Annotated in this window: 53 protein-coding genes (2 of these 53 only partly in view); 40 read left to right on the top strand and 13 right to left on the bottom strand. The window is 64.8% G+C overall.

Features of this window, described 5'->3' with window-relative positions:
* The 3 genes in view from CAL11_RS23770 to CAL11_RS23760 are tightly spaced (at most 54 nt apart) and all read left to right on the top strand, a layout consistent with a single transcriptional unit that may run on beyond the window.
* A protein-coding gene (locus CAL11_RS23770) for an HpcH/HpaI aldolase family protein (protein ID WP_033463419.1) crosses the window boundary here: on the top strand, window positions 1-390 show its end. 390 nt of this gene lie to the left of the window's left edge; only the last 390 of its 780 coding nucleotides appear in the window; its start codon lies off the left edge, out of view; its stop codon occupies window positions 388-390.
* 28 nt (window positions 391-418) lie between these two features.
* Entirely contained in the window at window positions 419-1435 is a 1017-nt protein-coding gene (locus CAL11_RS23765) for a tripartite tricarboxylate transporter substrate-binding protein (protein ID WP_086094450.1), read from the top strand.
* 54 nt (window positions 1436-1489) lie between these two features.
* The gene (locus tag CAL11_RS23760) at window positions 1490-2284 is read left to right on the top strand and encodes a GntR family transcriptional regulator (RefSeq protein WP_086094449.1); all 795 of its coding nucleotides are present in this window, start codon (window positions 1490-1492) and stop codon (window positions 2282-2284) included.
* Here CAL11_RS23760 and CAL11_RS23755 read toward each other — a convergent pair.
* Complete coding sequence (locus CAL11_RS23755; protein WP_086094448.1) at window positions 2281-3222, bottom strand: LysR family transcriptional regulator; 942 nt, start codon at window positions 3220-3222, stop codon at window positions 2281-2283. The two genes, CAL11_RS23760 and CAL11_RS23755, sit on opposite strands and share 4 nt — an antisense overlap.
* Window positions 3223-3500: 278 nt before the next feature.
* On the opposite strand from CAL11_RS23755, the gene CAL11_RS23750 reads away from it, so the two are divergent.
* From CAL11_RS23750 to CAL11_RS23710, 9 genes are all read left to right on the top strand, one after another.
* Entirely contained in the window at window positions 3501-4991 is a 1491-nt protein-coding gene (locus tag CAL11_RS23750) for an amidohydrolase family protein (RefSeq protein ID WP_086094447.1), read from the top strand.
* A gap of 38 nt (window positions 4992-5029) precedes the next feature.
* Complete coding sequence (locus CAL11_RS23745; protein WP_086094446.1) at window positions 5030-6016, top strand: Bug family tripartite tricarboxylate transporter substrate binding protein; 987 nt, start codon at window positions 5030-5032, stop codon at window positions 6014-6016.
* 158 nt (window positions 6017-6174) lie between these two features.
* Window positions 6175-7320 carry a glycosyltransferase family 4 protein gene (locus tag CAL11_RS23740; protein ID WP_086094445.1) on the top strand — a complete coding sequence of 382 codons (1146 nt, stop codon included), beginning with the start codon at window positions 6175-6177 and terminating at the stop codon, window positions 7318-7320.
* A 6-nt stretch (window positions 7321-7326) separates the two neighbouring features.
* Window positions 7327-8145, top strand: coding sequence for a PhoP regulatory network YrbL family protein (locus tag CAL11_RS23735; RefSeq protein WP_033463431.1), 819 nt, complete (start codon window positions 7327-7329; stop codon window positions 8143-8145).
* Window positions 8146-8305: 160 nt separating this feature from the next.
* The gene (locus CAL11_RS23730; RefSeq protein ID WP_003806971.1) at window positions 8306-9277 is read left to right on the top strand and encodes a LysR family transcriptional regulator; all 972 of its coding nucleotides are present in this window, start codon (window positions 8306-8308) and stop codon (window positions 9275-9277) included.
* Between the two features lie 25 nt (window positions 9278-9302).
* The gene (locus CAL11_RS23725; RefSeq protein ID WP_033453009.1) at window positions 9303-10304 is read left to right on the top strand and encodes an ABC transporter substrate-binding protein; all 1002 of its coding nucleotides are present in this window, start codon (window positions 9303-9305) and stop codon (window positions 10302-10304) included.
* A gap of 63 nt (window positions 10305-10367) precedes the next feature.
* Window positions 10368-11138 carry an ABC transporter permease gene (locus CAL11_RS23720; protein WP_033447823.1) on the top strand — a complete coding sequence of 257 codons (771 nt, stop codon included), beginning with the start codon at window positions 10368-10370 and terminating at the stop codon, window positions 11136-11138.
* A complete protein-coding gene (locus tag CAL11_RS23715; RefSeq protein WP_033463433.1) occupies window positions 11126-11917 on the top strand; it encodes an ABC transporter ATP-binding protein in 792 nt (263 codons plus the stop codon). Before CAL11_RS23720 ends, CAL11_RS23715 begins: the two co-directional genes overlap by 13 nt.
* A gap of 27 nt (window positions 11918-11944) precedes the next feature.
* Window positions 11945-13261: an NAD(P)/FAD-dependent oxidoreductase gene (locus CAL11_RS23710; protein ID WP_086094444.1), complete on the top strand. Its 1317-nt coding sequence runs from the start codon at window positions 11945-11947 to the stop codon at window positions 13259-13261.
* Between the two features lie 170 nt (window positions 13262-13431).
* On the opposite strand, the gene CAL11_RS24625 is transcribed toward CAL11_RS23710, so the two are convergent.
* The 3 genes from CAL11_RS24625 to CAL11_RS23695 all read right to left on the bottom strand — a co-directional run bounded on the left by CAL11_RS24625 (window position 13432) and on the right by CAL11_RS23695 (window position 16486).
* Window positions 13432-13554: a hypothetical protein gene (locus CAL11_RS24625; protein ID WP_279629039.1), complete on the bottom strand. Its 123-nt coding sequence runs from the start codon at window positions 13552-13554 to the stop codon at window positions 13432-13434.
* A gap of 74 nt (window positions 13555-13628) precedes the next feature.
* Window positions 13629-14273, bottom strand: a complete 645-nt coding sequence (locus CAL11_RS23700; protein ID WP_086094681.1) for a TetR/AcrR family transcriptional regulator — start codon at window positions 14271-14273, stop codon at window positions 13629-13631.
* A gap of 35 nt (window positions 14274-14308) precedes the next feature.
* Window positions 14309-16486, bottom strand: a complete 2178-nt coding sequence (locus tag CAL11_RS23695) for a malate synthase G (protein WP_086094442.1) — start codon at window positions 16484-16486, stop codon at window positions 14309-14311.
* A gap of 243 nt (window positions 16487-16729) precedes the next feature.
* Between CAL11_RS23695 and glcC the strand changes: the two genes are divergently transcribed.
* A complete protein-coding gene (glcC, locus tag CAL11_RS23690; protein WP_033460164.1) occupies window positions 16730-17494 on the top strand; it encodes a transcriptional regulator GlcC in 765 nt (254 codons plus the stop codon).
* Here the strand turns inward: glcC and CAL11_RS23685 are convergent.
* The 4 genes from CAL11_RS23685 to CAL11_RS23670 all read right to left on the bottom strand — a co-directional run bounded on the left by CAL11_RS23685 (window position 17491) and on the right by CAL11_RS23670 (window position 21736).
* The gene (locus CAL11_RS23685; protein WP_033460165.1) at window positions 17491-18645 is read right to left on the bottom strand and encodes a saccharopine dehydrogenase family protein; all 1155 of its coding nucleotides are present in this window, start codon (window positions 18643-18645) and stop codon (window positions 17491-17493) included. The two genes, glcC and CAL11_RS23685, sit on opposite strands and share 4 nt — an antisense overlap.
* Window positions 18646-18870: 225 nt before the next feature.
* A complete protein-coding gene (locus tag CAL11_RS23680) occupies window positions 18871-19257 on the bottom strand; it encodes a DUF4148 domain-containing protein (RefSeq protein WP_003818338.1) in 387 nt (128 codons plus the stop codon).
* Between the two features lie 266 nt (window positions 19258-19523).
* Window positions 19524-20450 carry a 4-hydroxybenzoate octaprenyltransferase gene (gene ubiA, locus CAL11_RS23675; RefSeq protein WP_033460167.1) on the bottom strand — a complete coding sequence of 309 codons (927 nt, stop codon included), beginning with the start codon at window positions 20448-20450 and terminating at the stop codon, window positions 19524-19526.
* An 86-nt stretch (window positions 20451-20536) separates the two neighbouring features.
* Window positions 20537-21736 carry a PLP-dependent aminotransferase family protein gene (locus CAL11_RS23670; RefSeq protein WP_033460173.1) on the bottom strand — a complete coding sequence of 400 codons (1200 nt, stop codon included), beginning with the start codon at window positions 21734-21736 and terminating at the stop codon, window positions 20537-20539.
* A 138-nt stretch (window positions 21737-21874) separates the two neighbouring features.
* Here CAL11_RS23670 and CAL11_RS23665 point away from each other — a divergent pair, with 138 nt between their 5' ends.
* From CAL11_RS23665 to CAL11_RS23640, 6 genes are all read left to right on the top strand, one after another.
* Entirely contained in the window at window positions 21875-22369 is a 495-nt protein-coding gene (locus tag CAL11_RS23665; RefSeq protein ID WP_033460176.1) for a GAF domain-containing protein, read from the top strand.
* Between the two features lie 287 nt (window positions 22370-22656).
* Window positions 22657-23556: a 4-hydroxy-tetrahydrodipicolinate synthase gene (gene dapA, locus CAL11_RS23660; RefSeq protein WP_086094441.1), complete on the top strand. Its 900-nt coding sequence runs from the start codon at window positions 22657-22659 to the stop codon at window positions 23554-23556.
* Window positions 23557-23768: 212 nt separating this feature from the next.
* Window positions 23769-24545 carry a sterol desaturase family protein gene (locus tag CAL11_RS23655; protein WP_033460181.1) on the top strand — a complete coding sequence of 259 codons (777 nt, stop codon included), beginning with the start codon at window positions 23769-23771 and terminating at the stop codon, window positions 24543-24545.
* Window positions 24529-25407: a fatty acid desaturase family protein gene (locus CAL11_RS23650; RefSeq protein WP_086094440.1), complete on the top strand. Its 879-nt coding sequence runs from the start codon at window positions 24529-24531 to the stop codon at window positions 25405-25407. Before CAL11_RS23655 ends, CAL11_RS23650 begins: the two co-directional genes overlap by 17 nt.
* A 35-nt stretch (window positions 25408-25442) precedes the next feature.
* On the top strand, window positions 25443-27356 hold the full coding sequence (locus CAL11_RS23645) for a StlD/DarB family beta-ketosynthase (RefSeq protein ID WP_086094439.1): 1914 nt from the start codon (window positions 25443-25445) through the stop codon (window positions 27354-27356).
* Entirely contained in the window at window positions 27353-28234 is an 882-nt protein-coding gene (locus tag CAL11_RS23640; RefSeq protein WP_086094438.1) for a DUF6999 family protein, read from the top strand. The genes CAL11_RS23645 and CAL11_RS23640 overlap by 4 nt, the downstream gene beginning before the upstream one ends.
* Before the next feature lie 6 nt (window positions 28235-28240).
* Here the strand turns inward: CAL11_RS23640 and CAL11_RS23635 are convergent, their stop codons facing one another.
* Both CAL11_RS23635 and CAL11_RS23630 read right to left on the bottom strand, forming a co-directional pair.
* Window positions 28241-29578, bottom strand: a complete 1338-nt coding sequence (locus CAL11_RS23635; RefSeq protein WP_033460193.1) for an APC family permease — start codon at window positions 29576-29578, stop codon at window positions 28241-28243.
* A complete protein-coding gene (locus CAL11_RS23630) occupies window positions 29575-30420 on the bottom strand; it encodes a methyltransferase domain-containing protein (RefSeq protein ID WP_086094437.1) in 846 nt (281 codons plus the stop codon). The genes CAL11_RS23635 and CAL11_RS23630 overlap by 4 nt, the downstream gene beginning before the upstream one ends.
* Window positions 30421-30748: 328 nt before the next feature.
* Here CAL11_RS23630 and CAL11_RS23625 point away from each other — a divergent pair, with 328 nt between their 5' ends.
* From CAL11_RS23625 to clsB, 7 genes are all read left to right on the top strand, one after another.
* Complete coding sequence (locus tag CAL11_RS23625) at window positions 30749-32377, top strand: GMC family oxidoreductase (protein WP_086094436.1); 1629 nt, start codon at window positions 30749-30751, stop codon at window positions 32375-32377.
* A 126-nt stretch (window positions 32378-32503) separates the two neighbouring features.
* Window positions 32504-33790 carry a putative Na+/H+ antiporter gene (locus tag CAL11_RS23620; RefSeq protein ID WP_086094435.1) on the top strand — a complete coding sequence of 429 codons (1287 nt, stop codon included), beginning with the start codon at window positions 32504-32506 and terminating at the stop codon, window positions 33788-33790.
* Window positions 33791-33963: 173 nt separating this feature from the next.
* Window positions 33964-34272 carry an FmdB family zinc ribbon protein gene (locus CAL11_RS23615; protein WP_086094434.1) on the top strand — a complete coding sequence of 103 codons (309 nt, stop codon included), beginning with the start codon at window positions 33964-33966 and terminating at the stop codon, window positions 34270-34272.
* Window positions 34273-34287: 15 nt separating this feature from the next.
* Window positions 34288-34938 carry a DUF502 domain-containing protein gene (locus tag CAL11_RS23610; protein WP_023852857.1) on the top strand — a complete coding sequence of 217 codons (651 nt, stop codon included), beginning with the start codon at window positions 34288-34290 and terminating at the stop codon, window positions 34936-34938.
* A gap of 40 nt (window positions 34939-34978) precedes the next feature.
* Complete coding sequence (gene aspS, locus CAL11_RS23605) at window positions 34979-36769, top strand: aspartate--tRNA ligase (RefSeq protein ID WP_033465894.1); 1791 nt, start codon at window positions 34979-34981, stop codon at window positions 36767-36769.
* A 112-nt stretch (window positions 36770-36881) separates the two neighbouring features.
* Window positions 36882-37742 (top strand): endonuclease/exonuclease/phosphatase family protein, encoded by an 861-nt coding sequence (locus tag CAL11_RS23600; RefSeq protein WP_033465895.1) that lies wholly within the window; start codon window positions 36882-36884, stop codon window positions 37740-37742.
* Entirely contained in the window at window positions 37739-38950 is a 1212-nt protein-coding gene (gene clsB, locus CAL11_RS23595; RefSeq protein WP_086094433.1) for a cardiolipin synthase ClsB, read from the top strand. The genes CAL11_RS23600 and clsB overlap by 4 nt, the downstream gene beginning before the upstream one ends.
* On the opposite strand, the gene CAL11_RS23590 is transcribed toward clsB, so the two are convergent.
* From CAL11_RS23590 to CAL11_RS23580, 3 genes are read right to left on the bottom strand one after another with little or no spacing between them, the layout of a single operon-like run.
* Entirely contained in the window at window positions 38951-39835 is an 885-nt protein-coding gene (locus CAL11_RS23590) for a DMT family transporter (RefSeq protein ID WP_033465897.1), read from the bottom strand. It lies immediately after the preceding gene.
* Window positions 39836-39850: 15 nt separating this feature from the next.
* The gene (locus CAL11_RS23585) at window positions 39851-41284 is read right to left on the bottom strand and encodes an MFS transporter (protein ID WP_080699892.1); all 1434 of its coding nucleotides are present in this window, start codon (window positions 41282-41284) and stop codon (window positions 39851-39853) included.
* A gap of 49 nt (window positions 41285-41333) precedes the next feature.
* On the bottom strand, window positions 41334-41903 hold the full coding sequence (locus tag CAL11_RS23580; protein WP_086094432.1) for an SRPBCC family protein: 570 nt from the start codon (window positions 41901-41903) through the stop codon (window positions 41334-41336).
* A 272-nt stretch (window positions 41904-42175) separates the two neighbouring features.
* Between CAL11_RS23580 and CAL11_RS23575 the strand changes: the two genes are divergently transcribed.
* The 14 genes from CAL11_RS23575 to CAL11_RS23510 form a co-directional block, all read left to right on the top strand.
* Window positions 42176-43153, top strand: coding sequence for an NAD-dependent epimerase/dehydratase family protein (locus CAL11_RS23575; protein WP_003807052.1), 978 nt, complete (start codon window positions 42176-42178; stop codon window positions 43151-43153).
* Window positions 43150-44310 carry a DegT/DnrJ/EryC1/StrS family aminotransferase gene (locus CAL11_RS23570; RefSeq protein ID WP_086094431.1) on the top strand — a complete coding sequence of 387 codons (1161 nt, stop codon included), beginning with the start codon at window positions 43150-43152 and terminating at the stop codon, window positions 44308-44310. Before CAL11_RS23575 ends, CAL11_RS23570 begins: the two co-directional genes overlap by 4 nt.
* A gap of 138 nt (window positions 44311-44448) precedes the next feature.
* Entirely contained in the window at window positions 44449-46344 is a 1896-nt protein-coding gene (asnB, locus tag CAL11_RS23565) for an asparagine synthase (glutamine-hydrolyzing) (RefSeq protein ID WP_086094680.1), read from the top strand.
* The gene (locus CAL11_RS23560) at window positions 46341-47264 is read left to right on the top strand and encodes an NAD-dependent epimerase/dehydratase family protein (protein ID WP_086094430.1); all 924 of its coding nucleotides are present in this window, start codon (window positions 46341-46343) and stop codon (window positions 47262-47264) included. Before asnB ends, CAL11_RS23560 begins: the two co-directional genes overlap by 4 nt.
* Entirely contained in the window at window positions 47242-47919 is a 678-nt protein-coding gene (locus CAL11_RS23555) for a metallophosphoesterase family protein (protein ID WP_086094429.1), read from the top strand. The genes CAL11_RS23560 and CAL11_RS23555 overlap by 23 nt, the downstream gene beginning before the upstream one ends.
* A gap of 12 nt (window positions 47920-47931) precedes the next feature.
* Entirely contained in the window at window positions 47932-49002 is a 1071-nt protein-coding gene (locus CAL11_RS23550; RefSeq protein ID WP_086094428.1) for an ATP-grasp domain-containing protein, read from the top strand.
* A 22-nt stretch (window positions 49003-49024) separates the two neighbouring features.
* A complete protein-coding gene (locus CAL11_RS23545; RefSeq protein ID WP_244172884.1) occupies window positions 49025-50173 on the top strand; it encodes a class I SAM-dependent methyltransferase in 1149 nt (382 codons plus the stop codon).
* Between the two features lie 55 nt (window positions 50174-50228).
* Window positions 50229-50999 (top strand): hypothetical protein, encoded by a 771-nt coding sequence (locus CAL11_RS23540; RefSeq protein WP_086094426.1) that lies wholly within the window; start codon window positions 50229-50231, stop codon window positions 50997-50999.
* Window positions 50996-51925, top strand: coding sequence for a methionyl-tRNA formyltransferase (locus tag CAL11_RS23535; RefSeq protein ID WP_086094425.1), 930 nt, complete (start codon window positions 50996-50998; stop codon window positions 51923-51925). Before CAL11_RS23540 ends, CAL11_RS23535 begins: the two co-directional genes overlap by 4 nt.
* Before the next feature lie 136 nt (window positions 51926-52061).
* Window positions 52062-53360, top strand: a complete 1299-nt coding sequence (locus CAL11_RS23530) for a glycosyltransferase (RefSeq protein ID WP_157668875.1) — start codon at window positions 52062-52064, stop codon at window positions 53358-53360.
* Entirely contained in the window at window positions 53357-54526 is a 1170-nt protein-coding gene (locus CAL11_RS23525) for an ABC transporter ATP-binding protein (protein WP_086094424.1), read from the top strand. Before CAL11_RS23530 ends, CAL11_RS23525 begins: the two co-directional genes overlap by 4 nt.
* Window positions 54519-55727 (top strand): ABC transporter ATP-binding protein, encoded by a 1209-nt coding sequence (locus CAL11_RS23520; RefSeq protein WP_086094423.1) that lies wholly within the window; start codon window positions 54519-54521, stop codon window positions 55725-55727. The genes CAL11_RS23525 and CAL11_RS23520 overlap by 8 nt, the downstream gene beginning before the upstream one ends.
* A 6-nt stretch (window positions 55728-55733) precedes the next feature.
* Entirely contained in the window at window positions 55734-56525 is a 792-nt protein-coding gene (locus CAL11_RS23515) for an ABC transporter permease (protein WP_086094422.1), read from the top strand.
* A 218-nt stretch (window positions 56526-56743) separates the two neighbouring features.
* Window positions 56744-56871, top strand: partial view of a hypothetical protein gene (locus CAL11_RS23510; RefSeq protein WP_244172883.1) — the 5' end (the start) only. 2251 nt of this gene lie beyond the right edge of the window; only the first 128 of its 2379 coding nucleotides appear in the window; it begins with the start codon at window positions 56744-56746; the stop codon falls past the right edge of the window.

Genomic DNA, 56871 nt, shown 5'->3' with positions numbered 1-56871 from the left:
CAGGACTATTACGCGCAGACCCGCGACCGCCTGCTGCCTATCGCGATGATAGAGAACGAGGAGGGCGTGCGCCAGGCCGAGCGGATCATGCGCACGGAAGGGCTGGGCGCGATCTACGTGGGCGCGAGCGACCTTTCCATCGCCATGGGGATGGATTGCGTGCCCGACTATCGCAATGCGCGCCTGCTCGATTGCATCAAGGGGCTGATCGACCTGGGCGAGCGTTGCGGCATTCCGGTCGGCGCCTTCGCGCCGACATTGGAAGACTCGTTGATGCTGAAGTCGCTGGGCGCGCGGATCCTGTGGGTGGGCTCCGACCAGGGCTTCATCAAGGCTGGCTGCGCGGCGCGCGCGCAGCAGTACCACGCCGAATCGTCGCCGCGGCGATAGCCGCGCCGCGACCACGCAGGAGACCGCTATGAAGACGCTTGCACCTATGGTCCGCTGGCCCCGCGCCGCCGGCGCCGTCGTCCGCCAGGCTTGTGCCGCCGTGTTGGGGCTGGTCCTGGGGGCGGCGCCGGCGCTGGCCGAGTACCCCAGCCGTCCGGTCACTCTGGTCGTGCCTTCGCCGCCGGGCGGCTCGACCGACGCGATCGCGCGCGTGCTGGCCGATGCCCTGGGCAAGCGCCTGGGGCAGTCCATCGTCATCGAGAACAAGGGCGGCGGGGGCGGCATCGTAGGTACGTCGTATGTGCTGGACAAGCCGGCCGACGGCCATACGCTGTTGCTGGCGATTTCCAGCAAGACGGTGGCGCGCGCCCTGCAGCCCGCGCTGGCCTATGATCCCATCAGGGATTTCACGGCGGTGGCGCTGGTGTCGCGCGTACCGACGGTGATGGTGACCTCGGTGGCGGCCGGGCTGCCCGACTTCGCGCGGCTCAAGGCATACATCGCGGCCAATCCGGGCAAGACGGCCTGGGCCGTACCGGGCATCGGCACGGCGCCGCACCTGACCGAGCACGTGCTGATGCAGGCGCTGGGCGGCAAGGTGAACGAAATCCAGTATCGCGGCAGCGCGCCCATGCACGTCGACCTGCTGGCGGGCCGTGTCGATGTGGTGGTGGACAGCTACACCGCGCTGCGGCAGCACATCGACGATCGCAAGGTGGTGCCGGTCGCGGTCATCGGCCGTGGCCGCATCGATGCGATGCCCGCGGTGCCGACGCTGGGCGAGCTGGGCTATCGGACCTTCGAAGAGGTACTGTTCGACGGTTGGAATGCCGTCGACGTGCGCGCCAGCACCCCGCCGGACGTGATTGCGCGCCTGAGCCAGGCGCTGCAGGACGTGCTGGCCGACACCGCTTTTCGCGAGCGCGTCGTGCAGCTGGGACTGGTTCCGTTCGCGCCGATGCCGGCGAGCCAGGCCCAGGATTTCGTGCAGGACGTCTCGCGCGCGCTCAGTCCGGTGGCCGCGTCCCTGGCGGCTGCGCAATAATCAGGCTTTCGACCCCAACCGGCCCTGGCCCCGAGCCTCTTCCGATAACCGCCTATGCCTGCTTCCGTTGATGTGTTGTCCCTGCCCGAGGTGGAGGCAGCCGCTTCAGCCGATACGCCCAACCTGCTGTACTGGACCATCTACCAGGGCCTGGTCCGGTCGATCGAGGCGGATACGGCCGCGGTCGGCAAGGACCTCCCGATAGAACGCCTGATATCGGCGCACTATTCGGCCAGCCGGTTTACCGTGCGGCAGGCGCTGGACCTGCTGGAAAAGCGCGGCTATATCCGCAAGCAGCGCGCCAAGCCGGCGCGCGTCATCAGCCGCAGCCCGGTGGTGCCGGTCGAGCGCCATCTGCGCCGCCTGTCCGATATCCTCACCCCGGCGGTCATCCACCAGACGCGCGTCACCGGCTTCGGGCCGGTGCGGCACCAGGAGGCGGCCGCCACGCTGGGCCAGGCGTCCGAGGCGCAGCTGTATCGCCTGCAATTGGTGCACGCGGACCAGGCGCAGAACATCGGTTTCAGCGATATCTACTTTCCCGCGCATATCGGGCAGCGCCTGAGCCTGCAGGATTTCGACGTCGCGGCGCGCAATGGGCCGTTGTTCGTCTACCCCATCGTCGAGCAGAAAATCGGCTTCAAGGTCGATCATGCGCGTATCAATATCGGCGCCGAGTCGCATGCCCGCGCCCAGCGCACGGCGGTTGCCGAGGCGCTGGGCACCGCGCCGCTGGTGCGGGTGCAGTATGTTTTCTCGCACGCCGGCGCGCCCGTGCAATTCACCACCAACTGGCTGGATTCGCGTTTTTTCAGCGTCAGCTACGAGTTGGCGGAAGGCGAGTTCTAGCCAGGCGCGCCGTCCCGCGCGTCGGGACAGGCGTCCGCGCGGGCCAGGTCGTAGACGGTGTCGCGCAGCCATTGGTGCGAGGGGCTGCGGCGGGTGCGGTCGTGCCAGAGCTGGGATACCGGGAAATCAGGCAGGGGCAGCGGATGGGCCAGGACCTGCAAGGGATGCCGCGCGGCGAATTCGCGCGCCACCCGGTGAGCCATGGTCGCCATCAGGTCGGTGGCGGTAAGCGTGGCGGGGATGGCCAGCATGTGGGGCACCTGCACCGCCACGTCGCGCGTGACGCCCAGGCGTTGCAGGGTGTCTTGCAATACGCGTTCACGCGCGCCGTTCTGGCGCGGCATGGCCAGGTGGCGGCCGGACACGAACTGTTCGATCGGCACCGGGTCGGCAAGCGCCGGATGGCCGACGCGGCACAGGCATACGTAGTGGTCGCGGAACAGCTCCTGGCGATAGATGGGAAAGTTGACGCTGGTGACGCTGGAGATGACGAGGTCGACCTTGCCGGCCAGCAGCATTTCTTCCGGCATCATGGATTCCATGTCGTGCAGCGTCAGCGAGACATGCGGCGCGGTTTCCTGCAGGCGACGCATCAATCCCGGCAGCAGGACGAACGACACGTAATCGGTGGCGCCGATATTGAAATGCGCGCGTGCGCTGCGCGCGTCGAATTCGGTCACGGGGCTGGCCAGGTTGTTGAGCGCGGCGATGGCCTGGCGCACCTGGTCGGCGATTTCCAGCGCCCTGTGCGTGGGCACCACGCCGCGGCTGGCGCGCAGGAACAGCGGGTCGCCGAACGCCTGCCTGAGCTGGGCCAGGCCCTTGCTGACGGCCGACTGGCTCATCGCCAGGCGTTCCGCCGCGCGCGTGACGTGGCCCTCGGCGAGGATCGCGTCGAAGATCATCAGCAGATTCAGGTCCAGATGCTTGGCGATCATGGCTGGCTCATCGGCGTAGGGCCCACGCGAAGGGCCGAATAATGCACTATTCGAAACCGGAATAAGCCCGGGCCGGGCCGTTCGGCGCGCCTGCGCGACGCGCCGCGACCCCTGGTTTGGCGCCATTATCCGAGGAAATGGCGGGGTGATGCACGCACTTGTCGCGGCGTTCCGGACCGGCGCGGGCCGCGCGCCGTGCGTTGACAGGGTTTCCGATGCTAATCAGCATACTGATCAATTGCCCGATGGGCGGCAATGGTCAACAAGAGGGGTATCGGATGCTGACACAGATAAAGGGCGAATGGGTGCTCGGGTTCGCCGACGGCAACCACCGCATGCTGCGCGACGCCAGCGTCGTCTACGAAGGCGAGCGCATCGTGCATGTGGGCACGGATTTCGATGGCGTGGCCGACCGCGTGATCGATGCGCGCGGCTGCCTGGTGGCGCCAGGGTTCATCGATACCCATGTGCATTCCGGCCATCGCGCCTTGCACAAGCTGCTGGCCGACGGCGGACGTCCGGACCTGTTCGGCCAGCCCTACATGGACGTCACGATCGCGCGCGACGGGACGCGGATCAAGGGTTATCCCAACTACCTGAGCCGCGAGGACGCCGCCGTCGACCCAGGCATCGCCCTGCATGCCGCGTTCACCGTGGCCGAACTGCTGCGCAATGGCGTGACGACGTTCGTCGAACTGGGCGGCCACGTGATCGTGCAGGAAGCATTGTGGCGCGAATGCGAGCGACTCGGCGTACGCGGCTACCTGGGGCCCGGCTACGACAGCGGACGATGGGCCGCCGACGAGCAGGGCCGCCTGCGGCGCGTTCCGTATCCCGACGGCGGCGATCATCTGTTCGAGGAGGCGGTGGCTTTCATCAAGCGCGTCCAGGCGGCCGGCAGCGACCTGGTCAACGGCATCCTGGTGCCGCGCGAGGTCGAGAACTGCAGCGTCGATATCCTGCGCCGTACCGTGCAGGCGGCGCAGGAGCTGGGCGTGCCGATGGCCACGCATGCCGGCTACAACGTCATCGAGTTCTACGAAACGGTGCGCGAGCATCGCATGACGCCGATCGAATTGCTGCACAGCGTGGGCATGCTTGGGCCGCGGCTGAACATCGGGCACGCCAACCTGATCTCCGATAGCCCGCGCCTGAACTATTCGGGCGGGCGCGACCTGGCCTTGATGGGCGAGCATCGCGTCTCGATCTCGCATTGCCCGATCAACATCGTGCGCCGCGCGCGCGTGCTGGACTCGTGGAAGAAGTATCGCGAGGCGGGCGTCAACCTGACCATAGGCAGCGACACCTATCCGCGCGACATGGTCATGAACATGCGGACCGCGTCCTACCACGGCAAGGTCATGAGCCATGACCTGACCGCGGCGAGCGCGGCTGAAGTGTTCGAGGCCGCGACCCTGGGAGGCGCTCGCTCGCTGGGACGCACGGATATCGGCCGGCTGGAGGCGGGCGCGCGCGCCGATGTGATCGCCATCAACGTCGGCCGCCAGGACGTGCTGCGCTACGGGCCGATCTGGGACCCCATCCGCAGCCTGGTCGAGTGCGGCGTGGGCGATGACGTGGAGCTGGTGGTGACCAACGGACAGGTGCGCATGGAGCAGGGGCGCATCGCGGGCGTGGACCTGGGCGCGCTGCGCGCCGAGGCGCAGCAGTTCGCCGACAACGTCTGGCGCGACCTGCAGGATTGGGATCCGTTGCGGCGCACGGCGCAGGCCATGTGCCCGCCGTCGTTCTGCCCGGATTGCATGTAGCGGCCCGCCGGGCCGGTCAAGACAACAAGGGGAATGCAATGAAGAAGCTGATGCAGTGGGGCGCCGCGCTGGCGCTCGCGGTAGCGTGTGGCGGCGCCCAGGCGGGCGACGCGGTCGCGGCCTATCCGCAGCGCCCGGTGCGGCTGATCGTACCCTATGGCGCGGGCGGCGCCGCCGATGTGCTGGCCCGCATCATGGCCGAGAAACTGTCGGCCATCTGGAAGCAGCCCGTCATCGTCGAGAACAAGCCCGGCGGCGTCGGCACGATAGGCATCATGGCCACCGTGCAGGCCGAGCCCGATGGCTACACGCTGGTGTCGGTACCGGTGTCCGACCTGGCGGTCAATCCGCACCTGTACAGGAAGCGGCCGTTCGATGTGCGCAAGGATCTGGCGCCGGTCAGCCAGGTCGGCGCGGTGCCCAATGTCCTGCTGGTCTCCAATGCGCTGGAGGTCGGCGACGTGCAGGCCCTGGTGGCGCGCGCCGCGGCCAAGCCGGGGCACCTGACCTATTCGTCGCCGGGGGTCGGCAGCCAGGCGCACATCGCGGCCGAAATGTTCGCCATGCGCGCGGGCCTGTCCTTGCAGCACATTCCGTACAACAGCGTGCCGGCGGCGCTGACCGACGTGGCGGGCGGGCAGATCGACATGATGTTCGCGCAGCTGCCGGCCGTGCTGCCTTTCGTCAAGAGCGGCCGGGTGAAGGTGCTGGCGGTCGCCGCCGACGAACGCACGCCATTGTTGCCGGACCTGCCGACCCTGGGCGAAGTGGGCGGCCCGTCGATCGGCGACGCCATCTCGTGGTCGGCGGTGATGGCGCCGGCCGGCACGCCCCTGGCCTTGCGCGAGAAGATCGCCGCCGGCATCGCCAGCGCCATACAGTCGCCGCAGGTCAGGGAGAAGCTGGCGGCCCAGGGGCTCATTGGGCTGGGCGGTACGCCGCAGCAGCTGGAGCAGGCGTGGCGCCAGGACTACGAGCGCTATGGCGCGGCGGTGAAGGCCATGAACATCCAGCTGCTCGATTGAACCGCCTATCCGGGAAGAGGAGTTGTTTCGATAATAAAAAACCTCTCTGAATGTGTCGTTATGTGATTTGCGCGATGCGTGGATAGCACGTTAAGGTTGCCGGGATCTTTCCTACCCACAGTGTGTCTATGGACTACATTCACACTGTTACTCTCAGAATGTCCCAACCGCACCCACTGCGCATCGCGCACGCTGAGGCCGCGATAGGCTTTGGCGGGCAAGAGCAGCGTATCCTCAAGGAAGTCCTGGCCATGCGCGAGCGCGGCCATCATGTCGAACTCATATGCCGGCCCCAGGCCAGGTTGCTCGAGCGCGCGCGCGACGTGGGCATCCGCGTGCATACCGTGCCCATGGGCGGCTTGCGCAATTTCGTGCGCGGCGTGCCGCGCGTGCGGCGCATCCTGCGCGAGGGCGGGTTCGATGTGCTCAATACGCACAGCCGCATCGACACCTTGCTGGCGGGCGCGGGAGCGCGCCTGGCGGGCACGCCGCTGGTGGTGCGCACGCGCCACCTGAGCAATCGCGTCAACTCGATGCTGTCGTATACGTGGATACCCCACCGCGTCAGTACGGTCAGCGATCATGTGCGCCGCTACCTGATCGAGCGTGGCGTGTCGCCCGCGCACATCGAAACCATTTACTCGCCCATCAACCTGCCTGCGCCGGGCCTGCGTTCGACGCTGCGCGACGAGCTGGACCTGCCGGCCGACGCCGTGGTGGTGGCGTGCGTGGCGATCATGCGGGCCACCAAGGGGCATCGCGAACTGATCGACGCGCTGCGCCCACTGATGGCCACCCGTCCGCACGTGCATCTGGTGCTGGTGGGCAACGGTTCGCCACTGTTCGAGCAACTGCAGGCGCTGATCGCCGAACTCGGCCTGGGCGAACGCATTCACATGCTGGGCTTTCGCGACGATGTGCCCAACGTGCTGGCAGGCAGCGACATATTCGCGCTGCCCACGCGCAAGGAAGCGTCGGGCACGGTCTTTGTCGAGGCTGCCGCGTGTGGCCTGCCGGTGGTCGGCGTGGACGTCGGAGGCGTCAGCGAGATGTTGCGCAACGGCGAGACGGGGCTGCTGGTTCCTCCCGACGATGCGGCTGCCTTGCAGGGGGCGCTGCGCAGCCTGATCGACGACGCCGCCCTGCGTGCGCGCATGGGCGGCGCCGGCGAGCGCATGGTGCGCGACGAAGGGAAGTTCTCGCTGGCCCGCCTGGCCGAACGTACCGAGCTGGTTTATCGTAAGTGGCTCGCCGAGCGGCGCGATGCGCCCACCGCCGTATCCCGATCGGCGCGGCAATCCTGATCGCACATGTCCATACCAACTTCCCGCCTGGCTGCCGTGCCGGCGCCGCCGCAGGAGATCGCCGCGCAGGCGCTGCTCGATCGCATGCCCGCGGTCCTGCCGGTGATGGACGTCGTGCCGGCGGCCACGGACTGGCCGCCGTTCGCCGTGGTCGACCTGCTGGGCGCGACGCTGATCGCCACCGGCAGCGAGCGCGACGTCTACCAGCACCCGGGCAACGCCGCGTTGCTGATCAAGATCGTCAATCGCGCGCGCATCAATGAGCCGGGACGGCGGCGTCCCTGGCACAAGAAATTCCACCGCGAGGATGCGCACCGCGTATTCATCACCGAACTGATCGAGTACATCTCGACGACGGTGCAGTTGCGCCAGGCCGACGGCAATACGCTGCTGGCGCGGATTGCCGGCCTGGCGCTGACCTCGGCGGGGCTGGGCCTGGTGGTGGAGAAGATCGTCGATGCCGAGGGCAAGGCCGCGCCCACCTTGGCGCACGTGGTGTCGACCCAGGGGTTCGGGCCGCAGCTGCGCGAGCAATTGCGGGCGTTTTTCCTGGCGTTGATCGAGGCGCATGTGATCTTCAACGACGTCAGCGCCCGCAATATCGTCGTTGGCCGCAACGCGACCGGACAGGATGGCCTGTTCCTGGTCGACGGTTTCGGGCCCAAGCAGCTGCTGCCGCTGTACGCCTGGAGCAAGACCTTGAATCGCCGCCGCCTGCTGCGCAAATACGAGGACATGGTGCGCAAGCTGGCGCGGCTGGGCGACCGGTTGGGGCGCCCGGCCGGGCAGCCCCTGCCCGGCGACGGCGCCAAACCGCCGCGCTAGGAGAAATCACCTGCAAGCGGCCCCGGCGCGGGGCGCGAGGCGGCCGCAACGCCGGCCGTATACCGCCTGCCTGCTAATACTCACTATAAGAATTACTTAACAAGCGCTTAGTTTTCGCCTAAAAATCTCCGTTTTCTTAGTATTGCTTACAGGAGACAGTATGGGCGCGCTCAAGAACGATTCCAGCCTCGATGTACGCATGCTGCGCATTTTTGCCGCGGTGGCGGCGGCCGACAGCCTGTCGGCCGCGGCGCAGGCGTTGAACATCACGCAATCTGCCGTATCGCAGACGGTTACCCAGATCGAAAGCATCCTGGGCATGCGGGTGCTCGACCGTACCCGCCGCCCTTATCGGCTCACGCCCGCCGGCGTCGCGCTGCAGCGCCAGTCGCGCCAGATCGTCGACGATATCGACCGCCTGATCGCGCAGGTGCGCGAAGCCGACCTGATGAACCGCCCGGCGATCCGCATCGGGATGATCGATTCGTTCGCCGCCACCACCGGCCCGGCCATCGTCAAGCGGCTGACGCAAAGCGCCAGCCAGGTGCTGGTCTGGTCGGGGCTGGCATACGGCCATGCCCAGGCGTTGCTGAACCGGCAGGTCGACATCATCGTTACGACGGACGCGCTCGAGGATGTCGATGGCCTGGTGCGCCGGCCTATCCTCAACGAGCCGTTCGTGGTGGTGGCGCCCGCGGTGCGCGCCGACGAGTTCGCGCCGCTGGATCTGCGCCAGATGGCGCAGGCCGCGCCGTTCATCCGCTTCAGCGGGCGGTCGCATTTCGGCGCCATGATCGAGCGCCATCTGCGGCGTTGCGGCGTGACCGCGCCGCCGTTCCTGGAGATCGACACCAGCGACGTGGTGATGGCCATGATTGCCGCCAACCTGGGCTGGGCGCTGATGACGCCGCTGTGCCTGCTGCAGGGGCGTTCGTGGCTGGACCAGGTCGTGGTGCTGCCGCTGCCCGGGCCCAGCCTGGCCCGCACGCTGCACCAGGTATCGCGCCTCGAGGAGTACCAGGAGATGGCCGACATGTTCTGGCAGCTCAGCCGCCAGGCGCTGGAGACCGAAATTTTCCCGCAAGTGACGACGCAGCTGCCCTGGCTGGGACGGCAGATGCGGCTTTGTTGAAACACCTACTACAAGGAGATTGAGCATGCAGGAGACTCGCCGACAATTCATCAAGGGCATGGCGATCGGCGCCGCCGCCCTGGCGCTGCCGGTAGCCGGCCGCAGTTGGGCCGCGCAGGCCGACGCCGTGCGCTACGGCGGCTCGGCCTGGCTGGGCCACTATCCGGCCTGGCTGGCGATCCAGGCCGGCTATTTCAAGGCCGAGAACCTGGAAGTGGGCTGGGAGTCGTTCGGCACCACGTCGGCGCGCGTCAGCGCCCTGCTGTCGGGCAACATCGACATGGCGGTGACCGCCGCGCCGGCCGCGCTGGCGGTGATGTCGCGCGGTTCGCGCCACTTCGCGATCATTGGCGTGCCCGAGAACTTCGGCCGCGTCGAGGGCCTGATCGTGCGCGACCAGGTCGCGCGCCTGGAGGACCTCAAGGGCAAGAAGATCGGCGTTACGTTCGCCTCCAGCGCCCACCTGCTGGTTCTCAACCTGCTGGACCAGGCAGGCCTGAAGGCGGGCAAGGACGTGACGGTGCTCAACGTGCCGGCGCCGGAACTGCCGGCGGCATTCCAGTCGGGCCAGATCGACGCGGCCGCGGCCTGGACGCCCCAGTTCAACGCCATCCGCGCCATGCCGGACGCCAAGGTGCTGGTCGATGACACCAGCTTCTCGCTCTACAAGGAATATGGCGTGACCCCGGGCCCCGATGTGCTGGTGGCGCGGCGCGCGTTCCTGGACAAGAACCCCGAGGCCGTCAAACGCTTCCTGAAGGCGTACTTCCGCGCCAACGAACAGCTCAAGACGCAGCCCGACGCCACGGTGGCGGCGCTGACCGAACTGACCAAGCTGTCGCCGGCCGACCAGCTGGAGATGGTCAAGGGCGCCGACTGGTACACGGCTGCCGAGCAGGGCGCGCTGCTGGCGCCGGGCAGCAAGTACATCGACGGCCTGCAGAAGCTGGCCGAAATGATGGTGCGCTACGACCAGATCGACAAGGCGCCGCCGGTGCGCGAGTGGGTCGACGCGGCCTACCTGTAAGCCGACACGATTGTCCTGCCGGCGGGCCAGCTCGCCCGCCGGTTCTTTGTCTGGATTTGAACGATGAATGCACAAAATCGCCAGCGCCGTCCGGACCTGCTGCTGATCAGCAGCGTGTCCGTGATCGTGCTGTTGTTGTTCTGGGAAGCCGTGTGCCGCCTGCAATGGGTGGACGCGCTGTTCCTGCCGCCGCCCTCGGACGTGTTCGCCCGCATGGGCAATATGTGGGAGCAGGGTTCGCTGCTGGACCACATCGTGGCTTCCGCGCGGCGCGTCATGGTGGGTTTTGCCGCCGCTACCGCGCTGGCCATACCGCTTGGGATCTTCCTGGGCACGTCGCAACGCGCGCGGGCGGCTTTCGACCCCATCCTGTCGTTCCTGCGCCCCTTGCCCTCGATGAGCTGGATTCCCCTCTCGCTGCTGTGGTTCGGCATCACCGAAACGCAGAAGTACAGCATCGTGTTCATGGGCACGTTCGCGCCCGCGCTTCTGTATGTGATCGAAGCCACGCGCAATATCGATCCGCTGCTGATCCGCGCCGCGCGCAACCTGGGCGCCAGCGGCTCGCAGGTCATGCGCTCGGTCATCCTGCCGGCCAGCCTGCCGCAGATCTTCAGCGGCTTCAAGGTGATCCTCGGCCTGTCGTGGACCTGCGTGATCTCGGCCGAACTGGTGGCCGCCAAGGAAGGGCTGGGCTTTCTCATCATGAACGGCAAGGAGTTCTTCCAGACCGATACGGTGGTGCTGGGCATGGCGCTGATCAGCGTGACCGTGCTGGTCACCGACGTAGTGTTCCGAATCATTGAAAACAGGGTGCTGGCATGGTCGCGGTAAACGATCCCATGATTTCCATCGAAGGTATTTCCAAGTCGTTCGGGTCGTTCCAGGCGCTGCAGGGCGTGGACCTGCAGATTCCGCGCGGCGAGTTCCTGGTCGTGCTGGGCGCCTCGGGTTGCGGGAAATCCACGCTGCTCAACCTGATCACGGGGTTCGAGCGTCCCACCGCCGGACGCATCGTGGTCAACGGGCGCGAAGTGGTCGACGTCGACCCGCACTGCGGCATGGTGTTCCAGCAGTACGCACTGTTTCCCTGGTTGACCGTGGCCGAGAACGTCGCGTTCGGCCTGAAGATGAAGGGCGTGGCGGCGGCCAGCCGGCGCGAAACCGCCCAGAAGTTCATCGAGATGGTCGGCCTGAAGGGGTTCGAGAACGCCTACCCCAAGGCGTTGTCGGGCGGCATGCGCCAGCGCGTGTCCATCGCGCGCGTGCTGGCCAATGATCCGGACGTCATCCTGCTCGACGAACCGTTTGCCGCGCTCGATGCCATGACGCGCCAGGTGCTGCAGGAAGAGCTGACGCGCATCTATGAGCAAAGCGGCAAGACCATCGTCTTCATTACCCACTCGATCGACGAGGCGCTGCTGCTGTCGAGCCGCATGGTCATCATGAGCGCCCGCCCGGGCCGCGTGGCCTGCGACATGCCCAACGACCTGCCGTATCCGCGCAATGCCGATGTGCAGCTTTCGCCGCGCTACATCGAATTGAAGTCGCAGATCTGGGACATCGTGCAGAACGAAGTGATGCGCAGCCTGCAGGCGCGCGCCGACCAGTGATTCCTCAACCGCAACATTGAACTCATCATGTCTTCCCCATCAGGGTCATCGCGGACTTTCCCTCAGTATCAAAGTGGTTCCGGCTGGAACGCCATGCTGCCCAAGCGCACCCCGCGCACCGCGGCGCCGGCGCGACGGCATTTCAAGAGCCTGGTCATCGGCGCCGGCTACACCGGACTGGCGGCGGCGCGCCGCCTGGCCGAGTTGCAGCCGCAGGACCAGGTGCTGGTGGTGGACGCCACCGTCGCCGGGGAGGGCTCGGCGGGCCGCAATTCGGGCTTCCTGATCAACCTGCCGCACAATACCCGCATGAGCGGGCATCACAGCCCCCTGGAAGTGGCGCGCAAGCAGATCGCCATGCTCCAGTCGGGGCTGGATTGGCTGGCGCAGCTGTCCGAGCAGGGCGGTTTCGACTGTGGCTGGGACCTGGCCGGCAAGTATCACGCCGCGGCCACCGCCGACGGCGAGCACAGCCTGCGCGGCGCGCTGCAACAGTACGGCCAATGGGGCGTGGCGTTCTCCGAGCTGGACCGCGACGCCCTGCAGGCGCAGCTGGGCACGCGCTATTACCGGTTCGGGTATCACTCCATGAACAACGTCTTCGTGCAGCCGGCCGCGCTGATACGGGGGCTGGCCGACAGCCTGCCGGAGAACGTCTGGCTGATGGAGGACAATCCCGTGCTGTCCATCGACGGCAGCGGGCCGTATAAGGTGCGCACGCGCGGCGGCGAGTTCACCGCCGACAACGTGATCCTGGCCAACAATGCCTTTGCCCGCAGGCTGGGTTTCCTGCGCAGCCGGCTGGTCACCATCTTTACGTACGCGGGCGTCACGCCGGTGCTCGGCGCCGCGCAGCAGGCGCTGCTGGGCGAGCGCGACCAATGGGGCGTGATTCCGGCCAATCGCCTGGGCACGACCTTGCGGCGCATCCGCGGCGGCCGCTTCATGGTGCGCAGCGCCTACTCGTACGAGGCCGAGCAGCCGCTCGAACGCATGGAACAGTTGCTGCGCGATTCGTTCGTACGCCGCTACCCGGACCTCGCCGCGCACGATTTCGAGTACGTCTGGAGCGGGTCGACCGGCTTGACGGGCAACGGCGCTTCGTTCGTGGGGGCCATCCAGCCTGGCCTGTATGCGTCGGTCGGATGCAATGGCGCCGGCGTCATCAAGGGTACGATTTACGGCAAGCTGCTGGGCGAACAGGTGGCGGGGCATCGCAGCGCCATGCTGGACGACCTGGCCAGCTTCGAGAAGCCGAACTGGCTGCCTCCCGAGCCGCTGCGCCGCATCGGCGCGATGAGCACGATTGCCTATCAGGCCCGCAAGGCGGGGCTGGAAAAGTAACCTGCCCCGGGGGGACAGATACTGTCCTGGCAGTCAACCGTTCATGGCCCGCGGCGGTGTGCCTGTCCCAGTAGGGACAGGCACACCATGTCGCGGGTGCCGGTTTCCATCCGGGGACAGGCGTCCCGCACAGGGGAGTGTCAGGCCCCCCGTCGTCCGCCGTCGCGGCGTCAGAACAGCGTCATATCCTCGTTGCGGTCGGGCAGCTGGCGCAGCAGGCGGCGCCAGTCCTGGCAGGCCCGCACCAGCCCCGCCACCAGCATGACTCCAGCGCCGATTGCGATCATTTTCATGGTTCCCTCTTTTCGCACGATCGTGCGAATTTAATCGAAAAAAACCGGCGCCCGGCGCCGGGCCGCGGCTGCGTTCAGGGGGTGCGATAGGTGGCGATCAGGCGCGCGTAGGCTTGCCGTACGCGCTCGTGCGCGCGCGGGTCGCGCAGGAAGCGCGCGTCATGCATCAGGCCGACCATCAGGCTGTAGATCTCGAACACCAGTTGCTCCGGGTCGGTGTCCGGGCGCAAATGGCCTTCGTCGACCGCCTGCCGCACGGTGCGTCCCAGCGCCGCGCGCCAGCCGCGCACATTGGCTTCCACGCGCCCGCGCATGGGGTTGTCGACATCGTCGTACTCGAAGGCGCCGGCCACATAGATGCAACCGGTCAGCGCCTCGACGTTGGCGGCGCGTTCGATCCAGTGTCCGACCATGGCGTCCAGGCGCGGCAGCCCGCGCGGCGCGGCCATGGCGGGCGCGAACACCGCGCCCAGGAAGCGCCGGTCGTACTCCTGCAGGACGGCATGCAGCAGGGCCTCGCGCGAGCCGACCCGCGAGAACACGCCGCTTTTGCTGATACCCAGCCGCTTGGCGACTTCGCCGAGCGTCAGGCTTTCCATGCCCTGCGCCGCGGCCATGTCCAGCGCCGCGTCCACGATGGCCGCGAAGGTGAGTTCGCTCTTGGGGATGCTCATGCCGCCCAATTTAGCACGATCGTGCGAAAAATGGCAGCCTGGCAGGCCGGCGCCCGCCGGCAGGCGGGCGCCGGGCGGCTTCAGCGGCGGGCCGCCTTGAAGGCTTGCCGGTACTCGTGCAGCAGCGGCTCGGTATAGCCGTTGGGTTGGGTCAGGCCTTCGAATACCAGCGCGCACGCCGCGCGGTAGGCGAACGAGGTGTCGAAATGGCCGGCCATGGGCAGGTAGTTCGGATCGCCGGCGTTCTGCTGGTCGACGACCTTGGCCATGCGTTCGAACGTGGCGTTGACCTGCGCGCGGTCGACGATGCCGTGGCGCAGCCAGTTGGCGATGTGCTGGCTGGAGATGCGCAGGGTGGCGCGGTCCTCCATCAGGCCGACGTTGTTGATGTCGGGCACCTTCGAGCATCCCACGCCCTGGTCGATCCAGCGCACCACGTAACCCAGGATGCCCTGGGCGTTGTTGTCCAGCTCGCGCTGGATGTCATCGGCCGACCAGGCGGCCGGATCGCCCACCGGGACGGTCAGCAGGCCGGCCAGCAGTTCGTCGCGCACGCTGTCGTAGCGGGTCTGCTCCAGCGCCTGCTGCACGGCCGCGACGTCGACCTGGTGGTAATGCATGGCGTGCAGGGTCGCGGCCGTGGGCGAGGGCACCCAGGCCGTGTTGGCGCCCGCCTTGGGGTGGCCGATCTTCTGTTCGAGCATGGCCGCCATCATGTCGGGCATGGCCCACATGCCCTTGCCGATCTGGGCGCGTCCGCGCAGGCCGCAGTCCAGTCCGACCAGCACGTTGTTGCGCTCGTAGGCAGTGATCCAGGCGCTGGATTTCATGTCGCCCTTGCGCAGCATCGGGCCCGCTTCCATGCCGGTATGCATTTCGTCGCCGGTGCGGTCCAGGAACCCGGTGTTGATGAACGCCACGCGCGCCGCCGCGGCGGCGATGCAGGCCTTCAGGTTGACGCTGGTGCGCCGCTCCTCGTCCATGATGCCCATCTTGATGGTGTGGCGCGGCAGCTTGAGCAGGTCCTCGACGCGGTCGAACAGCTCGTTGGCGAAGGCGGCCTCGGCCGGCCCGTGCATCTTGGGCTTGACGATGTAGATCGAGCCGGTGCGCGAGTTGAGCCGGTTGGCGCGGTCGGGCAGGGCGGCCAGGCTGGTGATCACCGCGTCCAGGATGCCTTCCGGCACTTCATTGCCCTGCTCGTCGAGGATGGCCGGGTTGGTCATCAGGTGGCCGACGTTGCGCACGAACATCAGCGAGCGGCCGTGCAGCGTCAGGGTGCCGCCATCGGGCTTGCGGTACTGGCGGTCGGCGTTCAGGCGGCGGGTGAAGGTCTTGCCGCCCTTGGTGACCGATTCGCTCAGGTCGCCCTTCATGAGCCCGAGCCAGTTGCGGTAGATCAGCACCTTGTCGTCGGCGTCGACGGCCGCCACGGAGTCTTCGCAATCCATGATGGTGGTCAGGGCGGCCTCGAGCAGCACGTCCTTGACGCCGGCGGCGTCGGTGGCGCCGATCTGGTGCTGGCGGTCGATCTGGATTTCGAAGTGCAGGCCGTTGTTGGCCAGCAGCACGGCGGCCGGTTGCGAGGCGTCGCCCTGGTAGCCGGCCAGTTGCGCGGGGTTGCGCAGGCCGGTGCGCTGGCCTGCGCCCAGTGTGACCGCCAGCTTGCCGCCCTCGATGGCATAGGCGGTGGCGTCGGCGTGCGAACCCTGGGCCAGCGGCGCCGCCTCGTCCAGGAAGGCGCGCGCGCGGGCGATCACGGCTTCGCCGCGCGCCGGGTTGTAGCCCTTGCCGTCGTCGCCAGCCACCGGCGGGATCGCGTCGGTGCCATAGAGGGCGTCGTACAGGCTGCCCCAGCGGGCGTTGGCCGCGTTCAGCGCATAGCGCGCGTTGGAGACGGGAACCACCAGCTGCGGGCCGGCCTGGCTGGCGATCTCGCTGTCCACGTCGCGGGTGCTGGCGGTGACCTGCGCCGGCTGGGGTTGCAGGTAGCCGATGCGTTCGAGCAGCGCCTGGTACCCGGCGCTGTCGCGCACGGGGCCGGGGTGGGCGCGGTGCCAGGCGTCGATTTCGCCCTGCAGGCGGTCGCGCTCGGCCAGCAGGTCGCGGTTGCGCGGCGCGAGGTCGCGCACCAGGGCGGCGAAGCCGGCCCAGAACTCGTCGGGCGCCAGGCCGCTGCCGGACAGCGCCTCGTCTTCGATGAAACGGTGCAGGGAGGCCGCCACTTGCAGGCCATGATGCGGGATGCGTTCAGTCATGCGGGTCTCGCGTCGTTAAAAAGGGCCGGAGCCAGAGGCCCGGCCGGGATTGGGAAACCGGAAGCGCCATCATCGGCCGGGCGAGCCCGTCTTGTCCATAGCAAAAACTACTGGTCATACCAGTTTGTGCAAATGCACATGGCGACGAGATAGATATTTATATCTGGTTTTCAATAACATAGAATGCCGGTTCGAGTAGAGTCAGTCGTAGCGGATATCGTGGTCATACCAGTGGGGCAAGTCATGGAACCAGGCGTCGACGGGGCGCGCAAACAGATCGCCGAAGTCGTGGCCGAGCGCATCGAGCGGCTGATCCTCGATGGGGTGCTCAAGGCCGGGCAGGCCCTGCCGTCCGAGCGCCGCCTGACCGAGAAGCTGGGCGTATCGCGCACGGCGCTGCGCGAAGGGCTAAGGCTGCTGCGGGCGCGCCAGATCATCCACACCGCCCAGGGCAAGGGTTCGTACGTGGCGCAAATTTCGCAGGTGGATGCGGGCCCGCTGGTGCACCTGTTCAATTCGCAGCCGCGCACGTTGTACGACCTGCTGGAGGTGCGCGCCCTGCTCGAAAGCGAATCGGCCCGGCTGGCGGCGATCCGCGGCACCGATGCCGACTTCATCATGATCCGCCGCCGCTATGACGAAATGCTTGCCGCGCACGGCCGCGAGACCGACAGCGCCACCCACGCGCACCTGGACCACGCTTTCCACCTGGCCATCTGCCAGGCCTCGCACAACGCGGTGCTGGTGCATACGCTGCAGTCCCTCACGGATCTGCTGCTGGGCTCGGTATTCGCCTGCGTCAACAATCTCTATCACCGCGAGCCGCACAAGCGCCACATCGACCAGCAGCACGAGCGCCTGTTCCTTGCCGTGCTGGCGCGCGAGCCCGAACAGGCGCACCAGGCCGCCCGCGCCCATGTGGACAGCGTGCGCCAGAGCCTGGCCGAGATCGAACAGGAAGAGCAGCGCCTGGTGCGCGCGACGCTGCGCCTGGAGGGGTGGGTCTAGGACCCGGGCAACAGCGCCTGCGGCGGCGCCGGGCCTTGGGTCGTGGCCGGCGCGTCCCGCGCCGGCAGCGGCTGGCCGGCGTAGATGCGGCCGTAGCGGTTGTCCAGCAGGGCTGCCAGGGGTACTTGCTCCTGGCCGATGAAGCCGCGCTGCGGCAGGTGGCCGTGGACCACCAGGTCGAGCACGGTGCAGATCCCGGCGGCGGTGGAGAGCTGGATGGCGCTGAGCGCCTGATCGTCCACCGTGGCGCCGTAGATGCGCGCCGAGAACGATTCCTGCACCAGCCGTTGCTGGCGATAGCCGCTGGCCGAGGCCAGGATCACGATTACATCCTGGTCGGTCGAGGGGATGGCGCTTTCCAGGATTTCCTGCAGCAGGTCGCGCCGCTCGCGCAGCCGCAGGTCATTGAGCAGCAGCTTCATGATGGCGCAGTGTCCGGGATAGCGGATCGACTTGTAGTCGACATTGCGGGCCTTGCCCAGCAGTGTCTGCGGCAAAGTGCCCAGCCCGCCGGAGGTATTGAACGCCTCGTACTCGATGCCGTCGAGCGTGAAGGTTTCGTAACCCTCCATGGGCGGTACGGCGACCAGCGCGCCGTCGACGATGGCCTCGCAAGCGTTGCAGTATTCGTTGATCAGGCCCTCGGTGCTCCAGGTCAGGTTGTAGCGCAGCGCATTGGACGGAAAGCGCGGCAGGGCGCCGACGCGCATGCGCAGGTCGAGCAGCCGGTCGAAGCGCCGCGACAGGTCGCTGCCCACCACGCCGATGAAGCCCGGCGCCAGCCCGCATTGCGGCATCAGCACCGTGTGCGCCGCGGCGGCCAGTTCGCGGATTGCGTGGGTGCTGGCGACGTCTTCGGTCAGGTCGAAATAATGCGCGCCGGCGCGTACGCACGCGGCCGCGGCGGCGCGGGCGCGATGAAACGGCAAGGCATTGAGCACCGCGTAGCGGCCCGAGACGGCCTGCTGCAGCGCATCGTCATCGCGCACCTGCGCTGTCTGACATCCCAGCCTGGCGACTGCCCGCAGGCGCGCCGGGTCCTGGTCCGCGACCAGGATGTCGTAGTCGCCGCCGCGTTGCAGCAGCAAGGCGATGGCGGCGCCGATCTTGCCGGCGCCGAGGATGGCGATGGGGTAGGGCGGACGCACCATGGCAGGCTCCCGGGCGAGGGTTGCGGGCATGCAACCATGCTACCGAGCGCTGCGGTCGAAATGTACCGGCAAAAACGTCGGTTTGATCGAAATAATCAATCAAATCGTCGAGACTTTCGAGCGTTTCGACACCTGCATGGCGGAGGCAAAAAAAACGGCGCCCGTCCCTCTGTACAGGGCGGGCGCCGGCACTTGCGGCTGCGGCGAGGGGGGGCGCCGGGGGGATCAGCCGTGTTGCGGCGGGTAGTCCAGGTTGCCGAAGGTCACCACGCCATCATTCTTGGCCTGGGCCAGGTCGGCCTGCACCTGGGCGCGCGTCATGCTGCTGTTGACGTTGGAAGCCTGGGGCGGGTAGTCGAGGTTGCCGAAAGTGACTTCGCCGGCGGCCTTGGCCTGCGCCAGGTCGTCGCGGACTTCGGCGGCCGACAGCGCGCTGCCCTGCGTGATGGCGGCGGGGTAGTCCTGCTCGCCAAACGTGTATTGGCCGTTGGCCTTGGCCTGGACCAGTTCGGCCTGAACCTGCGCGCGGGTGGGTTCGGCGCCGAGGTCGGCGGCCTGCGCGCCGGCGGCCATGGTCATCGAAAGGATTACTGCGGTAGCAAGGGTCTTCATGGTATTCCTCCATCCGTCTGATCTGCGGGAGTGACCTGAGGCGGCCTATCCGTCGTCAGTCGTTTGTTGCATCCCGATGACTGCATTCTGCGCTTCGGGACACTCCGGATAAACCCTGATTCCTGGAAAACATTATTCCACTGGAGGTTCTAATTCATCGGATTCGCCCGCAAGATCCCATCAGTGGGGAGTTGGGCACGCGTCATGCGGGCGCGCCGGCGCCGCCCGGGCAGGGCCGGGCGGGTCGGGTACGGCTGCGGGAAGGGTCAGTACGGCAGGGTGCCGGCCAGCGCCGCGGCGATCAGCAGCACGCCGGTCCAGAGGTTGGCGCGGAACAGCTTGAAGTTGCGCTCGGGACGCTGCAGGTCGAATTCCCGCAACTGCCAGGCCAGGTGAATGGCCACGGCGCCCATGCCGGCGAAATAGCCCCAGCCCAGGTCCATGGCGTAGCCGCCCCAGGTCCATAGCGCCAGCGTGGCGGCATAGAAGCCGCCGATCCACAGCTTGCCCTGGTCGCCGAAGCGCATGGCGGTGGAATGCAGGCCCAGGCTGCGGTCATCGCGCACATCCACATAGGCGTAGATGCTGTCGTAGCCGACCTGCCACAGCACGGCGCCCAGCCACATGGCGATGGCCGCCAGCGGCACGTGGTCCTGGGTGTCGGACCAGGCCATCAGCATGCCCCAGTTGAAGCAGATGCCCAGCACGACCTGCGGCCAGTAGGTGACGCGCTTGCAGAACGGATAGATGAACACGAAGGGCAGCACGGCCACGGCCAGCCAACGGCTCATGTCGTTGATGAAGAACAGCAACGAGGCGCAGACCAGCAATTGGCCGATCAGGAACGCCACCGCCTGGCGCATGCTGAGCTGGCCGCTGGTCAACGGCCGGAAGCGCGTGCGCTCGACGTGCTTGTCGATGTCGCGGTCCCACATGTCGTTGACGGTGCAGCCGATGCCGCGCATGAGCAGGGCGCCCAGCGAGAAGATCAGGAGCCGGCGCAGGTCGGGCAGGCCGCCGGCGGCCTGCACCAGCGCGGCGATGCAGGGCAGCAGCGTCAGCCACGTGCCGATGGGGCGATCCAGCCGGCACAGGCGCGCATAGGGGCGCCATGGCCTGGGCAGCCAGCGCTCCACCCAATCGGTAAACACGATGTCGTTGAGGTCGACGGATTGTTGCTGCGATGCGCTCACGGGCTGACGAGGTAGACGGATGGTGAAACTGCAAGCATAAACAAAACGGCCGGCTCGCGCCGGCCGTCTCGGGACGGTGACTCAGGTCAGATCGCCGCCTTGAGCAGCTTGCCCAGGATGGCGATGCCTTCGCGGATCTTGGCTTCGGGCACCGTGGCAAAGCTCAGGCGCAGCGTGTTCTGCCGCGGCGCGCCCGCGTAGAAGGGGCCGCCCGGCACGAAGGCCACGTTCTGCTCGACCGCCTGCGCCAGCAGCTTGGTGCTGTCGATGTGTTCGGGCAGCGTGACCCAGATGAACATGCCGCCCTCGGGCCGGGTCCAGCTGACCGATGCGGGGAATTCGCGCTCGATGGCGTCGAGCATGCAACGGCCCTGCACGCGGTAGATCTCGCGCACGCGCGGCAGGTGCTCGGCCAGGAAGCCGGTCTTGACGACTTCGTAGACCGCCATCTGCGTGAGCGTGGGCGTGTGCAGGTCCGTGGCCTGCTTGGCCTGCACCAGCTTGTTGATGATGGTGCGCGGAGCGGCGATGTAGCCCAGGCGCAGGCCGGGCGCCAACACCTTGGAGAACGTGCCCAGCCGGATGACCGTGGCGCCGCATTCGCCGGCCAGGGCCAGCAGGCCGGGCTGCGGCTCTCCGGCGTAGCGTAGCTCGCCGTAGGGATCGTCCTCGATGATGGGCACGCCGAACTGCGCGGCCTGGCGCACCAGGGCCTTGCGGCGCTCCAGGTTGAGCGTGCGGCCGGTGGGGTTCTGGAAGTTCGGCAGCGCGTACAGGAAGCGTGCGCCCTCGGCCAGTTCGGCCGTGATCGCCTCGGGGACCAGGCCGCCGTCGTCGGTGGGGATCGGCACGTATTTCGGCTGGTACAGGCTGAACGACTGCAGGGCGCCCAGGTAGCTGGGGTCCTCGACCAGGATGGGGCTGTCCTTGTCGATCAGCACCTTGCCCAGCAGGTCGAGCGCCTGCTGCGAGCCCGACACGATGAGGATCTGGTCGGCCGTGACGTTGGCGCCCGCGGCGTTCAGGTCGTCGGCCACCCACTGGCGCAGCGGCGCATAACCTTCGGTGGGGCCGTACTGCAGGGCGGCGCGGCCATTGGTGGCCAATACCTTGTCGAATGCAGCCCGTACCACTTCTACCGGAAAGCCGCCGGGCGCCGGCAGGCCGCCGGCGAACGAAATGACTTCGGGTCGTTCCGTGACCTTGAGGATTTCACGGATAGCGGAGCTGGTGAGCTGCTGGGCGCGTTCCGAAAAGGAACACTCGGGTTCGAAAGGCTTGTCCATGGAATGGTCTTGAAAAAGGGTAAGAAACGTGCTGCAAAAGTTGATTGTCCCACAACGCCGGGCCGCGGCCCCGGCCCCTATTGATGCGCTCTAAAATCAGTTGGTTCGATTCCCGCCAGTACAGTTACAAATATACACATGTTTGACGCCGCTCCTGTTTCCGCCGGACCCAAACCCGTCTTCTATGCCGAGCTGGCCGCGCAGGCGCGCGCCTTGCTGGCCGGCGAGCGCGACCTCATCGCCAACGCCGCCAACTTCAGCGCCCTGGCGTACCAGGCGCTGCCGGATATCAATTGGGCGGGCTTCTATTTCCATGATGGCCACGAGCTGGTGCTGGGACCGTTCCAGGGCAAGCCGGCCTGCGTGCGCATCGCCCTGTCGCGCGGCGTGTGCGGCGCGGCCGCCAGCCAGCGCCAGACCCAGGTCGTGCCGGACGTCCATGCCTTTCCCGGCCACATCGCCTGCGATGCCGCGTCGCGCGCGGAGATCGTGGTGCCGCTGGTGCACGAGGGGCGCCTGCTGGGCGTCTGGGACGTCGACAGTCCGCTGCCCGGCCGTTTCGACGACGAGGACCGCGTCGGCATGGAAGCCTTGTGCGAGGTTTTCCTGCACAGTCTGCGGCCCGCCGATTGACAAGCCGGGCCGGCGCTGGGTAGATTGCGCCTACTGCCGATTCACATATTGCCCATGTTCCAGCCCCGCGTCCGCGTTGCCCTTGCCTGTACCTTCGGTGCGGCATCGACGCGCGTGGTGCTGAAAGCCAAAAAACAGCCGCTCATCTGACCGGAGCTTGCTGTTCCGTCAGATGGGCGACGGAACAGCGGCAAGCCCGGCGGCGCGCGGCCACGCGCGCATCCCCTTCCTGATCCACGCACACCTGAACGGTCGACAACGGTCAACCTTGCACCTCAGGAGTGCCCATGCAATATCCCGCTCAATCTCCGTTCCAGGGTATCTGGATTCCGCTCGTGACCCCGTTTGCCGACGGCGCCATCGACCTGCCTGCCTTGCGCAAGCTGGTGCGCGACTACAAGGCCGCCGGCGTCGATGGCCTGGTTGCCTGCGGCAGCACGGGCGAGGCGGCCGCGCTGGACGAGGCCGAACAGCTCACGGTGCTCGACGCCGTGCTGGAGGAGGCCGGCACGCTGCCCGTGGCCATGGGCCTGGCCGGCAACCACCAGGATCATGTCCTGCGGCGCCTGGCGCGCCTGGCCGAGCGGCCGCTGGCCGGCGTGCTGGCGCCCGCGCCGTATTACGTACGACCCAGCCAGGCCGGCGCGCAAGCCTATTTCAGTGCGCTGGCCGATGCTTCGGCCGTGCCGCTCATCCTGTACGACATCCCGTATCGCACCGGCGCGCAACTGGACACCGCCACCTTGCTGGCGCTGGCCGAACATCCGAACATCGCCGCCGTCAAGGATTGCGGCGGCTCGGTGGACAAGACGCTGGCCTTGATCGCCCACGGCGGCATGGCGGTCCTGGCGGGTGAAGACCTGCAGGGCCTGGGCACGCTGTGCCTGGGCGGTACCGGCATGATCGCCGCCGCCGCCCATGTGCGGCCGGACCTGTTCGTGGCCATGCACCGCGCGGTGCGCGCGCAGCAACTGGCGCAGGCGCAGCGCCTGTTCCTGGCGTTGGCGCCCATGATCCGGCTGCTGTTCGCCGAACCCAATCCGGCGCCACTGAAGGCGTTGCTGGCCAGCCAGGGGCGCTTGCGCAACGAGATGCGCGCGCCCATGCAGCCGGCCGCCGGGGCGCTGGCCGAGCGGCTTCGGGCCGAACTCGCCACGCTCGACCGGGCCTTCGCGCCTGACGCGTAGCGGGCGCAAGCCGCGTCTGACGACGGCGGCCAGGCGGCGGCCGCCGCCGCCGCGCCTGGCGCGCCCGGGTCGGCTGGGAGGGACTGGGGCGCCGGTGCATTGTGAGGCGGGCGCTAATTCCGAATATCTTGAAGCGTTTTGCAATATCTTTTCCGCCTCTCGCCCCGGCAATTGCTTATGATGCCGCCATTCTCAAAACAAGAAGCATCGCCATGGGGCAAGCATTCGCGGCCTTATCCGTCTGGCAGGTCATGGGGTATGGCCTGGCTTTCTTCGGTGGGATCTACCTGCTGTTCGGCGCGGCCACCTGGTTGCTGACCCAACGCGTGCTGCCCGCCCTGGGCGTGGGCCGGCCGCTCGATCCGCGGCCGCTGGGCCCCGGGCAATTGCGCCGCGAGTTCCTCCAGTCCGGCCTGTCCGTCCTGATCTTCGGACTGGGCATGGTGTTTCCGTGGGGCCTGGTGCAACTGGGCTGGGCGCGGCTCGACGACAATGCCGGCCCGTGGCGCATCGCCGCCGAAATCCTCGCGCTGGTGATCTGGAACGACGTGCACTTCTGGATCAACCACCGCCTGCTGCATACGCGGTTGCTGCGGCGCTTTCACCTGCCGCATCACCGCTCGGTGGTGACCACGCCGTTCTCGACCTACAGCTTCCATCCGATCGAAGCGCTGATGCTGGGCAACGTGATCCTGCTGCCCATGGTGGTGCACGATTTCAGTTTCTGGTCGCTGCTGTCGGTGCCGCTGTTCAGCCTGTTCTTCAATTGCGTGGGCCACGCCAACTACGACTTCTTCCCCGGCGTTTCGTACGCGCACTGGTTCGCGGCCAGCCGCCGGCATCACCTGCACCACGCCTGCTACCAGGGCAACTTCGGTTTCCAGTTCACCTTCATGGACCGGCTGTTCGGCACGCGCCTGGGCGCCGACGCGGCCCGGACCCAGCTGGCCGCCTATCGCAAGCGGGGCGCGGTTGGTCCGGCCCACTGAATGGTTGCGCCACCGGCGCGACTGGCAGAGCGTCCTGTATCTGGTCGCGCTGCCGGCATTGGCCGCCTGGCAATGGATACACGGCTGGCATTGGGCGCTGTATGCGCCGATGCTGTTCCTGACGCTGGGCGTGGGCGTCATCCATCACAACCATGCGCACCTGCGCATGTGGCGCCCGCGCTGGCTCAACCGCTTGACGGACTTCTGGCTGACCTTGCTGCAAGGCCATCCGACCTTCGTCTTTCACGCCGCGCACAATGCCAACCACCACCGCTACAAGCATGGTCCGCGGGATGTCGCGCGCACCTATCGTTTCGGCGGCGATACCAATCATCTGGCCGGCTACCTGCTGCACCCCTTGCAGGCCGTCGTCGTGCTGTATCCGCTGTTCCTTGCCGCGCTGCGCCGGCTGCGATCGCGCCGGCCGGGCGTGTGGCGCTATTGCCTGCGCCAGTACGCGGCATGGCTGGGCCTGTGGGCCGGGCTGCTGGCGATCGATCCCGGCAAGGCTTTCTGGCTGGTGATCGTGCCGCAGCTGCATGGCCTGCATTGGTTGCTGGCCACCAACTACCTGCAGCACGCCCACGCCGACGGGGGCCCGGGGCGCCATGCGGCGCTGAGCTACGCGCGCAATTTCGAGGGCTGGGTCAACCCATTGCTGTTCAACATCGGCCTGCATACGGCCCACCATGAAAACCCCCGCGTGCATTGGTCCGAATTGCACACGCTGCACTGGCGGCATTACCGTGACCGCGTGCCGCCGCGCCTGAACGAGCGCGGCCTGGTGCCGTACATGGCGCGCGTGTTCGTGCTCGGGCTGTTCTCGCGGCGCTGCCGCACGCATACGCTGATGCGGCCCTAGCCGCCCGTTTCCTATGCCACACACCAGAATCCGCCATGCCCGTTGCCTTTGATCGCGTCTACCTGCACAGCGCCGGTTACTTCATGCCCGGCGAGCCGGTCGATAACGATGCGATGGACCAGTACATCGCGCCGCTGAATCGCATCTCCGGCCGTATCAAGAACCGCATCCTGGCCGAGAACGGCATCAGGCAACGCTACTACGCGATCGACCCGCAGGGCCGCACGCGCTGGAGCAACGCGCAGTTGGCGGCTCGGGCCATCCAGGCCTGCCTGGCGCGCGGCGACGCGGACCTGTCGCAGGTCTCGCTGCTGGCCAGCGGCTCGTCGGGCGGCGATACGCTCATGCCCGGGTTCGCCAACATGATCCAGGGCGAACTGTCCGCCGCGCCGCTCGAAACACTGTCCGTGCACGGCATCTGCGCGGCCGGCGTGGGCGCCATCCAGGCGGCCGCGCAGGGCATCGAGCTGGGCGCGCACCGGCGCGCGTTGGCGGTGGCCAGCGAGCTGCCTTCGCGCCTGTTCAAGCGTTCGCGTTTCGCGGCGCCGGGCTACGACGCCGACTTCGACGCGCATTTCCTGCGCTGGATGCTGTCCGACGGCGCGGGCGCCATGCTGCTGGGCGATACGCCCCAGCCGCTGGCCGGCGCCGCCAACGGCGTGCGGCTGCGCCTCAAATGGATACACCAGCGTTCGTTCTCGGGCGACTATCCGGTGTGCATGCAACTGGGGCAGTCCGCCGACGGACAAGCGCACCTGGACTATGGCTCGTGGTCCGAGGCCGAGGCGGCCGGGGCGCTGCTGCTGCGCCAGGACATCCGCCTGCTGCCGCACCTGTTCGACATCGGCATCCACGAATACGCCAAGCTGGTGCATGACGGCTGGGTCGATCCGCGCCAGGTCAGCCATTTCCTGTGCCATTACTCGTCCGAGAAGTTCATCCCGGTGGTCGAGGACCTGATGGACAAGGCCGGCCTGGCCATCGCGCGCGAGCGCTGGTTCAGCAACCTGGCGTGGCGCGGCAATACCGGGGCGGCTTCCATCCTCATCATGCTGGCGGAGTTCCTGCAGACGCGCAGCGTGCAGCCTGGCGAACAGATCTTCTGCTACATCCCCGAATCGGGCCGCTTCATGGCCGCCTACATGCTGCTGCAGGCCGAAGGGCCCGACCAGGCCGCGCAGCCGGCGCGCTTGCATGCCGTGCCGGCCGCGGCGCCGGCCGGCGAGGCCGATTTCATCGCGCCGCCGCACGACCCGGCCGAAGCGCCGCAGGGGCTGGAGCCGCTGCTGGGCGAGCTGGCCGCCATCTGGCACGACTACCGTTCGCGCGTGTGGCGCACGCCGGTGATACGGCATCTGCGCCAGGGGCGCTTCGCGGTGCCCGACTATCTGAACTGGATGGAGAACTGGGTGCCGCAGGTGCGCGAGGGCAGCAAGTGGATGCGCGAAGCGGCGGCCTCGCTGTCGGAGACCTACCGGCCGCTGGCCGAGCTGATCGGCACGCACGCCGGCGAAGAGCAGAACGATTTCCAGATCCTGTTCCAGGACTACCGCAATGCCGGCGGCGCCGTCGAGGACATCGACGCCCTGCGCCGCAATCCCGGCGGCGAGGCGCTCAACGCCTATCTGCACGCGCTGGCCGCCACGCGCGATCCAATCGGCCTGCTGGGCGCCATCTACATCATCGAAGGCACCGGGCAGCGCATCGTGCCGGCGCTGCTGCCGTTGCTGAAGGCGGCCCTGACGCTGCCGCCCGATGCGTTCCGCTTTCTCGAATACCATGGCCACAACGACGAGAATCACCTGGCGCGCTGGCTGCTGGCCGTAGAGCTGGCGCTCGATTGCGACGATGGCGGACGCGCCCGCCAGCAGATCGTGGACACCGCGCGCCGCACCGCCGCGCTGTATTTGATGCAGTTCCAGCACGTCATGGAGGAGCGCACCGCATGAGCCGCCCCGAGCCCGATTTCCTGAGCAAGCCGCACGATCCGGCCGACCCCGATCCCTGGCGCGCGCTGTACCTGGATCGCAGCACGCCGCTGCCCGATCCGGTCAAGCAGGCCTGGCTGGCCGACTCCAGCAGCGCCTCGCGCCAGTACCTGCTGCCCTTCCTGCGGCCGCTGGCGCGCGCGTTCATCATCCTGATCCAGGTGATCAAGACCTTGCTGCCGCGGCGCTGGTCGCATTCGCGCCTGTTGCATCGCATCCTGGCGTGGGGCCTGGAGCACTTCGTCTCGCCGCAGGCCAACTGGCTCATCCTGCGGCATTTCCACCTGGGAGCGCAGATCCTGGCGTTCATCGCGCGCAACGCGCCGGTGCAGGTCGAGACCACGCCGCTGGAGCCCGCCTGCATCGCGGACCTGCGCGACGAACTGTTCGTCAAGCATGACCTCAACCTGTTCAATTTCGTGATCCGCCTGAACCAGGCGCTGCGCGACGCCGGCCAGACCATGCACGCGCCCGAGCAGGTCGATTATTCGATGATCCGCGACCCCGGCCTGCGGCTGGAGGACATGCCGCAACGGCGACGCAATTTCCTGGACCTGCAAAGCGCCATCGAGCTGTTCACGCCGTTGTACCAGCTGATGCTGACCGACAACGATTTCTGGCGCGCCGCGAACTCGCTGCAGCTGGACGAGACGATCGGCATCTATGCCGCGCAACTGCTGGGCGCGCCGCAGCACCTGATACTGGTCAACAACAAGCACCCGCTGGTGCCGATGTCGACCTTGCGCGCGGGCTACCGGCTGGTGCTGCATGGCCTGTCGACCGAGATGCTGCACAGCCTGCTGATGCAGATGAAGCAGCAGCAGGCCGGGCAGGCATAGCGTTGGTCAGGCGGGCCGCGGCGCTGCGCGTAGCAGCCGCAGCACGGGCAGGCCCGCCGCCAGCACCGCCAGGCCCAGCAGGGCGCCGGCGCCCGCATAACGGGCGCTGGACCACACCAGTCCGGCACAGGTCAGGCCCAGCAGCAGTGGCGGCAGCGGGTAGAGCGGCACGCGAAACGGCCGCGGCCGGTGCGGGTCGAGGCGGCGCAGCCGCCAGACCGAGGCGGCTACCAGCAGCATGAACAGCCAGAACACGGGTGCCGTATAGGCAACCAGCGTCTGCACGCCATCGTGCGCGTAAGCGCCATAGCCAAGCAGCACCAGCGTGATGGCGCCTTGCGCCAGCAGCGCCGGGGTCGGCGTCTGGCCGCGCATGCTCCAGCCGGCCAGCGGCCGCAGGCGCGGCACGTCGTGCCCCAGCGCGCTATAGACCCGCGCGCCGGTCAGGATGGTGCCGTTGATGGTCGACAGCGCCGTGACGCAGACCAGCAGGCTCAGCACGATCGCCGCATACGGACCCGCGGCCAGCGTCATCAGGGTGGCGGCCACCGCCCGCGTTTCGCGCAGGCCTTGCAGGCCGAAGATCTGCAGCAGCGCCAGATTGGTCAGCAAATAGGCGCCGGCGACCACGACGGTGCCGATCAGCAGCACCCTGGCCATGTTGCGCCGGGCCTCGCGCAGCTCGCCGCTGAGGTAGGCGGCCTCGTTCCAGCCGCCATAGGTCAGCAGCACGAACACCAGCCCCATGCCCAACAGGCCCAGCGTGCCGCCGGCCAGCGGCTCGACCGGCGTCGGTGGGGCGGGAGGCGCGGACAGGCCGGTGGCCACCACTGCCGCCAGCGCCGCCAGCGTCATGACGGTGAAGACGAGCTGTATGCGCTTGCTGGGTTGGGTGCCCACGATATTGAGCAGGGTCAGGGCAATGACGGCGATGGCCGCGTGCAGGGCCACGCCGTGCGGGCCCAGCGGCGCCAGTTCCTGGGCGTACTCGCCATAGATGAACGCTACCACCGCGATCGCGCCGGTCTGGATGACCGTGCAGCGCGCCCACGCGAACAGCAGCGCCACGCGCGGCCCCCACGCGTGGCGCAGGTAGAGGTATTCGCCGCCGGCGCCGGGATAGGCCGAACCCAGCTCGGCATAGCACAGGGCCCCCATCAGCATGACCGCCGCGCCGCCCAGCCAGAGCGCCAGGTACACGCTTTCGGATTGCGCGTGCTGGGCGACCAGTGGCGGGAAGCCGAAGATGCCGATGCCGATGACCACGCCCACCAGCACGGCTACCGCGTCCAGCACCGACAGGCCGCGGGCCTGGGCGATGCCGCTCTCGGCGGCGCGCGTCATGGCGCGCGGCGCGTGGCGCGCCAGCCGGACTCGTTGCCCGGGGCTTGCACGGCCGTCATCTGGTCTCCCTGTATGCGGCCTATGTAGGTGCGCGGCCCGGCGCCGGCGTCCACCGTGAAGCGCAGGTCGGCACCGCGCAGGGCGGCCTCGGCCACGCCCAGCCGTTCGCCCTGGCGCTGCGCGCTGGCGGTCACTTTCTGGAAATCCTGCCGCACGCTGAGGGTAAAGGGCCCGGCCGGGTCTTCGACCTGCCAGTCTCCCGCCGCGTGCGCGGGCACGATCCACAGATACAGGGACCGGCCATCGACCGTCTCGTGGCGGTCGCTGTCCCATTCGCCCATGGTGAAGGCGTGCGAAACCACGCGCGTTCCCGGCGCCAGCGAATTGAGGATGCGCGGGCGCAGCTTCAGGTTCACGTCCGGCAGCAGGTACATCGTCAGCACCGTGGCCTTGGAGATGTCGGTGTCGAACAAGTCCTGCTGCATGAACGTCACGCGGTCGGCCAGCCCGGCCTTCTTGGCGTTGGCGCGCGCCTCGGCGATGCGCTCGGGGTCGATGTCCACGCCCATGGCGCTGCGCGCGCCGCGGTCGCGCACGGCGGCGATGGCGATGCGGCCATCACCCGACCCGAGGTCGATGACCGTGTCCTGCGCCGTCACATCGGCCATCTCCAGCATGCGCGCCACCGCGTCGTCGGGGGTGGGCACATAGGGCACATCCAGCTCCAGCGGTGGCGGTTGCTGGGTCCAGGCCGGCTGGGCCAGCGCCAGCGCGGGCGCGGCAAGCAAGGCAAGCAGCATGCGCCGTTTTGGTGCATACGTGGGGGCGGCGTGGGTACGCATGGGAGTCTCCCGGGAAGGGGCGCCCGTCGAATCCTCCGTACAGCGGACCCGCTGGCGCGTTGCTGACAGAAACCTGAATTTAATGGAGTTGCGCTTGCCGCGAAAGGTTCCATTTTTTCTGCGCCCCGGCGCTTCCGGCCCGGCCGCCCGTCACGAAAGCGGTCCGCAACGCACGGGACGAAGGGCGCGGCGGCTGGCCGCACGCATGGCCCGCGGCATCTTGCCGGTAGCTGGGAAAAACGGCGCGGCGCGCTTGGCAAGGGCGCCATGCCGGACCACAATACGGCGCAGCGCCGCACATCGAATGCGGACTCAAGGAGACAAGCTCATGTGCGCCACCGCCGTCGATACCGGCATGGAGTTCGACTACATCATCGTGGGCGCCGGCTCGGCCGGCTGCGTGCTCGCCAATCGCCTGTCGGCCGACCCGTCCGTGCGCGTATTGCTGCTTGAAGCCGGCGGCGCCGATTCCTGGCACTGGATCCACATCCCGGTCGGCTACCTGTATTGCATCGGCAACCCGCGCACCGACTGGTGCTATCGCACCCAGGCCGATCCGGGCCTGAACGGGCGCAGCCTGGGCTATCCCCGCGGCCGCGTGCTGGGCGGTAGCTCCTCCATCAACGGCATGATCTACATGCGCGGCCAGCGCGCCGACTACGACGGCTGGGCCGCGCAGGGCAACCCGGGCTGGGGCTGGGACGACGTGCTGCCGCTGTTCAAGGCCAGCGAGGATCACCATGGCGGCGCCAACGCCTTCCATGGCGCGGGCGGCGAATGGCGGGTCGAGCGCCAGCGCCTGTCGTGGAAATTGCTCGACGCGTTTCGCGCGGCGGCCGCGCAGGCCGGCATTGCCTCGATCGACGACTTCAACCAGGGCGACAACGAAGGTTGCGACTATTTCGAGGTCAACCAGCGCCGCGGCGTGCGCTGGAACACCGCCAAGGCCTTCCTGCGCCCGGTCATGGGCCGCGGCAACCTGAAGGTCCTGACCGGCGCGCGGGTGGCGCGCGTGGTGTTCCAGAACCGCCGCGCCGTGGGCGTGCGCTTCATGGCCGAGGGTGGCGGCGAGCAGTATGCCCAGGCGCGTGCCGAGGTGGTGCTGGCCGCCGGCGCCATCGGGTCGGCGCAGCTGCTGCAGGTGTCCGGCGTGGGGCCGGCGGCGCTGCTGCAGGCGCGCGGGGTGCCCGTGCTGCATGACTTGCCCGGCGTGGGCGCGAACCTGCAGGACCACCTGCAACTGCGGCTGATCTACCGGGTGCGCGGCGCCCGGACCTTGAACGGCGTGGCGGGCACGCTGTGGGGCAAGGCATGGATGGGCCTGCAATACGCCGTGCAGCGGCGCGGGCCGCTCAGCATGGCGCCGTCGCAACTGGGCGCGTTCGCCCGCTCGGGTCCCGAGCAGTCGCGCGCCAATCTCGAGTACCACGTCCAGCCGCTGTCGCTGGAGAAGTTCGGCGACCCGCTGCATGACTTTCCCGCCTTCACCGCATCGGTGTGCAACCTGCGCCCGACCAGCCGGGGCCACGTGCGCATCGTCTCGCCCGATCCGGGCGACCATCCCGAGATCCTCTGCAACTATCTTTCCACCGAGGCCGACCGCAAGGTCGCCGCCGACAGCATCCGCCTGACCCGGCGCATCGTGGCGCAGCCCGCGCTGGCGCGCTACCGGCCGCAAGAGTACAAGCCCGGCGAGCAATGGCAGAGCGAGGAAGACCTGCAGCGGCTGGCCGGCGAGATCGGCACGACCATTTTCCATCCGGTGGGAACCTGCAGGATGGGCGATGACGCACAGGCGGTGGTGGATGCCGCGTTGCGCGTGCATGGCCTGCAGGGCCTGCGGGTGATCGACGCATCCATCATGCCGACCATCACCTCGGGCAACACCAACTCGCCCACCATCATGATCGCGGAAAAGGGCGCCCAGCTGCTGCGCGAAGCCCGCCGGCACACATGAAGGGCCTTGCGTCTCGCGTTTTCACGGGTTCGCCGCGGCCCGTGGCTGCGTTATATTCCGACACTTGTTTAACACGTGCAGCATGCCGAGGCCTGGCGCCCCGCGCAGCGCCTTCGAAAGAGCCCCATGCCCCACGCTATTGAAATCGTGGCCACGCTGTTGTTCAGCGTGGCGGTACTACACACGTTTTCCGTTCCCTTCTTCGCTCGCCTGGCTCACCGCAACGGGCCGCATGCCGGCGTATGGCACCTGCTTTCCGAGGTCGAGGCTGTCTTCGGCGTATGGGCGTTCGTATTGATCGCCTGCATGGCGCTGATGGCCGGCACGGACCGCGCGGTCCAGTACATGGACACGCGCAACTTCACCGAGCCGCTGTTCGTCTTCGCGATCATGGTGGTGGCGTCCAGCCGGCCCATCCTGGAGCTGGTGGGCAGCCTGGTGCGGCTGCTGGCGGCCATGGTGCCGGTACGCCGCGAGCTGGCCACCTTCTTCATCGTCATGTCCATCGTGCCGCTGGGCGGCTCGTTCATTACCGAGCCGGCGGCCATGACGCTGGCCGCCATCCTGCTGCGCGATGGCTACTTCCGCTGCAGCGGCCGCGCCGGCTTCAAGTACATGACGCTGGGCGTGCTGTTCGTCAACGTGTCCATCGGCGGCGTGCTGACCTCCTACGCGGCGCCGCCGGTGCTGATGGTGGCCGCGACCTTCGGCTGGGATACCGCCTACATGGCTACCCACTTCGGCTGGCGTGCCGCCGTCGCGGTCTTCCTGAACGCCGCCGTACTGACTATGCTGTGCCGCCAGGCCCTGCTGGAAGGCGCGGTGGGCACCGGCGCCGGCGTCAATGCGTCCGACGACGCGGCCGAGAAGCGGCCGCCCGTGCCGATGCCGGTGACGCTGATGCACCTGGCCTTCCTGGTGGGGGTCGTCCTCACCGCGCACCATCCCGCGGTGTTCCTGGGCATGCTGATGATGTTCATCGGTTTCGCGCACGCCTACCAGCGCCACCAGAGCCGGCTGATGATCAGGGAAGGCCTGATGGTGGGCTTCTTCCTGGCCGGCCTGGTCGTGCTGGGCGGCTTGCAGAAATGGTGGCTGCAGGATTTGCTGGGCGGGCTCGAACCCACGGTGCTGTTCTGGGGCGCGACCGCCTTGACGGCCATCACCGACAATGCCGCGCTGACCTACCTGGGCTCGCTGGTCGAGGGAACCAGCGAGGCCTGGCGCTACATGCTCGTGGCGGGCGCGGTGACCGGCGGCGGCCTGACCGTGATCGCCAACGCGCCCAATCCGGCCGGTTTCGCCATCCTCGGGAAGTACTTCCCGGACGGCAGCATATCGTCCGGGCGCCTGTTCGTCGCGGCGCTGGTGCCTACGCTGGTGGCCGCCGCCATGTTCATGTTGCCGGTATGAGACAGGGCAGGGCCGCGCCGCCGTCAGGCGGCCTGGCGGCCTCTCCTTGAAAAACCGCTAAAATTCAAGACTTTCCCGTATTTCGCCGGCCCAGCCGCCGTGCCGCCCGGACCTTCCCGGCCAGGCACAGAGGTGGAATTCCACGCGCCGGTTCGCCTGGGAGTTTTCGTTAAATGCCCATTTATGCATATAAATGCAGCGCGTGCGGTCATGCCGAGGACGTGCTGCAAAAGATCTCCGATGCGCCACTGGCGGACTGCCCCGCCTGCGGGCAGAGCACGTATTCCAAGCAGGTGACGGCCGCCGGCTTCCAGCTCAAGGGTTCCGGCTGGTACGTCACCGATTTTCGCAACAACAACGGGGCGGGCAAGCCGGCCGCCGGCCAATCGGCCGCGCCAGCCGCCGGTGGCGGCGACGCCGGCAGCGCGCCCGCCGCGGCTGCCACGCCGGCACCCGCGGCGCCGGCAGCCACCTCCACCTGATCGCGGCACAGCGTCATGCGCGTGTTCAAGAAGTACTTCATCACCGGCTTGCTGATCTGGGTGCCCCTGGCCATCACGGTATGGGTGCTGGGCCTGCTCGTCGCGACGCTGGAGGGGTTCGTTCCCGGCTTCTTGTCATCGCAGTCGCTGTTCGGCGTGGATATCCCGGGGTTCCGCTTCGTCCTCGTCATCACCGTGGTGCTGCTGACGGGCGTGTTCGCGGCCAACCTGCTCGGACGCAGCCTGCTCGAGCACTGGGAGCGCATCCTGGGCCGCATTCCGCTGGTGCGCTCGATCTACAACTCGGTCAAGCAGGTCAGCGATACCGTGCTGGCGCCCAATGGCCGGGCGTTTCGCCAGGCCGTGCTGATCCAGTACCCGCGCGCCGGTTCGTGGACCATCGCTTTCCTGACCGGCACGCCCAGCGGTGAGGTGGCTTCCTACCTGCCTGGCGAACACCTCAGCGTCTACGTGCCCACCACGCCCAACCCGACGTCCGGTTTTTTCCTGATGATGCCGCGCGACCAGGTCATCGATCTGCAGATGAGCGTCGACGCGGCCCTGAAGTACATCGTTTCCATGGGGGTCGTGGCGCCGGCGGATCGCCGGCCCGTATCCCCGCCCACGACGCCTGGCGCGCCTCTGGCGCCGGGCGCCGAACCGTAATCTTTTACGCTTACACAGCCTATACACGGAGTTATCCCGCATGCGTACCTGCTACACCGGCCAGGTTTGCCGTGACCATCTCGGCCAGACTGTCACCCTGTACGGCTGGGTGAACCGCCGCCGCGACCACGGCGGGGTCATCTTCATCGACCTGCGCGATCGCACGGGCCTGGCGCAGATCGTGTTCGACCCCGACAACGCCGAGGCCTTCGGCACGGCCGAGCGCCTGCGCAACGAGTTCTGCATCAGCATCACCGGCCTGGTGCGCCTGCGTCCCGAAGGCACGGCCAACGCCGAGCTGGCCTCGGGCGAGGTCGAAGTGCTGTGCCAGCAGGTCGAGATCCTCAACGCGTCGGTGACGCCGCCGTTCCAGCTGGACGACGACAACCTGTCGGAAACCACCCGGCTGACCCATCGCGTGCTGGACCTGCGCCGCCCGCAGATGCAGCACAACCTGATGCTGCGCTACCGCGTCTCGATCGAAGTGCGCAAGTACCTCGACCAGCTCGGCTTCATCGATATCGAAACGCCGATGCTGACCAAGAGCACGCCCGAAGGCGCGCGCGACTACCTGGTGCCGTCGCGGGTCAACGCCGGGTATTTCTTTGCCCTGCCGCAATCGCCGCAGCTGTTCAAGCAGATGCTGATGGTCTCGGGCTTCGATCGTTACTACCAGATCACCAAGTGCTTCCGCGACGAAGACCTGCGCGCCGACCGCCAGCCCGAATTCACCCAGATCGATTGCGAAACCTCGTTCCTGAACGAAGTCGAGATCCGTGAAATCTTCGAAGGCATGATCCGCCACGTGTTCAAGGTGGTGCAGGACGTGGATCTGCCCACGCCGTTCCCCATCATGAGCTGGACCGAGGCCATGCAGCGCTACGGCTCGGACAAGCCCGACCTGCGCGTCAACCTGGAATTCACCGACATGACCGACGTCATGCGCGACGTGGATTTCAAGGTGTTCGCCTCGGCCGCCACCACCGCGGGCAGCCGCGTCGTGGCGCTGCGCGTGCAGGGCGGCGGCGAGATGTCGCGCAGCGAGATCGACGCCTATACGCAATTCGTCGGCATCTACGGCGCCAAGGGCCTGGCCTACATCAAGGTCAACGACGTGGCCAAGGGCCGCGAGGGCCTGCAGTCGCCCATCGTCAAGAACCTGCACGATGCCGCGCTGGCCGAGCTGGTCAAGCGCACCGGTGCGCAGAACGGCGACATCATCTTCTTCGGCGCGGATCGCGCCAAGGTGGTCAACGACGCCATCGGCGCGCTGCGCGTGAAGATCGGCCACAGCGAATTCGGCAAGAAGACCGGCCTGTTCAGCGGCGGCTGGAAGCCGCTGTGGGTCGTGGACTTCCCCATGTTCGAGTACGACGAGGAAGAAAACCGCTACACCGCCGCGCACCACCCGTTCACCAGCCCGAAGGATGGCCACGAGGATTTCCTCGAAAGCGATCCGGGCAAGGCCGTTGCCAAGGCCTACGACATGGTGCTCAACGGCTGGGAAATCGGCGGCGGCTCGGTGCGCATCCATCGCGAGGAAGTGCAGAGCAAGGTGTTCCGCGCCCTCAAGATCGGCGCCGAGGAGGCGCGCGAGAAGTTCGGCTTCCTGCTGGACGCGCTGCAGTATGGCGCGCCGCCGCATGGCGGCATCGCGTTCGGCCTGGATCGGATCATCACCATGATGGCCGGCGCCGAATCCATCCGCGACGTGATCGCCTTCCCCAAGACCCAGCGTGCGCAGTGCCTGTTGACCGGCGCGCCCTCGGAGGTCGACGAGAAGCAATTGCGCGAGCTGCACATCCGCTTGCGCAACGTCGAAGTGAAATGAAGTAAGCTGGCGAAGCGCCGACGCCATGGGCGGCGGCGCCGCCAGCGGCCGGAATCGGGCAGGCCGGGCAATGGCGTGGCCTTGTCCGTTTCGATAACGCGCCATAACTCCTATGTCGCTTATTCGCGTAGTCAGCTACAACATCCACAAAGGTCGCTCGGCCCTGGGCGGGCGCGAGTCCCTCAACGATCTGCGCCTGGGCCTGTACGGCCTGCGTCCGGACCTGGTCTTCCTGCAGGAGGTCCAGGGACGCAACGAGGTGTCCTCGGTCCTGCATGCCCAGCACGAATCGCTGGCCGCCGCCTTGCGCCTGCAGGCGGCCTATGGCCGCAATGCCATCCGCACCGGCACCGACCACGGCAATGCCCTGCTGTCGCGCTTTGACATCCTCGATCACGAGAACCAGGACATCTCCGACCATCGCCTGGAACAACGCGGCCTGCTGCATGCGCGCATCGACGTCGGCGGCACCGAGGTGCACTGCTTCGTCGTGCACCTGGGCCTGTTCGCCGGCAGCCGTGGCCGCCAGATCCAGGCCCTGACCGACCGTATCCGGCAGTCGGTCCCGGACGGCGCGCCGCTTCTGATCGCGGGCGACTTCAACGACTGGGGCGACCGCCTGGCGCCGATGTTCGTGCAACAGCTGGGCCTGTACGAAGTGTTTTCGCATGCGCCGCGCTCGCACGGCGGCGACCTGCCGCGCCTGCGCGACTCGGTCAGGCGATTGGGCAACGTATTGCGCGGCGTGCCCAACAGCGTGGCGGTGCTCGAACGCAACAACCAGCTGGGCATGGGGGGCGCTTACTGCCCCTTGCCGCCGCCGCGGACTTTCCCGGCGGTGTTTCCGTGGTTCCGCCTGGACCGCATCTACCAACGCGGTTTCGCGGTGCGCAGCGCCCGCGTCCTGCGCGGGCGCGAGTGGGCGCGCCTGTCGGATCATTCGCCGCTGCTGGCCGAGCTCGAATTGCCGTGAAGGCCCAGATCGTCCGGTTGCACTGGACCGATGGCAATGCCATCCGCCTGCTGCAAAACGGCGGCGATTTCTTTCCCGCGCTGTGCGAGGCCATCGACGCGGCGCGCCTGTCCGTGCATCTGGAGACCTACATCTTCCTGCTCGACCGCACCGGACGGCGGGTGCTCGAATGTCTGGAGAGCGCCGCGCGCCGCGGCGTCAAGGTGCGCGTGGTGTTGGACGGTTTCGGCAGCGCCGGCACGGCCGAGGCCATACGCCTGCGCATTACCCAGGCCGGCGGCCAATGCCGCATCTTCCGGCCCGAGCCCCGCTGGCTGGGTCACCTGGCGTTCTCGCGCAGCCGCCTGCGCCGCCTGCATCGCAAGGTGGCCGTGGTCGACGCCGAACTGGCGTTTGTCGGCGGCATCAATATCGTCGACGATTACGACGACCTCGACCCTGACGATGACATCCCCGCGCCGCGCTTTGACTTCGCGGTAGCGGTGCAAGGGCCCCTGGTGCCGCACATTCTCTATGCCCAGGATCTGCTGTGGGTGCGGCTGAACTGGGCCCGCCTGCGCCGCCATCCGGGGGACTGGCACCGCATGCGCCTGTTCAAGCCCGTGCACGCGGACGCCGCGCCGGCAGGCAAGCTGCGCGCGGCCTTGCTGCTGCGCGACAACCTGCGCTTTCGGCAGTCCTTCGAGCAGGCTTACCTGTATGGCATCCAGCATGCGCGCCGCGACATCCTGATCGCCAACGCCTATTTCTTCCCCGGGCACCAGTTTCGCAAGACCCTCATGCAGGCCGCCGCGCGCGGCGTACGCGTGCGCCTGCTGCTGCAGGGCAAGCCCGAATACCGCATGCAGTACTTCGCCACGCGCGCGCTGTACGACCGCTTGCTGCGCGGCGGCATCGAAATCTACGAATACATGCCGGGCTACCTGCACGCCAAGGTCGCCGTCATCGACAACATGGCTACGGTCGGTTCGTCCAACCTCGATCCCTTCAGCCTGCTGCTGGCCCGCGAAGCCAACGTGGTCGTCGACGACCAGCCCTTCGCCTGGGACCTGCAGGAACGCCTGGAGCGCGCCATCGCCCTGGGCGGCCAGTTCATCCGGCCCCTGGACTACCAGCGGCGCGGCTGGCTGCGGCGATGTGTCGACGTCGCGGCCTACACCATGCTGCGCATCGGCGTGGCGCTGACCGGGCGCGCGGGGCGGTACTGACTAACCGGCCGCCGTGGCGCGCCGGGCGCCCACCAGGCCCAGCGCCAGCGCGGTGCCGGCCAGGATCACGCCGGCGCCGGCCAGGATGCGCGGCGTCACCGCTTCGTCCAGGAACCACACGCCCCACAGTACGCCGAACACCGGCACCAGGAAGGTCACGCTGACCGCGGCGGTCGGGCCGACACGGGCGATCAGGCGGAAGAACACGATATAGGCCGCGCCGGTGCAGACGATCGCCAGCAGCACCGTGGCGCGCCACGCCTCGAACGACACCGCCTGTTCGGGCCAGTGGATGATCGCCAGGGGCGCCAGCGCCAGCGAGGCGGCCACCATGCTGCCCGTTGCATTGGTCAGCGCGTCCACGTGGCCGAGATAGCGTTTGGTCCAGTTGGCCGCCATGCCGTAGAACACCGGCGCGCTGATGGCGGCCAGCACGGCCGGCCCCGTGCCGCCGTCGTGGAAATCCAGCTTGTCCCATACCAGAACGACAATGCCTGACATGCTGATCAGCAGGCCCAGGGCGCGCATGCGCGGCAGGCGGTCCCCCAGCCACAGCCAGCCGATCACCGCGCCCCACACCGGCGTGACCGCATTGGCCACCGACAGAAAGCCCGCGCCCAGCGACTGGGCCGCATAGGCATACAGCAGGAAGGGCAGCGCCGAATTCAGCGTGCCCACCACCAATATCGCCTTCCAGTGCCGCGCGATCAACGCCGGCTTGCCGCGCCAGAGGACCAGCGGCAGCAGGAACAGCGCGGCCAGCCCCACGCGCAGCTCCATCAGGGCGGCGGGCCCGAACTCCGGCACCGCCACGCGCATGAACAGGAACGATCCGCCCCATACGGCGGCCAGCGCCAGCAAATCCACCAGATCACGACGCGGCATGAGGTCAGTTCCAGGTCAGGCGGCGGGCGTGGCCGCGACGTTCTTCATTTTCACGCGGTGCGCCACCACGGCGCTGAACAGCGAAAGCAGCACACAAAGAATCAGGCCGGCGCGCACCCCGTCGAGCACCGAACTGTGCGAAATCGCAATACCCACCAAAGCCGTGCCGGCGGCGCTGCCCATGGCGCGAGTCGTCTGCACCAGCGCCGAGGCCACCCCCACGTCGCGCCGTTCGCTGAGCATCTGCATGAACAGCGTCAGGTTCGGCAGCAGGAATCCCAGCGCCGTGCCATTGACGAAGAACGCGGCCACGATCCACCAGGCCGACGTCCCGTCGCTCACGGCCAGCATCATGGCGGAACCGGCCGCCAGCAGACAGCTGCCGAACACCATCAGGCGCTGCGGCTCGGTCTGCTTGGGAAACAGGCGGCCATTGATGATGCTGCCAAATGAAATCGCCGCCACCAGTGGCGTCAGCAGCAGCCCCGCCTCGCTCGGCGAGTAATCCAGCTCGTGCTGCAACAGCAGCGGGCTGTAGAAAATCAGGATGAACATCGTCGCGCCCACCGCCACCGCGGCCAGGTTCAGCAGCCGGGGTTCGACGCCGGCCAGCACGCGCAGGGGGAAAATGGGGGAGCGCACGCGGCGTTCGATGGGCACCAGCAGCGCCACCGCCGCGATCCCGGCCACCGCCAGCGCCAGCGCCACGCGCGGATGGGCGCCATCGCCAGGCGCGAAAGCCAGTTCGATGGCCGCCAGCGGCGCGCCGACCACCACGATCAGCAACAGGCCGCCCACCCAGTCGATGCGGCGGCTGGCCGTCTGCGCCGGCCGGATGCGGGGAAAATAGCGCGCCAGCAGAAACAGCGCCGCTATCGCGGCCAGCGGCGAAATGAAAAACGCCGCGCGCCAGCCCAGCGCCTGCGTGGCCGCGCCGCCCAGCACGGGGCCTATCCCGCTGGCCATCGCGAACGTCGCCGACACCAGCGCCATCCAGCGTACCCGCTGGCCGGCGTCGGGGAACAGGTCCGCCGGGGCGGCGAACGCCGTCGCGATCATCATGCCCCCGCCTATGCCCTGCAGGGTCCGGAACGCGATCAATTGAGGCATGCTCTGCGCCAGGCCGCAGGCGATCGAGCCCAGCGCCACCAGCGACACCGACACCAGCATCAGGGGCTTGCGGCCGTACATATCGCCCAGCCGGCCGAAAATCAGGATCGAGGCCGCGGTCGCCAGCAGATAGGCCGTGCCGACCCAGGCGTACAACGCCATCCCATTGAGCGCGGCTGCCACGCGCGGCAGCGTGGTCGTGACAATGGTCGAGTCGAACGCCACCAGCACCACGGTGGCGGACACGCCCGCCATTGCTCGTAACAAATCGCGCCGAGAATGGGGGGATTCTTGAGTTGTCGTCGTAGTTTCTGGGTCTTGGGTAGGCGGCGCGCTCATGCTCTCAAGCATAGCATTGCCAACCTAGGGAAAACACCGATTCTTGCTGCTATTTGAAGAAGGTGTGATATCCCAGAATCACCAGCACCACGCACAGGGCAACCGCCCAGGACCAGCGCGAATTGGTCAGGCCGCGCGGTTCGGGTTCCGGCGGCGGCGGCGGGGGCGCCAGGCGGGGTTGGCCGGCCATATGGTCGATGAACGCGGCGAAGAACTTCTCCACGATCTTGTTGCCGGCCTTCATGATGGTCGATTCGCCCAGTTCGGCCAGCTTGCCGCCAGCCATGGCCGCCACCGTATAGCTCAGGCGAGTCCCGTCGTCCTTGGGGGCCAGGTTGACCTGGGCGGTACCGATAGCCAAGCCGCTGGCCAGCCCCTTGCCTTCGAAGGCGACGGTACAGGAGTGGGGGGGATCCAGATCGGAAAGCAGGATTTCGCCCTGGTAATCAGTCTCCAGGCCGGCCACCTTGGCGCGCACCACCAGTTCGTACTCGGTGGGAGTGCGCCGCTCCACCTTGACGCAGCCTGGCAGGCATTTCCGCAATACGTCCGGGTCCTGCAACGCATCCCAGGTCTGGTGCGGGGTGGAAGGAATCCATTGGGCATCGGCAATGCGCATGGCAGTCTCCTTATCCGGCTTTGTAAGGATATTGTCTGCTCGTTGCAGAGTGTTGTCACGCGTTCCGGACAAGGCGGCCAGCGCCGGAAACTCCATTAAGTATGTATTGAGTATTGTTATCAGGTAATAAAACGTTGCTGTGTACAATCCGCCGGCCTTGAACGTCCGGCGACCGCTTACGGATGGAGAAACTTAAGCGCGTGGCGCCAAAGGGCAAATCAGGGTGTGGGTAAAATCTACGATTCTTCTTTGGCAATCAAAGGCATATCAATATGAAGCTCGAGGGCGCAAAAATCCTGGTCATTGGCGGGGCCGGGTTTATCGGCAGCTTCGTCGTGGCAGAACTGCTCAAGCATCCGGTGGCGGAAGTCGTTATTTATGACAACTTTGCGCGCGGCAAGCAGAGCAATATCGACGAATATCTCAGCGACCCTCGCTGCCGCATTTACCCCAATGGCGGCGACATCCGCGATATCGATTTGCTCAACGACGCGATGCAAGGCATGGACGGCGTCGTCCACCTGGCCGCGATGTGGTTGCTGCACTGCAAGGATTTCCCGCGCACGGCATTCCACGTCAACATCGAGGGCACTTTCAATGTGCTCGAAGCGTGTGTGCGCAACAATGTGAAGCGACTGGTGTACTCGTCCTCCGCCTCCGTCTACGGCGACGCGGTGGAGGTGCCGATGACCGAGGAGCATCCGTTCAACAACCGCAATTTCTACGGCGCCAGCAAGATCGCCGGCGAGGCCATGTGCCACGCCTTTCACGACCGCTATGGCCTGAGCTATGTGGGGTTGCGCTATATGAACGTGTATGGTCCGCACCAGGATCAGACAGCGGCATACACCGGCGTGATTCCCATCATGCTCAACAAGATCGACGCCAACGAGGCGCCGGTCATCAATGGCGACGGCACCCAGGCCTATGATTTCGTCTACGTCGAAGACGTTGCTCGCTGCAACGTGCTGGCACTGACGTCCGAGGCGACCGACCAGTTCTATAACGTCGGCACCGGCGTACAGACGTCGATCAAGGAACTGTGCGACACAATTCTCGACATGAAGGATTCCGGCTTGCAGGTCCAGTATCGTCCCTATAGCGAAGACGATGCGCGCCGCATGGTACAGAACCGCATCGGTTGCCCCGTCAAGGCCAGCCGCGACCTGGGCTTCACGTACCAGTATGCCTTGACCGAAGGGCTGCAGAAACTGATCGACTGGCGTGCCAAGAATGGAGCGCAGTCGTGAGCGGCGCCGCGGCGAAACGCAGCATTGCAATCTCTTTGCCCATGACGGGCGAAGAGGAGTGGCAGGCGGTACGCGAACCCCTGATGAGCGGGTGGCTGACGCAGGGCCCCAAGGTGGCGGCTTTCGAGCAGGCATTCGCGCAACGGCACGAGGTCGCCCATGCGCTGGCCGTGACCTCTTGCACGACGGGCCTGCATCTGGCGTTGGCCGGATTGGGCATCGGGCCAGGCGACGAGGTCATCGTGCCCTCGTTCACGTGGGTCGCCACGGCCAATGCCGTGCTGTATTGCGGCGCGACTCCCGTGCTGGTGGACGTGAGCCGGGAAACTTTCAATATCGATATCGCCCAGGTGGCGGGCAAGGTCACGCCACGCACGCGTGCGGTCATCGCGGTGCACCTGTTCGGCCTGTGCGCCGACATGGACGCGTTGCGGGCGGCACTGCCGGCGTCGGTGGCCATCGTCGAGGATGCCGCCTGTGCCGCCGGCGCCAGCTGGAACGGCCGGCCGGCTGGCAGCCTGGGTGAAGTTGGCGTTTTTTCGTTCCACCCGCGCAAGTCGGTCACGACAGGCGAGGGCGGCATGGTGACCACGAACGACCCCGAGCTGGCCGAGCGCATGAATCGAATGCGCAACCATGGCGCCAGCATTTCCGAAGAGCAGCGGCACCATGGCCCGCGTCCGTGGATCCTGGCGGATTTCGATCTGCTGGGCTACAACTACCGGATGACGGATCTCCAGGGGGCTGTGGGCCAGGTCCAACTCGCCAAGCTGGACGGTTTCATCGACGAGCGTGCCCGCTGGGCGCAGTTCTATCGCGAACAACTGGGTGATCTGAAGTGGCTGCGCCTGCCGGCGGAGCCGGCCGGCGCGCGACATGGTTGGCAGTCGTTCGTGACGTGGGTGGATCCGGCGCATGCGCCCATGCCGCGCAACGACATGATGCAACGACTGCAGGAGCAGGGCATCGCCACCCGGCCGGGCACCCACGCGGTGCACATGCTGGGCTACTACCGGGAACAATACGGCTATCGCCCCGAGGATTTTCCCGCCGCGCGGGATTGCAACGATTGCACGATGGCAATCCCCCTGCACAACCGCATGACGGAGGATGACTATCGTTATGTGGTTGCGGCGATTCGGGCATTCGGCGGCTGATTCCCGGGTGGGCACGGCATTTTCACCGGCTGCCGCTGAAGACGCGGTCCATACCGTCAGCGCGCCGGGGCCGTCTTCGGACACGATGAAGCATTTGAACGCTCTGACGATTGGATAACTATGTGTGGCGTTGCCGGTTTGATCCATCTAGACGGTGCCGCGGTCGACCCCGCGGTGCTGCAGGGCATGACCGATGCCATCGCGCATCGTGGGCCGGATGGAGAAGGCCATTGGATTGACGGCAATGTCGGCCTCGGCCACCGGAGACTGGCGATCATTGACCTTTCGCCGGCCGGCCATCAGCCTATGATTTCGGCCGACTCGCGCTATGTGCTGAGTTACAACGGCGAGATCTACAACTTTCGCGAGTTGCGGGTCGAGCTGCAAGGCGAGGGTTGCCAGTTCCGCTCCCAGAGTGATAGCGAAGTGCTGCTGCATGCACTGATTGTGTGGGGAGTGGAGCGCACGCTGTCTCGGTTGAACGGTATGTTCGCCTTTGCCTGGTGGGATACACGCGAACGGAAGTTGCTCTTGGCGCGTGACCGGTATGGCGTGAAGCCGCTCTATTTCAGTATGCAAGGCACCACTCTGGCTTTCGGCTCCGAGCAGAAGGCCATCCTGGCCAGCGCAGCGTTTCGGCGTAACCTGAACAAGGCCGCACTGCTCGAGTACTTCACCTTTCAAAATATCTTCACGGATCAAACGCTGCTGGAGGATGTGCACCTTCTGCCGGCCGGACATTACGCCTATCTCGACTGCGCCAAGGAAAGGCCGCAGTTGCGCCTTACGCAATACTGGGATTTTAATTTCCATGAGCCCGCGGTACCAGGCACGGATACGGAATATCGCGAAGAGTTGAGTCGCTTGTTTCGCCAGGCGGTGCAGCGCCAACTCGTTTCCGATGTCGAGCTGGGAAGCTATCTAAGCGGAGGCATGGACTCCGGATCGATCACGGCGGTCGCCGCGGCGTCGCACCCATATATCAAAACCTTTACCTGTGGGTTTGACCTGAACTCGGCGTCAGGGATCGAGCTGGCCTTTGACGAACGCAGCAAGGCCGAGTACATGTCGTATTTCTTCAAGACCGAGCACTATGAAATGGTGCTCAAGTCAGGTGATATGGAGCGCGTCTTGCCCGCGTTGGCCTGGCACCTTGAGGAGCCGCGGGTCGGGCAAAGCTACCCGAATTACTATGCGGCAAAGCTGGCATCAAAATTCGTGCGGGTCGTCCTATCGGGCGCCGGCGGCGACGAGCTCTTTGGCGGCTATCCGTGGCGATATTATCGTGCGGTGGTCAACAATGACTTTGAACACTATGTCGACAAATATTATTTGTTTTGGCAGCGCCTTATTCCGAACTCGACACTGAAACAGGTGTTCAGGCCAGTCTGGAGTGATGTTTCGCATGTATGGACACGGAATATTTTTCGCGATGTATTCAATAGTCATGCCGATCAGCTCTATTCGCCGGAAGACTACATCAATCATTCGTTGTATTTCGAGGCCAAAACCTTTCTGCATGGCTTGTTGGTAGTCGAAGACAAGCTCAGCATGGCCCACGGGTTGGAGTCCAGGGTTCCATTTCTCGATAACGATCTGGTCGATTTTGCCACGCAATGTCCGGTTCGGCTCAAGTTGAACAATCTTGCTGATGTAATAAAACTCAATGAAAACGAGCCGGGGCACAAGACGAATAAATATTTCGAGAAAACCCGAGACGGCAAGCAGATCTTGCGCGATGTGATGCGCGACTACATCCCTTCGGATATCGCACAGGCGGAGAAGCAAGGCTTTTCGGCGCCGGACGCAAGCTGGTTCAAGGGTGAAAGCATGGACTTCGTGAAACGCACCTTGTTCAGCAAGCATGCTCGGATATACGAGATCATGGATGCAGACACGGTTCGATCATTGGTTGCCGAACATCTTTCCGGTGAACGCAATCGCCGCTTGCTGATCTGGTCGTTATTGAACGTCGAGTCCTGGTTGGCGCAATATCTGGATCATGGCGGGGTCGCCGGCAAGGGGCTCGCATGAGCGGTCGTATTGTCGTGACGGGCTGCCATGGCCTCGTAGGGGCTGAAGTATTGGCCAGCCTGCGCCATCTGGGTCGGGAAGTGGTTGGCGTAGGTCGCCAGATGAATACGCAGAGGCCTGCCCAGGTGGTCGATCTTGCAGGTTCCGAGGCGGCGGCGGCGTTGCGGTGCCTGAGAAAAAGCGGAAGGCCTATTGATGCCGTCGTCCATTGCGCGGCTTCATTTCCGGCGGCTTTCGATTCCCCCGAAGCGGTTGCTATTGCACAAACCAATCGCCGTATAGACAGTACGGTAATCGATTTTTGCCATGAAATTGGCGCTCGTCTGGTGTATTGCTCGTCCAGTTCGGTATACGGCCGTCTCGACTGCACGGCGGTTGCGGAGTCGCGTGCGCTCGAGAGGGCGACTGGCTATGTTGCAGAAAAGATCTGGGCCGAGGAGGAAATCGCGAAAAGGTTGCCATCGTATGCGACCCTGCGCTTGTGCGCACCATACGGCCCCGGACAGAAAACCCGGACGGTGCTGCGAATTTTCATCGAAAGGGCGCTGCAAGGCGCTCCGATTCTTTACTTCGGCACAGGCTCGCGTGAGCAGGACTTTGTGCATGTGAAGGACATTGCCGCTGCGGTTGTCGCCGCGCTGGACCGGCCGACGGTGAATGGCGTGTTCAATATCTCGGGGGGGCGCCCCATCACCATGCGGGAGCTGGGCATGCTGGTCAGCCTAGTTATCGCCGATGGGCGGGTCGTCGTACGAGCTGCTGACTGTCCCGATCCACAGGACGGGTGGCGCGCTCGCTTTGACCTGTCGAATGCCCGCAGCAGGCTTGAGTGGAAGCCTGAGATGTCGTTGGAAGCCGGTATCGCGCAGTGGGCGCAGGTTCTGAAGGAGCAAGGCGATGCGCTTGGCGCTGCTCTCTGATGTACATGGCAACCTTCCCGTCCTGGAACTCTGCCTGGCCGAGATTGCACGGCGTGGCTGCCATGACACGGTTTGCCTGGGGGATGTTTTCGGATATTTCCCGGATGGCGTACTGTGTCTGCAGCGGCTGAAGCAAGCGGGCATTGCTTGCCTCATGGGAAATCACGAGGCCATGCTGCTGGGAACCTTGCCGTTGACGCCGGCCCAGGATCAGGTCTACCAATTGCAGGAGCAAGCAGGCCGGCTGCCTGCCGACGTTAAGCAGGAAATCGGTGGCTGGCTGCCGTATGCTGTCTATCGCGCTGGAAGTCTGAATTTGCTGCTCGTGCATGGCTCGCCCTGGCAACCGCTCAATGAGTACATTTATCCGGATGCTGATCTGGGGCGTTTTTCCCATTTGCCTTACGACGCGGTCTTTATGGGGCATACGCATCGCCCGTTTGTTCGCGACGTGAACGGGCGGCTTGTATGCAATGTCGGCTCATGCGGCTTGCCACGTGATATCGGCAAGGCCTCGTTCGCTATTCTCGACAGCGAAAGGAATGATATCGAGATCGTACGGCTTGATATTGATGTGCCGATGTTGCGCAGTCATTATCCCTTGGTTCACGAGTCGGTCTATTCAGTGCTGGCGCGCGGCGCGCAGGCACATTGAGAGCTCAATAGTATGCAAAGATTATCGGTGCTGGTGACTGGGGTAGGCGGTGGAGGCCATGGCGAGCAGATTCTGAAGGCACTGCGCCTCGCTCAGACTCCCTACCACATCATCGGCGGGGACATGAATCCCTTTAGCAAGGGATTGGCGGAAGTCGACAAACCCTATATTTTGCCGTCTGCCAATGACCCGCGCTACATCGACGCGCTACTTGAGCTTTGCGCGCGCCATGATGTAAAAGCCGTATTTCACGGCAGCGAGCCCGAGCTCAAGGCGATGAGTAGCGCGCGAGCCCGCTTCGAGCAGGCGGGCGTATTTCTGCCCATCAATCCAGCGGCCGTGATAGATCTGTGCATGGACAAGGCCCATACGTCCGAATGGCTGCGGCGGCACGGTTTCGACGTGCCGAGGACCGTCGCCGTCAATAGCTTGGCGGACCTTGCTAAGGTCGACTTTTTCCCAGCGGTGCTCAAACCGTCTGTGGGAGGGGGCGGATCGGCGAACCTGTTCCTGGCGCAAGACCGCGAAGAGCTTGATTTTCTCGGAGCCTCACTCCTAGCCAATATCGGCGGGTATATCGTCCAGGAATACGTGGGCGATACAGATTCCGAGTTCACCGTTGGGGTCCTACTGGACATGAACGGCCAACTGCTGAACTCGATTGCCGTGCGTCGCATGATTCTTTCCGGGCTGAGCAACCGCATTCGCGTGAAGAACCGCAGTCCGTCCAGTCACCTTGGCAGCACATTGGCGATAAGCAGCGGTGTCTCGCAGGGCGACGTAGGGCCGTATCCGGAAGTGACAAAGACATGCGAGCGCATCGCCATCGAACTGGGCTGCCGCGGAGCGGTGAACATTCAATGTCGCCTGGTCGAGGGCCGGGTTTACGTGTTCGAGATCAATCCGAGGTTTTCCGGAACCACGTCGTTGCGCGCTATGGTCGGCTACAACGAACCCGACGTTTTGATCCGCAAGCACGTGCTTGGCGAGGAAGTCGCGCCGCGTTTCCCGTACAAGTCCGGACGAGTGGTGCGAGGGCTGGCGGAGGTGCTGCTGTCGGATGAACCGATTGAACGGGTCTAAGTGAATAATGGAACTCCAACCTATGCAATGGCAAGTCGGTGATTTGCCATTCTTTTACCGGTGCCAACCACAGTCCAGCAACGCGCCGTATGGGTTGCCGGATAGCCTACCGTTTTGCCTCGAATTCGATAGCGCGCTGGGGTTGATCCGGCAGAGTGCGAACACCCAGGTAGAGGCTGCGCTGGAACAGTGTTACCAGCAGGGGTCGACGATTTCAGGCATGATGGACAGTGGCGGGATAGGCCAGCAGTACGCCCGTGATTTTTTGGATTTCATCGCGCACTATGAGACCGATTTTACTGGGAAGCGCGTGCTCGAGATCGGCTGCGGCACGGGCTATCTGCTTTCCCTCCTCAAGCAGAAGGGGGCCGACGTGCTGGGCATTGAGCCTGGCGCGCAGGGGCAGGGCGGTCAGCAGCGGCACGGTGTGCCGATTATCGATGGCTTTTTCCCGCATCCGAAGGCGGAAGGAAAGTTCGATCTGATCGTAGCCTACGCAGTGCTCGAACATATCGGCGAGCCACAAGGCTTTCTGGAAAAGATTGCTGACAGTCTTACGCCTGACGGTGTCGCTTACATTGCGGTTCCTGACTGCGCTCCGTATATCGAGAATGGCGATATTTCCTGTTTGCTGCATGAGCATTGGAGTTACTTCGATGCGAGCAGTCTGCAACGGCTGTTGCGGGTGGCTGGATTCGCTGCGGCTGTGCAACCGGCAGGATTCGGAGGCAGTATCTATGCTCGAGCGGTGCGCGCGCCCCACAAGACGCAGCCGGCGAGTGACGAGATCGATCTTGCTGGAAACGGTTTTGAACGATTCCGCAGTCTTGCCTTGGGGGCAGGGCTGCGTCTCGAGCGTTTCTTGGCAGGCCCCGGCCAGGCTGGCATTTACGTGCCCGGACGGATGATAAATCTCCTGGCCAGCATTGATAGCGTCGATCTGGCCCAAGTACGCCTGTTTGACGACAATGAGGCTCTGACTGGGCTGTACTTTCCAGGAATACCGAATCCGATTGAGGATTTTTCGGGGCTGGTCGAACGGCCGCCGGCCAGGTTGTTGATCGCAACCAAGAGCTTCCATTTTCAGATTGCGAAACGTATCGAGCAAGCACCTGTCGACGTGTCTCTGTTGGCCTGGTCAGACCTTTTTCTTATAGCTGCTCCTGAATGAGTCGCGCGCATGTCCGGGACTTTGAAAAAACAGTCCGGAATGTCTGGAAGCGATAATGGCAGGCGCTGCTCACGGATTCATGGAAGCACGGATGCGACGATACGATAACAAATTTGCGAGGATATCGGATATCGATATCGATCAACCGGAATCTTGGAAAGGGAGGATATTTCTTACCTTTGATATCGATTGGGCAGCCGATTTCGTGTTGCAAGATACGATTGATCTAATCGAGGGGGCTGGTGTGTGCGCGACTTGGTTTGCCACACATTCGACGCCGTTATTGAAGCATATACGCAATAATCCATTATTCGAATTGGGTATACATCCCAATTTCAACCCGCTCTTAGCCGGCGTACATGCCGAAGGTGCGCCAGAAATTCTGGATAGAACTTTGGAGTTGGTCCCTGGCTGCGTATCCGTTCGATCACATTCGTTGGTTCAGGCTACAAGTATTCTGAATATGTTCGGGGAGCGGCGATTGCGGTATGACTGCAATATACTGGTGCCATGGGATGCCGGTATGGTATTGCAGCCTTGGCGGCACTGGGCTGGCGATATGGTGCGAGTTCCTTATTTGTGGGAAGACGACGTTGCGTGCCTATACAACTGGGATTTCGATTCCACGTTTGATTACTGGTATCAACCGGAAGGGATCAACGTCCTGGATTTTCACCCGATTCATATGTATCTGAATACCGAGTCCCTGCGTCGCTATGAGAATTCGCGCGAAGCACATCGAAATTCAGCTGATCTGATTAGATGGCGCAACCCGAGTGCCGGAAGTCGTACCTTCTTGCAGTCCTTGCTGGCCAGAAATATATGAAATTCGCAGCCATAGGTCGCCACGAGGCTTTGCTGCACACCATCGACATGCTGGTCGAGGCAGGCCACCAACTTAGCTATATCTTGACTGCCAAGGAGGCACCCGAATACTCGGCGGGGGTGGCGGATTTCGAACGGAAGGGATGCCAGCTTGGTGTGCCGGTATATGTGACCCCCCGGCTGACCCCGAAATGGGTCGCCAAGATGAGACAACATGCCGTAGATGTCGCGGTCAGCCTGAATTTCCCCACGGTCATCGGGCAGGATGCCATTGGAGCGTTTCCGTTCGGTGTCCTTAACGCGCATGGTGGCGATCTGCCGCGTTATCGCGGCAATGCTTGCCAGGCATGGGCCCTGATCAATGCTGAGCCGGAGATAGGCCTGTGCGTGCATAAGATGGTGGGGGGAGAGTTGGATAGCGGTGACGTCATTGCAAAGGATATGCTGCCGGTCGATCACCACACTCGCATCAGAACCGTTGCGCAATGGATCGAGGAGCAGACTCCAAAGTTGTTTCGTGCTGCCCTGGAACAATTGGCAAGAGACCCGCAGTATGTACTGTATCGTCAAACTGAGGATCCCCGTCCGCCGTTACGCTGCTTTCCTCGTCGTCCGGAGGATGGACGGATTGATTGGTCGCGTACCGCGAAGGATGTGGTGCGACATATCAATGCGAGTGGCCCTCCATATGCTGGGGCTTTTTTTGAGTACGAATCGCTGCGCTATCGAGTCTACGAGGCGGATTGGGTGGCCGGCGGCGAATATCTGGCCATACCAGGACAGGTCGTGGCCCGCAATCAAGATGGGAGCGTCGAGATTGCTTGTGGCGGAGATGGGTATTGCCGCCTATCTAGCGTTGACCGTGTCGATGATGAATGGCTTCCCCCCGCCCTCTTTATCAAAAGTGTCCGGGATCGACTTTCCTGATCTAGGGTTGCTGCGGGCCCGGTTGACTATTGAATTAACCGTGAAATGAAACCCAAATAATTGCGAATAGGCTTTCCCGCCGGATGGCGGGCCATCGGGCGCGTCGACGTGGTGCGGAGCTGTGAGGAGTACTGTGTTGCTTGAATTGATCAAAAAACTCATTGAGAAGGAATTTTTTGTAAAGAATCACGTTTTCATCGTGAAGTACATCGTCGGTCCAATCTTCCGTCTCCGACGTAGGTTGTTTCCACGGAAAGCGGTTCTTTATGCGGGGCAATCCTACTATCATGCGTGGAATACTTCACGCGCACTCCGAAAGTTGGGTTGGACTGCTGACGTCCTTAATTGGGATATGTACGAAGGGACGCAGATTTACTATCATGGGGAAGATTTCAAGTTTACGAAGAATGGTGAAGAAGGCTATCAGGAGCAAATTGATTTCTATCTTTCTTCGCTTTGGAAGTACGATATATTCCATTTCTCCAACATCGGTGGAATGGTTTTCGGGTTTCCTTTCCAACTGTCAATATCGCAGAAATATCATCGAAATTTTGAAATAGAAGTCTTGCGGCATTTGGGTAAGAAAATCGTATACTCGCACAGCGGCTGTCTAGATGGTGTATCCCAGACCTCATTCAGTCGCTGGCCACCAATGTCTGTCTGTTCGATGTGCGTGTGGCGTGATCGTCCAGACGTTTGCAGTGACGAAAAGAATCTCGCCTGGGGAAAGTACCGGAATGAAATGGCGGATTATCAATTGCTCTTTGGCGGGAACCACGTCGATTACAATGATGATCCCAGGGTCCATGAAGAGCCGGAATTTTTCTGTGCCGACCCGGAACTTCTGCGTCCCGGTCTTGAAATTCCCGAGAAGTTTCGACTTGATTTTGCGCCCAATTCGGTCCGGTTATATCATTCCGTTGGCAATTTCGTGGAACGTACCGATGAGCAGGGTGTGAATATCAAGTCCACTCATGTCTATCTCCCATTAATACGCAGGCTCAAGGCTGAAGGTTATCCGGTGGAGTTGATTTCAGTGACGGGCGTTCCGAATCGGGACGTCAGGTTCTATCAAGCTCAGGCCGATATCGTTCTCGAAATGTTGTCCTTTGGTTTTTTCGGCGCTAACGGGCGAGAAGCCTTGATGCTGGGTAAGCCATTGGTCTGTTTCATTCGCCCAGTATGGCTTGAAAGCATGCGCGCCGAGATTCCAGAGTATGTGGACGAACTGCCAGTCGTCAGCGCGACGCCCGAAACGGTCTACGACGTGGTCAAGGACCTCATCGAGAATCCGGAAAAGCGTGCTGAAATCGGTCGGCGGAGCCGTGCCTTCGCATTGAAGTGGCATTCCACCGATGCGGCGGGGCGCCGCATGGACAGGGTTTACCGCCGCTTGTTGCGCGACCAGGGTTACGATTCGTCGAGGGCGCCATGATCATCGCCAACCGCCAAGATGAGGAGGTAGCGCTCTGTTGTCATGGTGTGAGCAAGTCCTTCGTCATCAGCGGCGAGCAGAATATCTGGCGCATGTTTTGTGGCTTGCCCGTACGGGGCGAAGTGTTTGCCGCACTCAAGGACGTATCGCTGGAAGTGCCGCGCGGGAAGATCGTAGGTATTCTCGGCCGCAATGGAGCTGGGAAGAGCACGCTGTTGCGCGTGCTCGGCGGTGTATATCAACCCACCAGTGGTACCGTCGAGGTGCGCGGTCAGGTATGCGGCCTGTTCGAGATGGGTGGATTTGGAAACCGCGAATTATCGGGACGCGAGTATGCCTTGCGCTATCTGACGGTAATGGGAGCGCCGCGCAAGGATCGCGACGCATTGCTGGCTGATATCGCGGATTTTTCGGAGCTGGGCGCCGATTTTGACCGAAAGATTCTTACATATTCGGCAGGAATGGCCGCACGTTTGTATTTTTCGACCGCAACTGCCATGCGGCACGAAATCTATTTGATCGACGAGTTGCTGTCGGTCGGCGACGAGCATTTTCAGGCCAAGTGCTGGATCCGCATGCGCAATCTATTGCTCAACGGGGCATCCGGTATATTGGTTACTCATGACTGGGTATCAACCCTAAAGTTGTGCCACCAGTCCCATATCCTTGAGCGTGGTGTCATCGTGGCGTCCGGACGCACCGACGCTGCCGTCGTCAAGTATCTGGATTTGCCTGTGCCGGATGGCGCCTTGGCACGATTCTGCGACCGCGAACGGAAGACCTGGCACGCTGTGGCTGGCGAGGACGCCGTGTTCGAGTTCGATATCGAGTCCGAGGCGGAGGTTCCATTGGTGTTTACCTATTCAGTGGAGCTGATGCGTATCGGCATAGGCTGGGACATCATGCTGCTGGGGCAGCGGCCGATCGGAAGCGGCAAAGGCCGTCGGCGAATACAGCTGAAGGTCCCGGCCTTGCCGCTGGCGCCGGGCGAATATTCCCTGACAATCGGTCTCATCAAAGAGAAATCTCGTCCGGAGGAGGAGGCCGTTATTTGCGATGCGCGAGGCTGGACCACTGGGAACGGGTATGTACTCGAAGTGTCTGGCATTCCGGTGCAAGGGACGACGATTTTGCCTATGGAAATAAGCGGGTGGACCGATGACTGACTCCGACCTTTGGATCCAGATATCGGATTTGCGCAAACATTACTCCATCGGGAGGTCCGGCCTTTCCGATGCCTTGGGATCCACCTCGCACACGCCGGATAACGGTGCTACTGAGAAGATTGCCGTTGATGGCGTCAGCCTGACCATTCGCAATGGGGAACGGCTTGGCATCGTCGGTCGCAATGGTGCAGGGAAGTCCACTCTGCTGCATATGGTAGCCGGCTTGTCGGCCCCGACGGCTGGCAAGATAGACGTGCGTGGCAGGGTCACCGCCATCATGACCCTGGGACTGGGGCTGCGGGAGCACGCCAGCGGGCGCGAGAATATCTACATCGACGGCGAGGTGCAGGGTAAGAGCCGTGCGGAAATCGACGCGGTGATCGATGAGATCATCGAGTTCGCCGAACTTGGCGAATTCATCGACATGCCGGTGCGTACGTACTCTACCGGGATGAAATCACGGTTGGCATTTGCGATGATTTCGTGCCTGGAGCCGGAGATCCTGATTATCGATGAGGCACTGTCTGCGGGCGACGCCAAATTTTCCGCGAAGGCAACCCGCAAGATCCAGGAAATTTGCGCCAAAGGGCGAATCGTCATTCTGGTATCCCACTCGATGGCTTCCATCCAGTCGATGTGCAATCGCTGTCTCTGGATCGATCAGGGGCGGATCGTCATGGACGGCTCGCCCGAGGAGGTGTGCAAGGCCTACATCGATGTGGTGCGCAACGAGGACGAAGCCAGATTGCTGGAGCGGTTCCGGGATCAAGCCAATACTAGGTTCTCGCAAGACGGCTGGGATGTCGACACGCTGTACGTACTTCAAGGCGATACGGCGACGCAAAGGGTTCTTCTCGAGGCCGGGGAGGATGCGTTGATACGTACTAAAATCCGGATCCCCGTCGGGATTGAAGGGGCACGACTTGCCATGTCGGTGACGCGCCTTGACGAGCTGACCGTCACGCAACGGCATGTTTCGCTGCATGAATACACGGACAATGGCGTGGCGCGTGTTCAGTTCGCGATGCGGCCGCTGGTGCTAGGGCAGGGGGTTTATCGGCTGGAAATCACAGCCGAGCATGGCCAGGCAATCGTGGCGTCTCGCAGCATGATTTTCGAGGTTTTCGTACGGCAACCGCCTACGGGTGGTGTGCCCATGTTGCTGTATCCGTCGGAAGCGACTGCATCATTTTTATCGTAGCTTGTCATGAGAATATTTGGTCTGGAACGGCGAGATATCGGCCTGATATACAACTTTTTTGTGCTCAACGTCCGCGACAAGTATCTCGGTTCGCGGTTGGGCAGCGTATGGGCGATTGCCAATCCGCTGTGCATGCTTGGCATCTTCACCTTCGTATTTGGCTTCGTCTACAAGGCAAAACTGCCAGGTGCGGATACGACACTGGCATATGTGACGTGGTTGATCAGCGGTTACGGCCCCTGGATCGCCCTGTCGGAGGCATTGATGGCCGGAACCATGTCCGTGGTTTCGGCATCGGGCCTGGTAAAGAATCTCGCCTTCAAGACGGAAATTCTGCCGTTGGCAGCCGTGGCGACGGGGGTCGTGCCGTTGACGGTCAGCCTCGTGTTTCTGACGATTTTGCTGGTCGCGGATGGCTCGATGCCGAGTTGGCATGTTGCCTGGATTCCACTGGTTATCCTGTTGCAGTTTTTCTTCATCGCGGCCATTGCACTGTGGTTGTCGGCGATCACGGTTTTCGTGCGGGATATCAGCTTCGTGTTGCCCAGCGTGCTGACGGTCCTGATGTTTGCGACACCGGTCTTCTACGCACTGGACATGATGCCGCAAGTGGTGCGCCGGGTATCCGAGTTCAATCCGCTCTATATCATCGTTGAAGGTTATCGGCAGCCGTTGATTCATCATGCCAGCCCGTCTGCATGGGGATTGGCCTATGTGTTCGGGCTTTCGTTGGTTATTTTCTATAGCGGCATGAAGGCATTCCGCCGCGTAAAGGGCAATTTCGAGGGGGCGTTGTGACGGTAGCCAGATATACGGAGGCCCGCGCATCTGGTCTGGCCCGGCATTTCGATGCGGTCATCATCCTTACGGATCAGCCCTGGCGGGAGGACCCGCTGGATCCGCGGTACGTCAGAGCGCAGCATTTCGCCGGGCAGTTGCCGGTAGTGGTCGTGGAGCCAGGCTCGGTTACGCCAACCGGGCCGCTACGAATGTCTGGCGGCATAGAGGTCGTTGCCATGACTGCTCAGCCGACGCACGAAGCGGTCGATCGGTTGACTGAAGCCTTGCATGAGCACTCTATCCGGCGCCCCTTGTTCTGGCTGGAAGATTGTCGCGCTTATCTGGAACTGTTGGATTGCTGGCC

This window comes from Bordetella genomosp. 6, assembly GCF_002119705.1.
GTDB lineage: Bacteria > Pseudomonadota > Gammaproteobacteria > Burkholderiales > Burkholderiaceae_B > Bordetella > Bordetella bronchiseptica_F.
This window is presented reverse-complemented; position numbering and strand designations above follow the sequence as displayed.

Coding starts and splice junctions, on each gene's coding strand:
- CAL11_RS23540 (WP_086094426.1), top strand. CDS start 50,229: ATGGCAGGCGCTGCTCACGGATTCATGGAAGCACGGATGCGACGATAC.
- CAL11_RS23720 (WP_033447823.1), top strand. CDS start 10,368: ATGAATGCACAAAATCGCCAGCGCCGTCCGGACCTGCTGCTGATCAGC.
- dapA (WP_086094441.1), top strand. CDS start 22,657: ATGCAATATCCCGCTCAATCTCCGTTCCAGGGTATCTGGATTCCGCTC.
- CAL11_RS23560 (WP_086094430.1), top strand. CDS start 46,341: ATGAGCGGTCGTATTGTCGTGACGGGCTGCCATGGCCTCGTAGGGGCT.
- CAL11_RS23760 (WP_086094449.1), top strand. CDS start 1,490: ATGCCTGCTTCCGTTGATGTGTTGTCCCTGCCCGAGGTGGAGGCAGCC.
- CAL11_RS23745 (WP_086094446.1), top strand. CDS start 5,030: ATGAAGAAGCTGATGCAGTGGGGCGCCGCGCTGGCGCTCGCGGTAGCG.
- CAL11_RS24625 (WP_279629039.1), bottom strand. CDS start 13,554: ATGAAAATGATCGCAATCGGCGCTGGAGTCATGCTGGTGGCGGGGCTG.
- CAL11_RS23740 (WP_086094445.1), top strand. CDS start 6,175: ATGTCCCAACCGCACCCACTGCGCATCGCGCACGCTGAGGCCGCGATA.
- CAL11_RS23600 (WP_033465895.1), top strand. CDS start 36,882: ATGTCGCTTATTCGCGTAGTCAGCTACAACATCCACAAAGGTCGCTCG.
- CAL11_RS23585 (WP_080699892.1), bottom strand. CDS start 41,284: ATGAGCGCGCCGCCTACCCAAGACCCAGAAACTACGACGACAACTCAA.
- CAL11_RS23635 (WP_033460193.1), bottom strand. CDS start 29,578: ATGACGCGCGCCGCCGAGAGCGGCATCGCCCAGGCCCGCGGCCTGTCG.
- CAL11_RS23525 (WP_086094424.1), top strand. CDS start 53,357: ATGATCATCGCCAACCGCCAAGATGAGGAGGTAGCGCTCTGTTGTCAT.
- CAL11_RS23550 (WP_086094428.1), top strand. CDS start 47,932: ATGCAAAGATTATCGGTGCTGGTGACTGGGGTAGGCGGTGGAGGCCAT.
- CAL11_RS23620 (WP_086094435.1), top strand. CDS start 32,504: ATGCCCCACGCTATTGAAATCGTGGCCACGCTGTTGTTCAGCGTGGCG.
- glcC (WP_033460164.1), top strand. CDS start 16,730: ATGGAACCAGGCGTCGACGGGGCGCGCAAACAGATCGCCGAAGTCGTG.
- CAL11_RS23640 (WP_086094438.1), top strand. CDS start 27,353: ATGAGCCGCCCCGAGCCCGATTTCCTGAGCAAGCCGCACGATCCGGCC.
- CAL11_RS23735 (WP_033463431.1), top strand. CDS start 7,327: ATGTCCATACCAACTTCCCGCCTGGCTGCCGTGCCGGCGCCGCCGCAG.
- CAL11_RS23580 (WP_086094432.1), bottom strand. CDS start 41,903: ATGCGCATTGCCGATGCCCAATGGATTCCTTCCACCCCGCACCAGACC.
- CAL11_RS23655 (WP_033460181.1), top strand. CDS start 23,769: ATGGGGCAAGCATTCGCGGCCTTATCCGTCTGGCAGGTCATGGGGTAT.
- CAL11_RS23515 (WP_086094422.1), top strand. CDS start 55,734: ATGAGAATATTTGGTCTGGAACGGCGAGATATCGGCCTGATATACAAC.
- CAL11_RS23750 (WP_086094447.1), top strand. CDS start 3,501: ATGCTGACACAGATAAAGGGCGAATGGGTGCTCGGGTTCGCCGACGGC.
- CAL11_RS23710 (WP_086094444.1), top strand. CDS start 11,945: ATGTCTTCCCCATCAGGGTCATCGCGGACTTTCCCTCAGTATCAAAGT.
- CAL11_RS23680 (WP_003818338.1), bottom strand. CDS start 19,257: ATGAAGACCCTTGCTACCGCAGTAATCCTTTCGATGACCATGGCCGCC.
- CAL11_RS23725 (WP_033453009.1), top strand. CDS start 9,303: ATGCAGGAGACTCGCCGACAATTCATCAAGGGCATGGCGATCGGCGCC.
- CAL11_RS23755 (WP_086094448.1), bottom strand. CDS start 3,222: ATGATCGCCAAGCATCTGGACCTGAATCTGCTGATGATCTTCGACGCG.
- CAL11_RS23520 (WP_086094423.1), top strand. CDS start 54,519: ATGACTGACTCCGACCTTTGGATCCAGATATCGGATTTGCGCAAACAT.
- CAL11_RS23610 (WP_023852857.1), top strand. CDS start 34,288: ATGCGCGTGTTCAAGAAGTACTTCATCACCGGCTTGCTGATCTGGGTG.
- CAL11_RS23545 (WP_244172884.1), top strand. CDS start 49,025: ATGCAATGGCAAGTCGGTGATTTGCCATTCTTTTACCGGTGCCAACCA.
- CAL11_RS23670 (WP_033460173.1), bottom strand. CDS start 21,736: ATGGACAAGCCTTTCGAACCCGAGTGTTCCTTTTCGGAACGCGCCCAG.
- CAL11_RS23555 (WP_086094429.1), top strand. CDS start 47,242: ATGCGCTTGGCGCTGCTCTCTGATGTACATGGCAACCTTCCCGTCCTG.
- CAL11_RS23535 (WP_086094425.1), top strand. CDS start 50,996: ATGAAATTCGCAGCCATAGGTCGCCACGAGGCTTTGCTGCACACCATC.
- CAL11_RS23645 (WP_086094439.1), top strand. CDS start 25,443: ATGCCCGTTGCCTTTGATCGCGTCTACCTGCACAGCGCCGGTTACTTC.
- CAL11_RS23665 (WP_033460176.1), top strand. CDS start 21,875: ATGTTTGACGCCGCTCCTGTTTCCGCCGGACCCAAACCCGTCTTCTAT.
- CAL11_RS23765 (WP_086094450.1), top strand. CDS start 419: ATGAAGACGCTTGCACCTATGGTCCGCTGGCCCCGCGCCGCCGGCGCC.
- CAL11_RS23730 (WP_003806971.1), top strand. CDS start 8,306: ATGGGCGCGCTCAAGAACGATTCCAGCCTCGATGTACGCATGCTGCGC.
- CAL11_RS23715 (WP_033463433.1), top strand. CDS start 11,126: ATGGTCGCGGTAAACGATCCCATGATTTCCATCGAAGGTATTTCCAAG.
- CAL11_RS23590 (WP_033465897.1), bottom strand. CDS start 39,835: ATGCCGCGTCGTGATCTGGTGGATTTGCTGGCGCTGGCCGCCGTATGG.
- CAL11_RS23695 (WP_086094442.1), bottom strand. CDS start 16,486: ATGACTGAACGCATCCCGCATCATGGCCTGCAAGTGGCGGCCTCCCTG.
- CAL11_RS23630 (WP_086094437.1), bottom strand. CDS start 30,420: ATGCGTACCCACGCCGCCCCCACGTATGCACCAAAACGGCGCATGCTG.
- aspS (WP_033465894.1), top strand. CDS start 34,979: ATGCGTACCTGCTACACCGGCCAGGTTTGCCGTGACCATCTCGGCCAG.
- CAL11_RS23685 (WP_033460165.1), bottom strand. CDS start 18,645: ATGGTGCGTCCGCCCTACCCCATCGCCATCCTCGGCGCCGGCAAGATC.
- CAL11_RS23625 (WP_086094436.1), top strand. CDS start 30,749: ATGTGCGCCACCGCCGTCGATACCGGCATGGAGTTCGACTACATCATC.
- CAL11_RS23615 (WP_086094434.1), top strand. CDS start 33,964: ATGCCCATTTATGCATATAAATGCAGCGCGTGCGGTCATGCCGAGGAC.
- CAL11_RS23575 (WP_003807052.1), top strand. CDS start 42,176: ATGAAGCTCGAGGGCGCAAAAATCCTGGTCATTGGCGGGGCCGGGTTT.